The organism is Chryseobacterium kimseyorum (genome assembly GCF_025971945.1).
GTDB classification, from domain to species: Bacteria; Bacteroidota; Bacteroidia; order Flavobacteriales; family Weeksellaceae; genus Chryseobacterium; species Chryseobacterium kimseyorum.
On the sequence record NZ_JAPDHW010000018.1, the window covers coordinates 1 to 53054 of the forward strand.

Below are 53054 nucleotides of genomic sequence, written 5' to 3' on the forward strand. Positions count from 1 at the left end.
CTATTTATATTATCCGGATTAATATTTAGATTTATTGGAGTTACAATATTGTTGGGAACATCAATATGGTGAAGAAAGAAATTTTTTAAGATCATGAGAATTTTTAATAGTTATCAATAGTTTTCTCAAATTTATTAATTTATTCTCAACAGATGTAAACTTTTTCTATATTTATAGTTTGTTTTAGATTAAGTTTTCATTTATGCTAAAAACGGACTCCATGTCCATACTTCCCAGATAATGTCTTGTCACAGCCGTACTTGAATGGGATAACATTTCTGATATTTTATCTACAGAAACTCCTTGTCTTTTAAGAACAGTAGCATAAGAATCTCTAGCAGTTTTCAGTTGGAGAGTTAATGATAAGTCTAGACGTTCGGATATTTGTTTGAGGGATTTATTGACACTCTTTCTTACTTTTCGATTCATGTAATCAAAGTTTTCGTCGGTGTAACCATCTTTTAAAAATCCTAGTAAGAAAGGACTATTTTTATCACCAACTTTATTTATAATATTTTGTACTTTTTGATTTATCGGAACAACAATTTCCTGTCTCATTTTTTTTTCTAGTATTTTCTGTTTTCTTTCTGAAAAAAACAAAACAGTTACCATTTCTCTGATCCCATCGTAGTCTTAAAAGATCGGCAAAGTTGATACCATTACAACGATACAATAATTCCCAAATATCACGAGCAAACTCTTCGTCCTTACTCTGAAATTCATCTAAATTTATAATTTGTGATATTTCATTATTGGTAAAGACTTGTTTTTTCGGAAAATATTCACAAATAGAATAACCACCTTTTCCAAAAGGATAAAAGTAACCGGAAGGTATAATTTTTTTCTTCTTCATGAAATAATTTATTACCGTTCTTAATACGTCGCTTGATGATCTAAGTTCCACTGGTGAAACTTTTAACAAGAAAGGAAAAACGGATATCTTAATTCAGGATATTAATGGTGAAATCATGTTTATTGTAGAATGTAAAATTTGGAAGGGACAGTCTAAAATATTGGAATCCTTAAACCAATTATTTGATAGATACTTGAATTGGCGAACTGATAATTGTGCTCTAATATTTTTGAATAAAAACACAAAAAATGTAACTGATATTTTAGTAAAGATTAATACTAATATTACTGAACATCCACTTTTTAAAAATAATATTGAAAATTATAAAGAAAACGTTCAAACTTATTTGTTTAAACATCCTGCTGACAATAACAAAGACATCACATTAAATGTATTTCTATTTAATTGTTTTTAACCTTTTGCGGTGTATGTTTATTTAATCCTTTGATATTTGAATTAAGGTGAGAGAAGTTTAATCTAATAAATTATTTTTTTTCAAGTATTCTTTTTTTACAACAGTTTGTCAATTCGAATTCAGAAAAGTATATTTACTATAACAGTTGGCAGTCCCGGTTTACCCTTTGAAAAAAAAGATTTCAACTACTCTTCAGTACCAAAATTGTTGCAAGATTTGGTGCAAGACTTTTTTGGTAGATGGTCATAGAACTGAATAAATCATCAAACAAAATAAAATATCCCCTTTTCTGTCCCCTTGATAAACAGAAGATTACGAAAATCCTGCAATGACTCATAATCAGGTGGTCCCTGGTTCGAGCCCAGGTGGGACCACAAAAAAGCACTTACAGCAATGTAGGTGCTTCTTTTTTTTGTAGAAATTCTATGCTTTACTTTACATTCGTAATGAAATTAAAAGCAAAATCCCCAGTTTAAAATAAAACTATGGGGATTTTTATTAATATAAATGTTGATTTGGGTGTCTGTCTTTCAATTAACTTTTTGCAATTACTATGCCTTTATTATTTTAGAATAGCTGTAATGTATCTTTTGTAACTATGATTGGTGTTCAAAATTATTCTGAGAGACAATAGAGATCAATGAGGTTGATATTTTCTGTCTCTGGGCGTATGTGAATCCGAAAAGCTTGATCTTCACTGCGTATTTCCTGTTTCTTTTAGATCTGACTTTTAATACTAATGACGCAGATACAATATGTTGGTCGAAGTTGTAGTCACGAATGTAATTTTGTGGAAACTCAACGGCCGGAGAACTGAATTTTTTGAAACTGAAAGGATGTATTTTTCTAATCGTAACGCATCCGCCTGAGAATTCATAAGTCACAATTTTGATTTTGGTTAGGATAAAAATCAATAAAATAACTGCGACAAAACATAAGCTGTCTAAAATAGTTTGGTTAATGAATGCAACGCTTACAAGTATCATGCTCATCATCAGTATGAGAGTATATGCAGTGATTTTTGCAATGGTGCAATTAGATACTTTCATTTTTCTTAAATAGTGTTTATAACAGTTTAAATTATTTTTGAATACGCAGAACCGATAGGATTTATTTAATCAAAAACTTGGTGCTGCGGTATTATCAAAGATAAAAATCTTAAATATAATTTACACTATAATTTTTAAATAATATTTAATTATGATGTAAGTATTCGTAAATTTTTACATTTATAAATGCGATAATGTTACTGGTAATTAATTAATTGTAAAATATATGCAGTTTTTGCCAGCTTTAATTATTTTATTAAATTTTTTGTTAAAACAGAATGAATGATGGTCTAATGAGTGCCTGAAAAGGGAATTTGACGGATAATTTTCTTCAAATTTTTTGCGAAATTAGACGCACAGTTTGAGAATTATTAGGGGTGAGTTACTTCTAAACATCTAATCATATCTTTATTTAATTTGTCAATTCTGACAGATGATGCTGTTTATAAGTTGAGAAATATATCGATCTGAAACTTACTTCACCTCCAACAGTCTTCGGGCGTAGAAATTCCTAGGAAAATGAAGCAATCCTGTAATATTGATAAATGAAGGCCGTGAATTTTAAAAGACGGATGTCTTCAGTACTTTAGTTCCCTTATGGGACTTGTGAAATTAGACAGGGATTCAGACTTGTTATAATAGTTATCGGTTGAGAAAAATACAATTTCTAACATAGGAATGATTCCGATGGATACTGCCTTGATAATAGAGAGGAATTTATCCTTTTCTTTTATGGCTCCTGAATTTAGAACGATTTCAGTATAGGAAGTCAGTTTGGTCTTATGCAGTTAAATCTCTACTTTTTTTACAGTTGTTTGTCAAGCCAATTATAAAGATGAATCTTTACCTGCATTTTCCTTGGTCTGTCTTTTCAGTACTTTATCAGCTCTCTTTTCTTTGGTGGTTTTCAATGCAACTGTTTTATCAGACTTCTTTTTGTTATCTTTTTCTTTTGACATAATACTTTTTTTATAAAATTATAAAGTAAAGATGATTCATAAATTCCCCAAAGGCTTACAGCCGAGTTTGTTTTTATTGTATAATTCACAGATATTCAGAAACTAAACATAAATAAATACGTTTAAAATTGGAAAGGTACATTTAATGACTAACTTTGAAATTGCATAAGGATAAGTTGAGTATTTCAATGACGGCTAAGCATTGTCATACCGCAGCAAATGAAGATCTATATAAAATATATGGTAAGTCTTCGGTGTAAAATGGTGGTGCACGAAGAATTAAACAGCTTAGGATTAAAACACGCAGTTGTTGACCTTGGTATGGTAGAATTGATGGAAGACATCAATCCGATACAGAGAGCGGTTTTGAAAGAAAATCTCCTAAAATCCGGTCTTGAAATGCTGGATGACAAAAAAAGCATTCTTATACAGAAGATAAAGAACGTGGTCATTGAAATGGTTCATTATTCCGAAGAATTGCCGAAAGAGAATTTTTCAGATTATATCAGTAAAAAATTGGGATATGACTACACCTATCTTGCCAATACGTTTTCAGAGGTGAAAGGCATTACGATACAGCAATTTATCATTATCAATAAGATTGAAAAGGTGAAAGAACTTCTTCTCTATAATGAGCTCAATCTCACCGAGATCTCATATAAGCTCAATTACAGCAGTGTAGCACATTTATCAAACCAGTTTAAGAAAATTACAGGGCTGTCTCCAACTTATTATAAACAGCTGAAGCTAAAACGCAAAGATAATCTTGAAGATTTGTAGTGAGAGTGATCAGCAAAAATAATGAGGAGTATATCAATTATATAGTTTCAATCACGATAAAACTTTTATAATCAAAGTATTACAGTTTTTTTTAAATTAAAAAAGGATAAGAATTTTCATTCTTATCCGATTATCCCCGTCATCTGTGTTGTATGGTTAGTGATCTCTATAGTTGTGGTATTTTTTGAATTATCAATTAATATACTGCAAAGTTGAAATAAAAAATGAAAGTCTCTTTGTAAATGATTACGAAATGTTTACACAATTCATTGTTTTAAGGATGGCTGAACGAAATTTAAAGTTAATGTAATCTTCCGGCAATCTTCGGTTGATGCTGATGATTTATCTTTATCGATTAAATTTTCTGTTTCGATGAGGCTTTCCAAATATATTTTCTTTCTGCTTATATTTTCATTTACTTTAACAGATGCCCAACAAAAACCGGTAAAGATCGCTTTTCTGGCGGACGTTCATTTTCAGGATTTGTATGGTAACTTCTCAGATAATGATTTCAAAGGAGCGGAAAATCCCAAGACGAAAAAGAAAACGCTTCTAAGAACGATGGATGCGCAGCTGCATTCCACAAGAATCTTTAATGAAAATTATTTTGCTTTTTTGGCTGCTTTAGATGATATTGTAAAAAGAGGAATTAAAATCGTCGCTCTTCCCGGTGATTATACGGATGACGGACAGGCCTACAATCTTCGTGGACTCGGGAAAATACTTAACGATTATCAGAATAAATATGAAATGAGGTTTTTTATCACCACTGGAAATCACGATCCGGTAAGTCCGTTTTTGAAAGACGGCGGGAAATCTGATTTTTTAGGTGAAAATGGAAGTCCCGTTAATATTTTCAGCGATAAAGATTTAGTTCAAAACAAAGGTCAGGAAACCATTATTACCAAAGATATCGCCATGTCTGGTTATCTCGAAATAATGAATAACCTGCAGCAATTTGGGTTTTCTCCTTCTGAAAAAGATATATTCTGGCAGACTCCTTTTGACGGTGTTTCTTACCAAAACTACACGTATAAAAATGCTTTAAAATCTGCTGAATATTCCAACAGGATGTACGAAGTCATGCCGAGGTTTAAGGTTCCTGATTTAACTTATGTTGTTGAACCGACTAAAGGAATCTGGCTTTTGGCGATTGACGGAAATACATACATACCAAAAAACATCAGTGGAAATCCAAAAGACCCCGATAACTTTCATGGCGCTTCCGTGGGATACAATAATGTACTGTCAAATAAAAAACATCTGATCGACTGGGTGAAAAAAATCTCAGATGAAGCAGAAAAAAATCACAAAGTTCTGATCGCATTTACACATTATCCGATGTTGGATTACAATGACGGAGCATCGGAAGAGATCAAAAATTTATTAGGTGAAAGTAAATGGCAGCTCGACAGAAATCCGGACAGTAAAGTTGCTGAGGTTTTTGCAGAAGCGGGACTGAGACTTCATTTTGCAGGCCACATGCATATCAATGATACCGGAATCAAAAAGTTTGAAAACGGAAAGATGCTCGTCAACATTCAGGTACCTTCGCTGGCGGCTTACCTTCCGGGATATAAAATTCTGACTGTCAATTCTCCGGATGATTTTGATGTGGAAACTGTTTCTATCACAGATGTTCCAAGATATGATGAACTTTTTCCACTTTATCAGAAAGAATATCAGGTTTTAAATAGTCAGAAAAAGAAAGATATCTGGAATGCTGATATTTTAAAAACAAAGAATTATAAAGATTTCACTTTATTCCATTTGAAAGAGTTGGTGCGGCTGAGATTTGTTCCGTCAGACTGGCCTGAAGATTTTATTGAAAAGGCAAAAAAACTTTCCGGGGAAGATTTACTTTTTTTAAGTCAAAGCAAAAAAATATCAGACAAAAATTCAAAGAAATTTAAAAATTGGAATTTTGAATATGCCTTACTGAATCTTTATCAATTGCAATCGGCCGACGAACTTGCAAAGAAAGATATTTCTGAAAAACGACTTTCTCAGTTCAAAATTTTGCACCACAATTTCGAAAAACTGAATACGGATAATCCGTTTATTAAGCAGCTGAAAATATTTTTTGCGATTTTAAATAAATTAGCTTCCGGTGATCCTGCAGATCATTTTAAAATTGATTTTAAGAAAGGAGAGATTTACCGGCTGAAATAATTATTTCTTTTTAGATTTTCCTCTTTTTTTTAGAATGTCAATCTCGATAATATTATTGTCTTTACTGATTTTTTCCAACATCATCTTTTTACTTTCACGGATAATCTGTTCGCCGGTTTTGAAGTTTCCTTCAGAATCTCTCTGATCTGGAATTCTGCCAATAAGATGTGCTACAGGGTCAGCTCTGTTTTGAAGGTAAGCTTTTACAAATCCGCTGTAATCGACTTTTATCTCCCCAAAATCGTCTTTACGACTGGGATACTGAAAAGCGGCTGTCCTGTTTTTAATGCCTTTTAAAACCAATTTGTGACTTAAAGTGGTGTCTTCAATTTTAAGAATCAATCCTGGTAAACCATGAAATTTATACGGTCCATCCTGAATGGGAATATCTTTAGCGAACCATGCAACCCATGTTCTGCCTCCAAATTCTGTCGTCGCTTTTTGAACCTTATAGTTTAATATTTCATCAAATTCATTTGACAGATTCCATTTCAAATCTACCTTCTGGCTAACCTGATATTTCGAAAATGCAATTATGGTTTCAAAAGACACTTTATTATTCTTCAAATCCTTTATGTCAATTTCAGCGATATTGTATAAAATCGGCATTACCATCAGTCCTTTTTTGCTTTCTGCATTTATTGTAGAATCTGAAATGTATTTTTTTAAACTGTAGTAATAAGATTTATCCTGATCAAAATTGAGAATCATAATTTCTGTGCTTATATTTCCCCGATCGGCAGAATCTGATATAAATTGATATTCGTATGTGAATTCTTTATTTTGTGCACAAAAGAGCGCAAAACATAAAATGCACAAAAGACTTAAGTATAATTTCATGAGTTTAAATCCGTTTTAAAATAATAAAGATTCAGGTTGATAAAGTTTAATTTTTTCTGATCAATAATTTAGGCAATCTTCCCAGAATCATAAACTTCACAGGCAAAGCAGTATAAATCTCTTCGCCAGACACGGTTGATTTTATAATTTAAAACAGCATTAATTTCGCGAACGATATCTATATTTTGTGCGAGAGTGGCAGTGTCTTTTTGTTGTTCAGAAGAAACCTTTTTGTGCTCAGTAGTTTCATCCGTTTTCGCGACCTTTTCAGAGTTAGTTTGATTTTTTTTGTTTTGTGAGATGGCTGCAGTATCCGACGATTTTTTTTGAGCAGAAAAAATGGTGAAAATGAAGATCAGCAAAAAGCTTAAATTTAATTTCATAGATGTTAAATTGTTTCTCAATTTAGTGAAAATTTCAATAGTTTTTTATTTGCTGTTTAAACTTTTTAAAAATGGGAAAATTTCCGTAGTGCCCTCCATTGTTTCGGAAATAAATCCGTCCGCGTTAATGAGAAAAAGAATTGGATAGCCGTTGATTCCATATTGTTTTTCAAGATTTTTCTGATCGGCAATTACAGGAAATTTCACTTCCTTATTGACGAAATATCTTGTGACTGCTGCTTGCGAATCTGAACCAAAAATATTGATCATTTCTACCTTAGGATTGAGGTTAAAATCTGAGCTCAGAAGATAATCTGTGATTGCCTTCGAATAGCCACAGTTGGTAGAAGAAAACAGTAAAAGAGTCTGCTTAGCATTTTTTTCTTTAAAAGAAATCTTCTGACGTTTCATGTCGACCGCCTCGAATGCCGGAGCTTTTGTATTTTTAGCTAATGGATGCAGAGAATCCTGTCTTTCAAAATATTTCAACGCATAATTTTTCGGAAGAACTACTTTGAGATTGGTAATTTTATCAGAGAAAATATAGTTGCTGAACAGAAAGGTAACTGTTTGTCCCAGTTTTCCGTTAACGAAACTTTTCCTTTCAAATTTATTCAGCGTAAAATTTCCTGAAATGTATATGTGAAACTCAACTTTTATCTCTTTTCCTTCATAATGATTGATGCTTTCAATGTTTGAATAATGCGTATGGCTTTTCCCGTCGATTACGGTTTCATCAATAAATTTCCACTTCTTTTTGAGTAGAGTGGTGGGACCAAATTGCCTGAGTCGGGAAGTTGAGATCGCTGAATTTTGATTATCTCTTTTCTCGTACTCATAAATAGTTTTTTCAGCATGTTTCACAGCATGATACAAACCGTATTTGTAAAACTCTTCTGAACTTTCATCTTTGCTGTAAAATTCAAAATCTTTATTCTGAGGTTTGTAAATGGTATATAAAACATTGATCACGGACAATTCATCTGTGTCAGGATTGGGGTAATATGCTGTAGTTTTATAGCTGATAACGTTGGCCTGAAAATATTTCCGTTTGGCCTTTTCAAGATCCGGAACCTGCGCATAAAGGCAGGAAACGGTTAATAACAGTAAGAAAATACTTGTAATTTTTTTCATTTGAATTTAATCTTCAATTTTTTCTTCCACATTATAAAGTACTTCACAATCACAAAATCCTCCGTTTTCTTTCAGGAATTTTTCAACCTCATCAGTATTTCGAACTTGGTTTGTTAAAGATTGATGGATCGACCCTCTTCGCTACGCAAAATATTTTTATCAGTAGGCAAAAGAGAATGACAACTTATTACAATAAAAAGGAATATTGAAAAGCCGATTAATAATTTCAATTTCATAGAAAATATAAATCAGTTTTTAAATATTAATAATTAGTGCACGAATCATCTTAAAACAATCCTTTCGTTATTCTCTTCCAGCAATCCTTTAGAAATCAGTTCCTGAAAACAAGAGTTAATAACGGTTTCAATCTGCACATTCATTTTTAAAAAGCCAAACAGTCTCGCAGTCATCCTGATTAATTCATCTTTTTCAACGCTTAGATTAGATTGCATAATTTCCATAATGGCTACCGAAATTTCATCTGGTGCAATATCTTCAACCGCTCTTTTTTCAATGGAATTATCCCGGTACACTGAGATGTTTTCCGGCTTAGTATTTTCTGACCAATAAAATTTCTGATCTTTTTCTGTAGATGTAATGTTCGGGATTGAGTTCAGTATTTCATCCAAATAACCTGTCAGTTTTGCTCCAGCTCTGGAATTCCAAAGTTTCAGTATTTTTCTGAATAAAACATTTTGGCTGATAGGAGCTTCAGTGTCAATTATTTTAATGATTTGACTGCGAAGAAGGTCTTTGTTTTCGGAATAGTAAACCGACTCTGAATTTGCGCCGGGGTTTGAAGGAAATTCAGCCGAAATATAAGACTGGCCCGAAGAGATGATTTCTTCGTCCTCAATTTCGCTCAGGCCGTTTTTTACTGTGATCACAACTTCAGCAATCCCTTCCTCCTGTGTTTTTACATTATTTTTAATTTGTTCGAGCAACGTTTTGATCTCAGCAACAATTTTGTCTTTATTTTTAATCCAGTCTAAAGTCCAGATTCGGAAAACGTTCCAGCCCAGACCTTTCAGAACACTTGGCGCAAGAAGTTCGCGGTCATTGGTTGTACTGACTTTAAAGTAATTTTCGCTGTCTACTAAAATAGCAAGCAGGTATTCATGCTGATTGTCGGGGTCGATAATTCCGATATCAACCTTGTAATCTGAAGTTCCGATATTGGTTTGCGTTTTCAGACCGTGACTTTCCAGAAAATGAGCAATCGAAGTGACAATTGATTTTTCATTCTGATTCCGAAGCGTTATGTCTTGACTCATCATCCCTTTTTCCGAAAAATTAAGGAAGTTTTTCAGACCTTTTACGCCTTCAGCATTGGTGCGGTTCAAATCGATCTGATCACCTTTTAAGGAAGAAAAAACTTTCATTTCATAGCGTGCTCTGGTCACAGCAACGTTCAGTCTTCGCCATCCACCGTCGCGGTTCAGCGGTCCGAAATTCATCGAAACTTTTCCGTCTTCATCCGGCCCATAACCTACAGAAAATAAAATAACATCTCTTTCGTCACCCTGCACGTTTTCGAGGTTTTTAATAAAAAGAGGCTCCTCGCTGTTCATTGAAAACTCTTCCAAATGCTGATTTTCCTGAAATAATTCCTGTAAAAGATCTTCAATAAGATTTTGCTGAGTCTGGCTGAAAGTCACTACGCCAATCGACTTTTTATTTTTACTTTGAAAATGGTTTTTAATATAGGCAATGATCGCCTGTGCTTCATTAATGTTGGTTCTTGTTTTTCCTTTGTCGTAAAATCCGTCAACGAATTCAAATGTTACCTTACGGTTGAGGTCATCGGGAGATGGGAATGTCAGTAATTTATTATCGTAAAAATGCGCATTGCTGAACGAGATTAGACTTTCATGCTTACTTCGGTAATGTCGCAACAGATAATTTGACGGAATCGAAAGTGCCAGACAGTCGTCCAGAATACTTTCGAGATCTTCCAGTTCCATGTTGTCTTCATCGGTTTTTGATGTGGCGAAAAAGCTTGTAGGCGGCATCTGTTTCGGATCTCCTACGATAATCGCCTGTTTTGCTCTAGCCAAGGCGCTGATTGCCTCTGATGTTGGCAACTGAGATGCCTCATCGAAAATTACAAGATCAAAATGCTCCTGATTGACGTCAAAATATTGGGCTACCGAAATTGGGCTCATCAACATGCAGGGTTTCAGACGGGGAATAAGACCCGGAATCTGATCAAACAGTTTTCTGATTGATAAACCCCGTCCTTTGTTTCGGATGGCTTTTTGCAAAATGCCAATTTCGGAGCTTTGAGCGGCTTCCTGTACAAAGTTTGGTATTCTGTCACTCAGTTTAAGAATCAGTTGGTTTTTGGTCAGCTGCGTAAACTCTCTGTGAAGATCTTTATACTGCTGAATCTGAGATTCATAAATATCTGCATCAAAACTGTTAAGTGTCTGGAATTTATAAATCGTTTTAATAAATAAATTCAGATGAATAATTTTCTCAAATTCCTGTTCGAGAGAATTGGTGTTGAGTAAATCTTTTTCCAAAAACCTGATCAGCCAGTCGAGTTCCAAATCTTTAGCTTTGGCTTTTAAAGCATTATAATTTACCCAACTGTCGAGCTGGTCAATATTTTGAATGATATTTTTAAGTTCAGGATTCTGCGGAATTTCAGAAACATACTGTAAAAGATCAATTCTGCTCTCCTGAAAACTTTTAATTTCACTGATGAATGCGGGTAAGTTCTGTTGCGTTTCATTTTTAGTTGAAAAATCTCTTAACCAAATCTGAAAATTCTGTATTCCGGTTTTCTGACCTAAATCTTTTGCAATCTGAATGATGTTGAAATCCTTTTCAATGCTTAAAATATCATAAGAATTACCATTAAAATAAGGAGTTGCTGAACTTGTAACGGTTACGAAATTCTGATTCGTCAGCTGATTTTTAATTTTTTTATATTCTTCCAGTTTAGCAAATAATTCATCAATCTGCACCTCAGATTCAATTCCGGACTTGCTGTAACCGTTCAGTTGCTGTTTCACTTTTCTCTGCTTAAACCATTTCGGGATAAACCAGGTATGTTTTGCCTGATTCCACAAAATATTTAAAGGCTGAATATCAATATTAAATATTCCCGAATTAAACTGTATTAAGACCTGACTTTCAATTTTTTGAAGTAAATCCTGCTGCGTCAGCCAGTTTTTAAACAAATTAGTCTGTGTCTCGTCAAAACTGATATCAAGCAGATTTAATTTTACAGAATTTGTTTGCAAAAACTCAAGCAGATCAGTTACTGAATTGTTGTCAGAATTCTCAAGCTGAAGGTCGTGTTTGATTTTTAAAGCTGCATTTTCCTTGTCGAGATATTGATTGACTGCACCAAGAATCAGATTCTTGTTTTCATACTGGTGGTTTTCAGTTTTTATGAATCTTAAAGGATGTGAAGATGGCTGTCCGACCTTCTGAACTATAGATGCAAACGGAATCAACCAGTCTTTCCAGTTATTCCACGTGGTAACGTCGACATTTTCTAAGGCGGTATCAATCATAAAACGGTCATCCATTTTGATTTGATGTGTTTCCAGATAAGAAACAGTATCAAAAAGGCTCCATCCGATTTTAAATTTTTTGTGAAGCTGGTTAATGTATTTTCCCAGTTCGAGTTTACGCTCGTCCAATCGTTTTGCTTCTTCTGCAAAATCTGCGTTGATCTGATATTTTGGAACGTCCAGTGTTCTTTCAAACTGTTTCAGGACGTCAGATTTTTTAGATTTGTTTGAATGAAGTTCTAGACAGAAAGCACCGAGACCGATATTTTCTAATCTGCTGTGAACAACATCCAAAGCGGCTTTTTTGGCGGCTACAAAGAGAACTTTTTTATCATTCGCCAAAGCATCTGCAATGATATTGGTAATGGTCTGTGATTTTCCTGTTCCGGGAGGACCATGAAGAATGAAAGTTTTATTCTGATGGGCATTTTTTACCGCGTTGAGCTGAGAATTATCAGTAGAAATCGGCAGCATCAATTCTGAAGACGACATATTTTCCAGACTTTCAGTATCCATTTCAACAGATTCGAGCGTTTCTGAGAGCTTTCCGTCAATCAGACTTTTGACAATTGAACTTTTCTGAATTTCGTCAGCGTATTTTGAGATGTCCTGCCAGAGAATCAGTTTGTTGAAAGAAAAAGTTCCCAAAACCATCTGTTCCAAAACGTCCCAGCCTTCCAGATTCAGTATCGCATTTCTGATGATTGCAAGAACTTTAGGCACATCAACACCAAAATCATCGGTTGGTAAAGTTTCTAAGCTGTTTAAATTAAATTTAAATTCCTGCTTCAGATACTCAAGAAGCGTAATGTTAATCATGGTTTCTTCCTCACGGCTTCGCAGCATAAATTTAGAATTTACCGATTTTCTAGAAAGCTCTACAGGAATTAAAAGAATTGGGGCAAATCTTGGAATATCTTTATTTTTAGGCTCGTACCATTTTAAAAGTCCGATTCCTAAATACAAAGTGCTTTTCCCGTTTTCTTCTTCCGCTAATTTTGAAGTTCTGAAAAGATGGGTCAGAATGGTATCGAGATCATCCTGATGATAGTAAGTGAGGATTTTATTGTATTTAAATTCATCATCAGCCATCTGAAAAAGAGGTTGTGATGAATGAAGCGGTTCGTGATACAGATTGTATTTTCTGAGAACAGGCTGATTGTTGTTTGGGTGGATCGTGAATGCTTTTCCTTCTGCTAAACTGTCTTCGAGCAAATTGACTTTATAATCAACCAGCTGCAGCATACTTTTTGTAAATCTCAGATTCAGAAGATTATTACGGAGCGATAAATCGAGCAGTTTTCTTTCCCAGATTTTCTGTTTTGTAAGATTGGTCGTATCTGTCAGTTCGAGGTCAGAATACAGGGTTCCTATTTCAAATTCATCATCCAGATCATCATTATTGAGTTGAGAATTTATTTTTAAATCGTCATTAGTATTATTTTCAATTTTTAATAATGGCAGCGGAGAGATGCCGTTGGATCTTGCATTTTTAATATCAATTGAAAGCAGGAAACTGGAAGAATCCATAATCTGTGTTTCTGCACTGTTCATGGCCTGTTTAAAAGAGACACTGCTCCCTTTGCAGAGATGGGTCGATTCGATAAGAGCAATTTCTTTAATTCCGCTGGCGATTCTTTTGGAAATAGCCGTCTGATCAAAATTCACCATCGCATCAAATCTCTGATCATCGAGCCATACACCGACAAAGGCATGACCTTTTGTCATCAGAAGAATTGGATTGAGATTAATTGCTTCAAGACAGGCAGCGAAGAGTAGAGAAATATCAATACAGTTTCCGAATTTTGTTTCAAAAACCTGATCAATCAGACGGATTCTCTGCCCGGTTTCCTCAAAGCTTGGCGGCATTGAACTGTAAATAAGTTCTAAATTCTGTATCGATTTATAAATTGCCGAAACCATTTGCAACACACGTTCTTTATCTTTCGACTGGTAAGCTTCAAATGAAGGATTAAGATTATTCTGTTCAAGTATTTTTATTGCATCAGATTTAATCTTATAAATCAGCGAATTGTTGGGAGTGACGTATGCCGCCAACAATTGTGGGAAAGACTGTAAGCCGCCAAAATAATCAACCGGAAGAACTTCAATAGAAAAATTTTGTCTGAAAAGCGATTCGTTATGCTGAAAAACTTCAACGGTAACAGTATCTAAATCCTTTTCTGAAAGACTTTTGAGCAAAGCATTATCAAAAACAAAATTGAATAAAGAAATCTTGTAGAGCGAATTTTTTTTAAGCTGATCAATGTAGACATTGTATGTTTCAAAAATTCCTAATGATGATGAAATTTGCAGATTTAAATTTTCCAAATCTTCTGAGACGTCCCGGAAAGATATTTTTTCAAGAAAATTGTATTTATTTAAGACAAATGTATAGTTGATATAAGAATTGTGCTGTATTTGCAGGTCAAAAGGAATAATCTGATTCATAAATGTTTTTTGTGCGTGTCACTCTCTTTTTCGGGAGATAATGCAATTTAGAAATAAAAGAGATATTGACAAAACGGTTTCGGGGAATGAGTCTTTATTTTTAATATTTTAAATTCGATTTTTTTTCATATAATTACCAAATAATGAAAAGATTAACCCAATTTACAGCATCCATCGTTTTCACTTTATTGTGTCAACAGATGGGATTTGCCCAAAAAACATCAACAGCTACAGAAACTTCAAAGTATACTATAGAAAACTGTGTGAACGAGTTTGATCTGTCGAAAGCGAAAAAAACAAATTCAGGTTATCAGTATTGGTTTGCCGATAAAAAATTTACTGAAGAAAATACATTAAAGATGAGCATTGTAGAACCAGGAAAATCTACGCACGCGCCGCATCGCCATCCTGAAGAAGAATTTTTTTATATTTTGGAAGGTAAGGCTTCATTTTATCTTGATGGTAAAACAGTCGAAGTGGGTCCTAACACCAGTCTGTATTGTCCACCCAACTCGGAACATGGAATCAGCAATGCAGGAGACAGACAGTTGAAATATTTGGTGATAAAAAAGGATTTAAAGTAAGGGAAAAGTCTTTTTGGATTCTATAGATTGATTTTCATGAAGCAAATGTAGAGAATGATTCTGGAAAGAGGTGGGAATTTTGTTTTAAACTGATTTCAAGGCCGATTGATTCAACGCATCCAACCTTCGATAATATAATTTTTCTGTATGATTTTATATTCAGAACTGCTGTTGGGATGATACCAAAGTTCAATTCTCGCTCCGTACTGATCGTCCCAGGATCCTTCATAAATTGTAAAATCTCCGCTGTAGATTTTTGTACATGGTTTTTCGACCACAATTTTCGAACGCTCTGTAATCCTATTTTCAGATAATCTGTCGTTTGAAGTTATTTCAAATGCTTTGATATAAAAATATCCCGATTCGTTAGGTTGATGATTAGTGTAGAAATTATAAATTCCAGGCTGTGAAAGTTCTGCTAACTTAAAATCGTTTTGCTTTAAGTCTTTTTCTGTCAATTCTTTTTCAGCAGGAATTTCAAATTTTATATTTTTTGGAATTACTTTATTAGCGCCATAGAAATCGGGTGGTGAAAATGCAAGATACATTGCTACTGAAAAAAACAGAAAAGCAGATACCATAATTTGAGGAACAAGAAAGTACCATTTTTTGATTACAATTTGCACAACGGCAGAAATAAAATTTCCTATAATATTTAAATAGAAAATAGCCAGGGACAAATCAATTATTTCATCTTTTTTAAGAATCATTCCTAATTGGAAAATGAGGTAAGGGATGAAGTAAGATAGTATTGGTACGTACCAAGTGATAAAATATTTTTTAAAGTATTTCATTAAATTTGATTCTGATCAATTGAAAAACAAGAATTTTTGTAAAGATTAGTTTATTTTTACTGAAATCTGTAGATCTTAATAATTCAGTTTTGCCGCTTTGTTTGTCATTCCGTAGGAATCTAGACTGCTTTGCTTTCTTTGTTGAGATTCCTACGGAATGACAAAAATGCCCTGATTTTAGCGCTATATGTAAAATTACGTTAATTAAATTTTTGAATTTCTTTAATAAACTTTTTAATCTCCACCGATTTCTGCGTTCCAATCAACAGTTTCTTTCCATCTTTAAAAATCAGTTGCAAACCCATATTTCCTGAAATATTATAGGCTTTTCCTCTTCCGAAAGATACAATTCGTAATCCCCAGCCACCATAATCCATCAATGGCGAATATTCTCTGATGTAAGCTTTCTCTATAGATTTCCACGGGAAATATTTAAACTGAAAATGAAATGGGTAAAGGCGGACACGGATTCCCAGAGCATCAATTTTAGTTTCTAATTTAATAATGAAAAACAAAAAGAAAATTAAAATGGGAATGGCTAAAGAAATAATCAATTCCGTAGTAGAGAAAAATTCAGCATTACTGATTGAATTATATGCGGAAAATCCGAGAACAAAAAGAATGATCAGCCAAAGCCAACACTGCCTGAAACGTTGTATTTCGTAAAATTCGGGATTGTCTTTCATTGGAATTAATCAATATTTAAAAATAAGAAATTTTTAATTTATATCGGAATTTAAGTTCACACAGATTAGAAAAATTTAGCAGATTTTAATAATTCAGTTTAATATTAAAAATTTTATAATGGTAGGATGAAATAAAAATTTTCACTGAAAAAACATACAGAGAAATTTGAGGTGACTTTTAAGAAACATTTAAGGTTTAAAATTCATCCATTATTCAGAATATCTTTACTTTTGATAAAACTACATTTTATGTTCGGACAAAATATATCAAAACTGAGTTTAAGTTGTGCAATCGTTTGCATTGCTGCAAATTTTATGAATGCACAGACTTTAATTCAGGTAAAAAATACTCAGGATTTTGCAAGAAATGAAATCGTTTCTGTTTCAGCGAAGCAGTTGAAAGCATTTTTAGGTAAAAATAAAGCGGAAGATTTAAGAGTAAAAGATGCCCAAAACCAATATCTTCCCATTCAGTGGATTGATAATGACGGCGACGGGAAAAATGATGAACTTCTTTTTCAGGCGAAACTCGATGCCAAGAAAACAAATTCATATACGATTTTAGCAGATGCCAACACGCCGGTTCCTGAAAGTCAGGTAACCACGTATTCCAGACTGGTTCCGGAAAGAGTAGATGATTACACTTGGGAAAACGACAGGGTTGCGTTCAGGGTTTATGGTCCGAAAGGTCAGGCAGAAGCTTTGGCAAAAGTGAAGGGAAGCACACTTTCCAGCGGAGTCGATATCTGGTTTAAAAGAACCGAAAAATCTGTCATCAACGAATGGTACAAAGGTTATCTGACCGATCCGATGTATTATCACAAAGACACGAGAGGCGAAGGCTACGATCCGTATCACGTTGGAGACAGCCGTGGAACGGGCGGAATTGGGATTTGGAAAGATGAAAAACTGGAGGTTTCGCAGAATTTTGTGACTTCAAAAACTATCGCTGAAGGTCCGTTGAGAACCGTTTTTGAACTGACGTATGCACCATGGAGTGAGTTTGGTGTGAAAGAGACCAAAAGAATTTCACTTGATTTAGGTTCCAATTTTTCTAAGTTCGAATCGACTTTTGAAACTGAAAAACCTGTTCCGAATTACACGGTCGGAATTTCTCTTCATAAAAACGAAGGCGAATCTAAGCTGAATGACAAAAATGGGTACTATCTGCACTGGGAAAAAATCGATGATGCCTTTGTGGGTGAAGGAATTGTGGTAGATCCAAAAATTGTTCAGAAATCTGTAGCTTTCAAATCTGAAACTCCGGATCAGAGTAATCTGCTGGTTGTCACGAAACCTCAGAAAAAGCTGACCTATTACGCAGGATTTGCATGGCAGAAAAGCGGACAGATTCAGACACAGAAAGATTGGGAAAATCTTTTAGAGAAGCAGGCGAAAATAGTTGCCAATCCGTTAGTAATTACGATTAAATAATTAAAATAATAATGAATTTAAAATTCAAAATAGCATCATTCTGTTTAATGACAGCCACATTTTCTGCTCAGGTAAAAGATACTTTGGCCGAAAAAATGATGGTCTATCAGCTTCCGAACGGTGGTTGGGGAAAACATATGAGCAATAAAAAAGAGGTGGATTATAAGAAAAAGATTGATCCTAAACTTTTAAAAATCATTAAAGCCGGAGACAATAATCTCGCAACCATTGATAATAACGCAACCTCAAAGGAGATTAACGGTTTGATTAACGCATACAGCACCACAAAAAATCCTGCCTATCTGAAAGCAGCCGAAAAAGGAATTGAGTACTTGCTTTCGATGCAGTACGAAAATGGAGGTTTCCCGCAGTACTTCCCGAACTCTGCGATTTACAGAAAACAGGTGACGTACAACGACAATGCGATGATTAATGTGCTGACGATTCTGTACAATATTTCTGAAGGAAAAGAAGGCTTTGATGCGGTGAGTTCTCAGTTGAAAGAAAAGTCGAAAGTGGCTTTGCAAAAGGGAATTGCTTGCGTTCTGAAAACTCAGGTTCTGCAAAATGGAAAATTATCGATTTGGGCAGATCAGTATAATGAAGTTACTTTAGTTCCGGAAAAGGCCAGAGCTTTTGAACCGATGTCATTAGCCACAGGAGAATCGGTAAACATTGTGAAATTTCTGATGTTGCAGCCTGTAACGCCCGAAATTGAGAAGTCAATCAGATCAGCTATTCAGTGGTTTAAAGAAAGCAAAATTGACGGTTATACCTACAATGTTTCGAGAGAAAGTGATAAGGCCATCCGTACGTTGAGTAAGAAAGAAGGTTCTGCAGTTTGGGCAAGATTTTATGATATTCCGACCAATAAACCTGTTTTCGGAGACCGTGATGGAAGTGTGAAATTCAATTATGAAGAGGTTTCAGAAGAGCGCAGAATGGGCTACAGCTGGTACAATGAGGCGGGAATAAAACTGATTGAAAATGAGTTTCCGAAATGGCTGAAGCGAAATAAATTGACACAATAATTTCAGAAACCTCATAGGTTTTCAAAACCTATGAGGTTTGATAGCAATAAAAATCCTGAAGCAAATATGCGTCAGGATTTTTTATTTAGTTATCGATAGCAGATTTTTCATTAAACCAAAGTTCAAAAAAGAGGAGAAATAAATGTTTAATTCCCCACAGATTCCGCAGATTTACACAGATTTTTTTTTGTGCAATCATCTGTGAGATCCGTGGGAACTCATTTCGCTAAAATGCACAAAAATTCAAGTATCAAAAATTAGTGCATCCGTGGCAAACTACTTCAGCCATTCCCAACGTTTCGCCCAATCCAGAAGAATATCATTTTTCCATTTTGAGATCGTTTTTCCACCCTGAAATTTTCCTTCATACAGTTTCGGATCAGACTGATCAGAAAACCACATATTTCCTAATGGAATATCGGTAGGGTTTTCCTTTCCCGGCCAAATATTGACGATATTTAATTTGCCTTCATGACCGTTCAGTTCAGGAATTTCTGATACAAATTTGTAAGTCAAAACTTCTGCACCTTTCGGGACATATTTCAAAGCATAATTTCCGTCACCAAGATAAGAACCCGCCCATTTCTGAACATCTTTTTTGTGCATCGTTTCCATGTGAAAAGGTGCAGAGACAGGATTTTCTTTTAAAACAGGACCTTTAAAACGAAATTCAATCAACGAACAAAAAGCAATGTCCTCAGAACTTCCTTTGGCACCGTCAACAATAACCTGCGCACTTCGGTTGATTTTTTCAAAACTTCCGCCCCAGCTTTCTCCGGTAGGATCATTGGAGTTGCCTTGCATCAGATAAAATAGGGTAGGACTGTCGCCCATTTTAATCTCGCCTTTATAATAATTTTTGAAATCTTTCCCCATCGCTCCATAACCCTTGATGTATCGGTCATAATATTCGGTGCTTTTCAGAATATTAGGATCATCATTTTTAGAGAAGAAAGCATAATACGTCGAATTGGCTTCAATAAACCAAAGATCAGGAAAGTTCTTTGCGATGTAAGAATAGGAATTGGCGCTCCATTTTTTGTTGGGTCCGCCGATCCAGTAGATTTTAATCTTATTCTGAATATCCGGAGCATCGTGCAAAGCCTGAGCGACATCTTCCAATCCGCCCCAAACCAAAACATAAAGCGGCTGAGCTGATTTTTTTCTGGCAGATTTAATAATCCATTCTGAACCTTCGGTAGGTTTTGAATATCCTTCATAAGGTGCATTTCCACGCAATCCCTGTTTAGAAATGGATCGCAGATATTTTGGAGTAGGAAAACCTGAACTGTGTTTTTTTAGTTTTGGAAGATCTTTCTCGTACAGACCAATCATTTTTAAAATTTCATCTTTGCTTCCGTTTCCGAAAGACGGTGAGGAAACCAACCCTTCAATATTGAATTTATCCGCATACATCAGCAAATGGATCATCGACTGATTGTCATCGGGATCCGTTCCGCCAATGTCTGTGCTGATTAAAATCCGGGGCTTTTCGGAATTTTGTTTTTGTGCATGGAAAAAATCAATTGACCAAAAAATCAGCGAAATTATAATTAGTTTTTTCATTGTATTCTTTAAAATTGTATCAGTAGAATGTAACAAGTCATTCTTAATATTACTTATCACTTATGTTTTTGAGCCAGTCCGCGCAAATTTTCTTCCAGTTATCCGTCAGTTCAGTTTTATTGGAAATTCCAATATTATGCTCACCTTCCGGAAAGATGAACATGGCTCCTTTTACTTTATTTTTAATCATCGCCTCGTAGTATAAAATTGAGTTGATAACGGGTACGGCATTGTCATTCTGAGCATGAAATAAAATGGTCGGCGGAGTTTTTTCGGTCACGCGATTCTGCATTGAATATTCTTTAATCTTTTCATCGGTAGCATTTTCTCCTAAAAGATTTACACGGCTTCCTTTATGAGCAAATTCTCCCAGATCAATTACTGGAGAAACCAAAATGGCAAAATTGGGAACGGTGGAAATACTTGTCCAATCGCCTTTCAATTCAGTGTAATCGCCTGAAATATTGCAAGCCATTGCAGCTAAATGTCCGCCTGCAGAAGTTCCCAAAACTCCGATTTGGTCAGGTGAAATTCCATATTGAGCTGCATTTTTTCTGATCAATTTTATCGCAGCCTGAATGTCCTGCAACGGACCGATTTCTCTCTGTTTTAAATCCGGAGACGTGGGTAATCGGTAGTTTAAAACAAATGCTGAAATTCCTAAAGTGTTGAGCCATTTTGCGTAGGAATATCCACCCAGGTCATAGGTCAAATGTCTGTAACCACCGCCAGGAATGATAATGATAGCCATTTTTTTTCGTTCTTCTTTGGCTGGAAGAAAAGCAAAGAGTTCAGCTTCCTGAATTTGGGTAATCCGGCCTTCTTTTTCTTCAATGATGTTTAATTTTAAACCTTTGGAATTAGGCATTTCACCTTTCGGCCAGACGGTTATTTTTTGCTGGGCAGAAATTTGAATTCCAATAAATATGCTGAATATAAGGATGATGTTTTTCATTGTTATTTTTTTTAAAATCCGCAGTTGATTATAATCTTTAATTTAACGCAAAGCCAAACAAAGAATTTAAAATGCTGACCGATTATTAAGTTACACAAAGGCGTAAACTTAACAAAGAAATACAGTGTTCTTCATAATGACAAATTGTGGACATTCGTTTTTTTTTAATCTGAATTATTGTCGGTTAAAGACAAATTTTGTTTTGATGACAAATTTGCAGCCCGACTTGAACGGAGCTCTTTTTGCCGGGAGGAACGACGAGCAAAAAAGCGGGAGTGGAAGGCGGAAAAGCTGCCCAAATCAACTTCTCATAAATCTATTTTTAAATTACTCACTACTTATTACCAATACTCAAAAGCCAGTCTGCACACAGTTTTTTCCAGTTTTCATTGATCGGGTCTTTATCGGTTACAAAAAACCGGTGGCCACCTTTCGGGAAAATAAACATGGCACCTTTCACTTTATTTTTCGTCATCGCCTTGAAATACAAAATGCTGTTCATCGGCGGAACGGCCGTATCGTCCTGATTGTGAAACAAAATCGTTGGCGGCGTTTTATCGGTCACCAGATTCTGCATGGAAAATTCCTTAATTTTTTCTGGAGAAGCGTTTTCGCCCAGCAAGCTGTTGCGGCTTCCTTTGTGAGCATATTCACCCATATCAATAACCGGACAGAAAAGAACGGCAAAGTTTGGAGTGGTGGAAATGCTTTCCCAATCGCCTGTTAATTCTGTGTAATCTTTAGAAATATTGCTCGCCATTGTCGCCAAATGTCCGCCTGCTGAGGTTCCCACAACGCCCACCAGATCGGGAGAAATTCCCCATTGTGCCGAATTTTTTCTGATGTATTTGATGGCAGCCTGAATATCCTGCAAAGGCGCAATTTCTCTTTGAATTAAATCGGACGAAGTTGGCAATCTGTAATTTAAAACAAACGCCGAAATCCCCAAAGTGTTCATCCATTTTGCAATCTGAAAAGCCCCTTCATCATAAGTCAGTTTTGAATAACCGCCGCCGGGAATGATGATGACGGACTTCTGATTTCTCTCCTTCACGGGAGGCAGAAAAGCAAAAAGTTCAGCTTCTTTCAGTTCTGCCAGTTCTTTTTTCTTTTTGGTCTTTGATGCTAAAATTTTTGAATTGGGCATTTCGCCTTTAGGCCAAAACGATATTTTTTCCTGAGCTGAAAACTGGATGAAAAGGAAAATAATGATTAAAAAAAATACTTTTTTCATTGGCGTTAAATAAGAAACCTCATAGGTTTTCGAAACCTATGAGGTTTAATTTTATAAAATTTAATCTTTCAGAAAATCCTCTCTAAACGGTGTAAATGCATCTATCAACTGACCAGCTTCAAGACATTTTACACCATGGAAAATATTGGGTTGTGCAAAAAATCCGTCACCTTTCTGCAGGATTTTGGTTTCGCCGTCTACGCTTACTTCAAACTTTCCTTCAGCCACATACGTGATTTGAGAATGAAAATGCTGATGTACAGCTCCAATAGCATCTTTTTCAAATTTAACGATGACCATCATGACCTGAGAGTTGTATCCCACAAACTGTCTGGAAACACCGGCTCCCAAATCTTCCCATTCGGTATTGCCATCGAAAAATGGTTCTTTTTTGAAATTCATTTCTAATTGATTTTTATTAATGTTCTTTTGTCTTGAAATCGCAGATTCGGCGTAGTCAAACAAAAGAACCAAAAGTTCAAGACCTGGAAACTTCCGCTAAAAATTTAAATTATATCCTAAAATTTCCAAATTGACTCTCTCTGTTCGTCGAACCGCTTCGCTAGGTTTCGTGCGGATTCAAAATGGTTCATCTAAAGATAATCTTAGCCGCACTCAGACAGTGGAAATTTTTTGACGGATTGAATTTAAATTTTCTTAACGCTCCACTTTCCTATGTCCTTAATTGATTCAACTACTTAATATACTTTTCCAAACCTGTTTTCAAATCTTTCAAAGATTTTACCGCAAGTTTAGCAACAGTTTCAGCACCTAATCTTGATAAGTGTGTATCATCTGCTTTATCTTTATCATAATATGGATTTTCTCCTGCTTTGAAATACAAATGCAATAATTTTGATTTTTCAGGACCCGCAGCGATTTCCATCTGTTCGGTCAGTAACTGCATGTCTACAAATGCAACTTTCATATCATTCGCCACCATTCTTACCACCAAAGGATAATCTGTGTGGGTATCAATTAAGACTCCGTTTTCGTTGAAGTTTCTTCTGGTAATCGAGGTCATCAGAATAGGTGTTGCCCCTTTTGCTCTTGTTTCATTCACATACCTTTCCAGATTGGCTCTGTACTGCGTATGTGGATTGGTAAATTTCGTTGAATCTTTCAGTTTCTGATCATTATGACCGAACTGAATGATTACAAAATCACCTTTTTTCAATTGCTTTTCAACTTTGTTCCAGCGGCCTTCTGTTCTGAAACTTTTTGAGCTTCTGCCATTCATTGCATGATTTTGAAGTTCAATATTTGGAGTTAAAAATTGTCCTAAAACCTGTCCCCAACCGTGTTCCGGATTTTTATCAGGATTGTCTTTATTGGACATCGTAGAGTCGCCGATTAAAAATAAGGTTGGTTTTTTCTGAGCAATCGATAATGTTGAAATTATGATGCTTAGGACTAAAAGTATTTTTTTCATTTTAATTTTTTATTTAATGTGAAAAATTTTAAACCGCAAAAGAATCAAAAAATAATTAAAGAATAAAACTGTCAAGAGTTTGCAAAATGAAACTTTTACATTTTGCAAACTTTTGATTGTCTATCATTCTCAAACGTCTTTTGTTTCTTTTGCGGTAAAATATCTTTTCATTGTATGATTTTATTATTGTGAAATGCTTCGACAGGCTCAGCGTGACATCGCTAATACTAACTGTTATATTTAGATGGCTTTGAGATTGCTCATTACCAATTACTTATTACTCATATACGGATTCCAGTCTCCGAAAATGCTTTTGATCGTGTATTTTTTTGCTTCCTTTTTTGTCAGCTGATGCGACCAGGCTACACGGTTGTCGGTTTTTCCGCCTTCGCCTTTGCTTTTGTATTCTGCGTAGTATGCGGTTTTATCTTTATCCGGGAACATTTTGTCGCCTTTCCATGGGTTCCAGCCTTCAGGAAGGATGTGGTTGCCCATTTCGGTATTGATGAAAACGGTTCTTGCGTAAGATCTCCACGGTCTTCCTAAAAATACTTTGTTTATGCCTTCTTTGGCAATTAATTTACAGTCAAAAAATACATATCCAAAACTTTTAGACTGATCAGTTGATGCCGCAGTAATGTAAGAATTGGCTAAACTTTTTATCGTACAGTTTTTGAAAACCACGGTTGCCGAACCGAAAATAAAGTCGGTTGTTCCTTCAATAAAACAGTTTTCATAATATTGTCTGCTGTGATTTCCACCGGTATAAACAGTGTCCTGACATCCCAAAATATTGGAATTTTTGATGTTAAAACGGTCACCTTCCACATGAAGTGCAACAGCCTGTCCCTGATTGCATGAAGCATTTTTAATGGTTAGATTTGAAATTTTAACATCATCTGACATCACCAAAAGTGTGTATGAATTGAAAGTGGTCATTTTCTCATTCAAAGCATCCAGTTTTCCTGAATAGTCGTCGTTGGTAATGATGGTATTTTCCTTACTGTCGCCCTGTAAAGTAATCTTATGTTTTGAAGATGGAATGACGATCTTCTCATTGTACGTTCCAGCTTTTATTTTAACCAAAGCTTCACCCGGACCTAAATCTCGGATCGATGTAATTGCTTTTTGAATGGAAGTAAATTGCCCGCTGCCATCTTTTGCAACGGTCACTGTGATGTAGGGATCAGTTCCGGCCAATAAAAAATTGGTGATGGAAATGAAGAGTATTAAAAATATTTTTTTCATTGAAAAATTATTTTGCTTTAATGTTCTTTTGTCTTGAAACAAAAGAACCAAAAATTCAAGGCTGGATTTTTCCACTAAAAATTTAAAGTAAATCCTAAAATTCCCAAACTCGTGCGGATTGAAAATTTCATTTATTTAGATAATTTTTGCCGCACTCAAACAGTGGGAATTTTTTAACGGCTTTATTTTAAATTTTCTTAACGTTCCAAACTCCTAAGCCAATTCAACGGTGAAATTAACCTAACCTTTGCCTTGACTAACATTATTTCAAAGTCTTATCTAAAAACTCCAGCGTCAGATTTAAAGTTTCTGTAAACCACGGTTCGGCAGACCAAAAGGAGTGCGGAGTGTCTTTGATTTCGTGAAATTCTGTGAAAGTTCCGTAGCTTTTTAGTTTTTTCATCATGTCATCTCTTCCTGCGTGAAAACGGGGTTGTGAAGAGTTGATAAATAGAGTAGGAGGCGTATTTTTGTCCACGAATTCCAATGGGGAAGCATCTCTCCAGATTTCAGGATTGTCTTTGTGGGCATAACCCAGCCAAAAAGCGTCGTAAGTTCCTTCTTTTCCGGATTCTTCATGAATAAATGAAACCACACCATCTACATTCACAATCGCTTTTATTTTTCCTTTAGATTTTACTCCGACCAAAGTGGCGATCTGGGCACCCGCAGATTCGCCTAAAATTGCGATCTTTTTGGTGTCTACAGCATATTTCTTTTTGTTTTTCTTTAAATATTCAATGGCATTATTGACATCATCAATCGCTGCAGGATATTTTGCTACTTCGCTCAATCGGTAACCGACTGCAATAGCAACATATCCTTTCGCGGCCAATTCCTGAGCCATGTATTTTTCATTTTCCTTGCTTCCTGAAATCCAGCCACCACCGTGAACCATTGCGATTGCAGGATGTTTTTTGGATTTATCGAGAGGATAGTAAATGTCGGCTTTCAGGGAAAGTCCGTTGATGTTGGCATACTCTACATCTTTATCGATCCCGATGTTGGGCGGAACCGGTCTGTTCAAAGGAGTGATGAACGGATGTTTCTTTTTAAGTTTTTCGTATGTTGCTTCGTTTGTGTAAGGAGTAGCATTCGGCTTTGTCTGACCGAATGCTGTTGCTCCTACAAAAAAAACAAAAAGAAAATATAGTTTGTGAAAACTCATTTTTAAATTAATTTGGTTTTGTTCAACCGCAACTTTTTAGTTTAACCACAAAAGTCACAAAAGATTTTCGCAATTTTTAAGTTTAAAACCTTGAAAATACAAGTTCAAAAAAGTTTGATCTAACCACAAAAGTTTTTGACACATTAGTTAACTTTAAGTTTAAATGTTTGAGAATATTTAGAACACATTAGTTGAAAAATTAAAATTTTTCCTGTGCGCCCATATCCCGAATCCAAAAATCCGAATCGCAATCGCGGAACCCCGAATCCAGAATCACAAATCTCAAACGTCAAATCTCAAATTATTTAACCGCGTTCTTCGCAATCTCTTTCGAGATACTCAGTTGCTCACCTTTTACGTCTTTCGGAAGTTTTACCGATGTGGTTTTTGCTCCTAAAACTTTAATGGTTGGTTTTTGAATTGATTCCAGCTGAAGGGAAGAAAGATCTACGTTTTTACTGTTGTAAATTGTTGCTCCAGTTCCTTCAGAATATTTAAGTTTTACGTTTTTAAGCTGAATTCCGTCTGCGTCTACGATGCTCAGTCCTTTTTTAGTTTCGAACTGAGAATCTTCAATCACGATATTTTTAAGGTTCATTTCTGCCAGACCGAATAAAGTAATCGCTTCGTCAGAATTCGTTGCCGTGATATTTTTAAAGTAGATATTTCTGAAAACAGGCGTTTCCTCAGTCACTGGATATGTTTTTTCCGGAGCTTTGTTTCCTTCCGCTTTTTGTCCGTCCTCCAAAACAGGAGAAGCACCTTCGTAAAACATATTGAAACCGATCGTCTGCGTCGGAATGTTGATCATATCGATGTTTTTGATATAAATATTTTCAACGACTCCACCTCGTCCACGGGTTGTTTTGAAACGTAGACCAATGTCTGTTCCGATAAAAGTACAGTCTGAAACATGCATATTTCTTGCTCCACCAGACATTTCACTTCCGATTACAAAACCACCGTGACCATGATATACCATATTATTTTTGATGATTACGTTTTCAGTAGGCATTCCTCTTTTTCTACCGTCTTCATTTTTTCCGGATTTAATGCAGATCGCATCGTCTCCCACATCGAAAGTATTGTCGTAGATCAGAACATTTTTGCACGATTCCAAATCTACACCGTCACCGTTTTGAGAATACCAAGGGTTTCTAACGGTAAGATTTCTTAAAATTAAATTGGAAGTCATTAATGGGTGAAGGTTCCATGCCGGAGAATTCTGGAAAGTCGGGCCATCCAAAAGTACCTGATCGCAACCTACGATGCTCACCATTACCGGACGAAGGAAATCTTTCACAGATTCCAGTTCAGATTTGTTGATTTTATCGGGAACGTTGAAACTTGAGCTGCCTTCAAATCCTTTTTTGTAGCTTTCTGAAGGGTACCAGGTTTTTCCGTCTTTGGAAACGATTCCGCCTGATGCAACGAATTTTTTCCATTCCACTTCAGATAATTTCGATTTTTTCACAGCTCTCCATGCATCACCGCTTCCGTCAATCACACCTTTTCCTGTAATCGCGATATTTTTCGCATTTCTCGCAGAGATCGGAGACTGACAACGGATGGTATTTAAACCTTCAAAACTCACGTCTACCAAAGGATAATCGCTCTTGTCTGTGCTGAAAATAATCATCGCACCATCTTCCACATGAAGGTTAATGTTGCTCTGTAAAACGATGGGTCCGGTTAACCAAAGTCCTCTTGGAACCACCAGTTTACCGCCACCTTTTTTCACCAAAGCGTCGATTGCTTTTTTGAAAGCTTCTGTATTTTTCACACTTCCACCTGCAACACCACCGAAATCTTTGATCGATACGGTATTTGCTGCGAAAGAAGTTTCTGCCACTTTTGGCATTTTAAACTCAATTCCTTTGTAAATATCTGTATTCTGAGCATAGAACTGTCCCGAAAACATCATTGCCGCGACAAGACCTATTATTTTGAATGACTTCTTCATTATTTCTTTATTATTTAGTTTTAATTATATTTTTAAATTCTGTGAACACCATCTGTGCCACCACTTTTGCTCCTTCCGGCTGAAAATGGGTATTGTCTTTATTGCCTTTAGGATATGCTTCATACACGCCTTCAGGAAGATTCATAAAATAATGACTGCTCGCATAATCCTGACCTTTTTTGGTGAAAAAATCCATAGATATTTTGTTTAAATCGATATGCGGAACATTCATTTCCTTAGCAATATCGATTGGAGCCTGCCAATATTCACCATGTACATTTTCCAGTTTCCCATCTTTCCATGGGAAGTTTCTTGCAACCGGAGTGATGATTATGGGTTTGCCGCCTTTCTGAATGGTTTGAGTAACGAATAATCTTAAAAATTCTTTGTACCCTTCGATATTCACGTAACGTTCTGTATGTTTTTCTGAACCGTCATTGTGACCGAACTGCATCATCACGTAGTCACCAGGTTTTAAATTTTCATAGACATATCTCCATCTTCCTTCCTGAAAGAATGTTCTTGTGCTTCTTCCGCCGTGCGCACGGTCGATGATTTTTACCGAATCTTTTAATGACGTCAAACCTTTCAGACTGTCTTTCACAAAAAACGGCTGAAAAACCTGTCCCCATCCAGTAACGGGATAACGAACTTTCATATAATCTTTGCCAGGCTCATAATTTCCCGTGTAATCGGCCATTGTAGAATCGCCGATGAGGAAAATGCTGGTGACTTTTTTATCGGATCTATTTTTAGCAACTGCATTTTGCGACTGACATGACGACAAAAGAAGTGCGGCAACTAAAAATAAAATGATATGATTAAATGTTTTGTTCATTATTGAAATTATCAAGCACAAATTTTTTTAACTTTTGATTTTACAAACCTAACGGGTTTTCAAAACCCGTTAGGTTTTGTAGCCTTTTTTCCTCTGCAGACTCAGCGAATCAGACAGATTTTTGATCAGGATTTATCTGTGAAAATCCGTGAGATCTGTGGGCAATATCTAATTTTTTGTTATTCTAAAATATTCAAAATCTGCGTATCCACCGCGGTTTGCTTTCTGTGTACTTACAGAATACAATCCCACTTTCGCACCAATCCATTTTCCTGGTTTTGCCTGAAATGGTTCGCCCACTTTGATGAAATTCTTTCCGTTTTCGCTGTAGCTAAACGTGCAAATTCCATTCGGTTCGCTAACGTTTACTTTAAAATAGGCTTCGTTTCCTTTTAATTTGGTTTCAAACAAAACTTTTTCCTCTCCACCTTTTTCAGCCTTTTCAGCTTTTCTCAACTGAACATAATATCCATCGGTTTTGTTGGTGATAATAAGCGATGCGTGATCCATTCCCATAACCAAAAGACCGGCAGTTTTTCCTTCTTTGGCATCTTCGGGAGTCAACTTAACTTTAGTGGACGCCACAAAATTTGGAGCCGGAAATTTTTGAGTCAGAAGATTCGGGACATTCCAAAGGTTTTTATCGTTTTCTCCCATTTTCATGGAGAATAATCTCAGGAATTTCTGTCCGGGAAGTTTGGATGACCAAACGATGTTTTCGTTGGCGCTCCATTGCCACTGCAGACCTAATTTTTCACCATCAAACTCATCTGTTTCAGCTGGAGTTACGATAGGATAGGTTTTCCCGACGTTTGGCTTTTTATACGTTAAAACCGGTTCACCGATTCCGTTTTTATCGTTGTCGATTCCCATTACAGGCCAGTCTTTTTCCCATTTCATCGGCTGCAAATGCACGATTCTTCCTCCCGCATCCACGTCCTGGAAATGGTAGAACCAGTCTTCACCTGAAGGGGTATCTACCCAAGCTCCCTGATGCGGACCGTTTATTTTTGTTTTGCCCTGTTCGAGAACAATTTTCTCTTCGTAAGGACCGTAAATATTTTTTGATCTTAAAACTAACTGCCAACCTGTAGCCACACCGCCCGCCGGAGCGAAAACATAATAATAGCCGTTTCTTTTATACATTTTTGGACCTTCAACGGTCGGATGAGCATCGTGACCGTCGAAAATATGAACGCCTTTATCCAAAACTTTTGTTCCTTCAGGATTCATTTTGTTTAAAGACAAAATACTTTTCACACCGGCACGGCTTCCAGCCCAACCATGAACCAAATAGGCCTGTCCATCTTCATCCCAGAACGGGCAGGAATCGATTAAACCTTTTCCTTCCATGACCAAAACGGGTTCGTCCCATTTTCCAAGCGGATCTTTGGTTTTTACCATGTAAATTCCGAAATCCGGGTCGCCCCAGTAAATATAGAATTCCCCTTTGTGGAAACGTATACTTGGTGCCCAAACCGCATCACCTCTTCTTGGAACGGAGAAATGCTCTTTCGGCAAAACATCCTGAATTGCATAGTTCACCAATTTCCAGTTGACCATATCTTTTGAATGAAGAATAGGCAATCCCGGAGCTTCGTTGAAACTTGAAGCGGTCATATAATAATCATCGCCAACGCGCGTAACGTCTGGATCTGAATAATCTGCGTATAAGATCGGGTTTCTGAAGTTTTTCCCCTGATCGGCAGTCCAGACTTCTGAAACGTAGGGTTTTTCCTGTGCGTTTAAGTATGTTGATGCAATGGAAAATGCGGTGATTGAAAGTATATTTAAAATTTTGTTTGTCATAAAATCAGATTTTTGATCTGTTTAGATTTTTAATCCCGAAATTTTGGGACAAAGATTTTTTTAAAGTTGCTCTGCATACTTTTAGTTCGCAAAAGCGTTCTGCTTAGCAAAGGCTTTATGTTTTTAAAATAATATTTTAACCATTAAGTTTTTATTAAGAAGTTTAGAAAATTAAGCTGAGCTTCGCTTTAAGCAAGTAGCTTAATAAAATCTCAGATTTAAGCCTTAATAAATCTTAACTTCTTAAATCTCCTTAATGGTTTAATGGTTTTAAAAATTATTTTTCAAATTCCAAACTCGCCAAAATAAATGGTCCTGTTCCTTTTCCGTCATTTGAACGGATTTCTTCATTCACGTAATATTCGTAAGAACCGTCTCTGTATGGCTTTCCTCCTAGACCGGCAACGGCACAACATTTATTTAAATTTACAACGCCATTTTCATCAACTGTAATCAGATTTTTGATGATTCCGTCGTAGCCTTTTTTAGCGGCAGCTTTGTATGATTTTGGCAGGTAACCTTTGTTCACAGATTTAATCATGGTGTAGACAAACATCGCTGAAGCAGTTGCTTCTTCATAATTTTTGTTTGCCAATGGCTTGTCTAAAACCTGATACCAAAGCCCTGATTTTTTATCCTGATATTTGATAACAGCGTCAGAATAAGATTTAATGTAAGATATAATTCTCGCTCTTCCCGGGTGATCTTTAGGTAAGTAATCCAAAACATCCACCATTGCCATTCCGTACCAACCCATGGCTCTTCCCCAGAAATTTGGCGAAAGTCCGGTTTGTTTGTCTGCCCATGCCTGTTCTTTGCTCTCATCCCAGGCGTGATACAGCAATCCCGTTTTTTTGTCTAAAAGATTTTTCTGAACAGAATCAAACTGCATAACGATATCGTCATACGCTTTCTGAGCGTCTGCACCTTTTGTGAAATCTTTCGTATAATGCGTGTAGAAAGGCATTCCCATGTATAAACCATCTAACCAAACCTGATAAGGATAGATCTTTTTGTGCCAAAAAGAACCTTCATTTGTTCTTGGCTGTCCGTCGATTTGCAGACGAAGCGTTTGGAGTGCCTTCAGGTATTTGTCTTTTTTCTCTTTTTCGTAAAGATAAAGCAATACGTTTCCGCTGTTCAGCATGTCGATGTTGTACTTGTCAAGGTCGTAGGTTACGATGGTACCGTCGTCCTTGATCAAAGTTTCGCCGAAACCGCTGATGTAGTCGTAGTATTCTTTTTTACCTGTTTTGATGTAAAGCTGCTCAGCTCCATCCAACACAATTGCTGATGGATACGTCCATTTCGGGCTTTTGCTGAAATCGAGCATCCAAGCTTCAGGGAAACGCTGCATTTCAGAAAGCATCATTCTTTCAGACCATTTCAGGTTGGTAGGAACTACTTTTCCTGATTTTGCAGTTTGGGTTGTCGCTTTGGCAGCCGTAGCCGTTTTTGTCTGTGCACAGGCAAGGAACATTGCCGAACCTAAAACCGCAACAGCGTATATTTTTAATTTTTGATTAATAAAACTCATTGTAAGTCAATTTTAAAGTTGATTGTTATTATCTAAAATTTCTAATTTTTTATCTAAATCTCTGTAGAATTCTTCTTCAGTTTTTATTCCGTTCGGTTCCTGAGACCAAGCTCCCATAAAGTAATACGAAACATTTTTGGTCTTTTTAAAAACCACAACGTGAGTCGATTTCGTTTTTACAATTTTATCTAAATTTCCGATAGGGTAGAAGATCACCATTCCCAGGTTATCTTCTTTTTTAGCCAAAGTCTGCGTTCCGTATGTTGCAATGTAGCCCCATTTTTTGTTTTTACTGACCGCCTCTTTCATGGGAATATCTTTAAAAGCGACGATTCCGGTACATAATCCTGAAATTGTTTCATTTAAATTTAAATCAACTTCCACAAAACGGTCTCTGTTGAAAATTGTCAGCTTCGACTGAAGGTCAACTGCCTTTCCCCAAGTTTTCCAGCCTTTGTAATCGATGGTTGCGAAGGATTTATCGTTTTCGTTAACAACTTTTGCAGTGGTGGTTTTTACGGTTTTAAAAGTTTCTACAAAATCATTCTGATCATCATATCTACCGTAAGAACCGACTCCGATGGTACGGCCTGATTTCAAAATATCCTGTCCCCAAGGTGCGTCGTGATGATAGGTTTCAAAGCCGTCCTGTCCGACTTCCGGCAACACCAGAGTATTTACTTTTTTCCCGAAAATATCTGTGGCATTTCTCCAGTCAAGGTATAATCTGTAACCGATCTGATTGTTTTCCAAACCGATTCCTTCGTATCTGATGTAGTAAGAATGGTCGGTATGTTCGGCTGGAAGCTGTAATTCATTGATGTTTTTGAAAGTTCCGCCGATGTACTCGTTGCCCTGCCATTTTCCGCCGTCTTTTATTGATAATTCTGCGTAAGAAAAAGGAGCTTTCGGGGTTTTGCGGATTTTTTCAATCACATTTTTCTGTGCGAACGATGAACCGCCTGCGAAGACAGCTCCCGCCAGAAGTATTTTGAATAGGTTTGATTTTATCTGTACTGACATTATTTTTTATTTTAGATAACCTTAAAGTCTGAAAGTTCAGTGACTACCGTTGATTTTCGGTTATTTTTTTCACGAGGTCATTCATATACACCTCAATATTATCATAGTTTTTATCTAAATCTTTTCCGTTGACATTGGCTTTTTTCGGGTCAAGATTAATTTTAATTTCCCAATCATCGGGCATTCCGTCGTTGTCTGAATCAAGAGGAACTTTTCCTGGTTTTAAAACAGGGAATCCGCCTACATCTTCCTGGGAATCGATGATTCCATTATCACTTCCGAGCGAACCTTTGTGAGAGAATGTTCCTTTTTTTACATGTTCCAAAACACGTAAATCTACAGCATCTCTCACCAAACTTGCACCTCCTATTTTTAATATTTTTTCGTAGGCCTCCTTTGGAGATTCAGTTTTCACATTATTCTGAATATCGTGTGGCTGATTTATTTTAATTGAGTTTTTATCAGCATCTGTCAGCTTATACGCAGGTTTCATTTGATTGAAAACGCCTAAATTCCAGTTGTCTGCGGTAACTTCAGGACTTCCCTCCACCACATTTCCGTTGATGTAATATTTCCCCCAGATGTTGTAAACCTCAGTTCCCTCTTTTTCATTTTTATCAATCGCCACAATTCTCTTGTTGGTCATGGTCGCAGGACCCGGTTTGTAATAATTGTTGACCATATTCACATTCATTCCTTCACCTCCGTAAACATTATTGTGCCCCCAGTTGTAAATGACATTGTTTCTAAAATCGGTCAGATCGGTCAGCGCAAATTTACTTCCCGCATATTCTCCCAGTCTCGGATTTCTGCTGTCGTGGTTTGCATAAATATTATGATGAAAAGATGCGAATTTTCCACCGGCAATTCCGCCATAGCCGTGAGCGCCTTTCTGGTGGGCCGAATTTCTGAGGCTTTCTGTAATTACACACCACTGAAGCGTCGTATTTTCGTTAACATAAATGGAAACCGTCTCGTCTGTTGACCAGCTCATCGAACAGTGGTCGACAATCAGATTTTTTATAAATCTTGCCCCTAAAGCATCACCTTCATACTTTTTTTTATCACCCATTCTGAAACGCATATAACGGATGATCACATTGTCTGCTGCTACAAAAGTTTCGTAGTTGGCAACGTTAATTCCGTCTCCGGGAGCGGTTTGTCCGGCAATCGTGACGTCGCCTTCTTTTATTCTTAAAGGGGATTCAAGGAAAATCGTTCCGGCAGTTCTGAAAACAATATATCTCGGACCTTTCTGTTCTAAAGCGTGTCTTAACGTACCTTCCGAACCGTCATCTGTCAGTTTAGTTACAAATAAAACTTTTCCACCACGTCCGCCGGTCGTAAATCTTCCAAAACCCTCAGCACCGGGGAAACTGATCAGCTTTCCTGAAACCACTGTTTCGGAATTGACTGACGTTTTTACCTGACTGGCACAGCTTTGTAATGATAAAATTCCCAAAAGGAAGAATGAAGAAAAAGCGTATTTCATTGAAAACTTTTTGAGATTATTGAGCTGCTTTTTTGTAGTTCCAGTTATCCTTTCCGGACAGAATATTTTTGGCAGTATATTTTTTACTTTGTTCTTTTGTCAGTTGGTGTGACCAGGACACGCGTTTCTCAGCGTTAGCTCCTGAACCTTTAGAATTGTATTCTGCATAGAAAGTAGTCTTCTCTGCATCAGGTTTAGACCAGTTATGCCAACCTTCCGGCTTGATTGTGGAATCGATTGCACAATTTACATAAACAGTCTTTGCAAATGGTCTCCACGGACGACCCAAATAAATAGAATTTGTGTCGGCATCGCCTGTTAAATTACAGTTAATAAATACATATCCAAACTCATTTCCTTCAATTGTGGAGGCGGCTGTAACGTAGGATGCATTTTTTTTAGAGTAAATAGTACAGTTTTCAAAAACGGCGGTTCCGGCTCCGAAAATATAGTCAGTCGTTCCTTCGATGTAGCAGTTTTTAAAATAATTTCTGGAAACTTTAGTTTTATCCGGATTATCCTGAGCGCCTTTGGTATAAAGTGTATCCTGAAATCCTAAGAATTTGCAGTTTTCAAAAGCAATACGGTCGCCTGTCGTTAAAACAGCAACGGCCTGTCCGACTGGTCCGGCATCGTTTTGAAATGTAATATTTTTAGCAGAAAAATCGTCAGAGAAAATAAAAATACTTGATGAACCTGTAGTTCCAATGTTTTTACCTTCAGCATTTTGTTTTGATGCGTGATCGCCGTAAACTAAAATGGTATTTTCTGCATTTTCTCCAATCAGAGTGATTGGACTTTTTGCAGGATCTACTGTGATTTTTTCTCTGTAAGTTCCGGGTTTTACAATGATTTTTGTTCTTTCTTTTTTTCCTTCTTCAACAGAATTTATGGCCTGCTGAATGGTAGTGAAATTTCCTTTTCCGTCTTTCGAAACAATGATGGTTTTACCCTCATTCATCTTGAAAGAAAGAAGACTGATGACAACTATGGAAAATAATGACAAGAACTTTATTTTTTTGTAAAAATTTGAAATCTTCATAGATTTTAATTTTCATTAGGAAAATACAGACTCGCTCCTAGGGAAGGAGAAAGTCTGTATCAAAATTAATATGAATGTATCTTGATTCTAGTAACCGTAATCTTGTGTAAGATTGTAGTTATTCTGAATATATTCGAAATAAATCGGCAATAACTCTCTTTTGTTTGGTACAAAATACTGAGCATATCCGGATGAAGGATCAGTGATATAAGTTGCTGTAATTCCTGATCTCCATGCGATCGATTTGTAACCTGCAGGTGTTGTAGCAGACTGATTCGGAAGATAGAATACCTGGCTTTTATCTGTTCCTATTGTATAAACGTCGATTGCCGCGATGTTTTGCTGAGCAGTTTTCGTTGGATCGTATACAGAATTCTTGTAATAAATGTTCAATGGTACATTAGCATAAGCTCCGGTTCCGTTGATGAAATCTGTCAGTTTTTGTTTAGTTTCAGCAATTTTTGAAGCCAACAAATTCCAACGGATCAAGTCATATTTTCTAAGACCTTCTGAACCTAATTCTAATAATCTTTCTTTAACGATTGCATTAAAGAATCCTACTTTGTCAGCCGGAATTGCTCCAACCTGTCCAAGATTACCTGCATAAGCTCTGTTTCTTACCGCTAATAATGCATTTTTCGCTTCCTGCGAAGGAGCTCCATTGATTTCGTTGTCAGCTTCAGCAAACATTAGCATTACATCAGAAAGACGCATCAATGGCCAGTCAACCGCAAGTGTTTGAGAAGGCCCTGTAATACTTGTCCAAGATTTTCTGTATTTAGAATCTGTCCACGAGTTTGAAGCAGCCAATTCAGCCTGGTTTGTTGCATTAATTGTAAAGATTCCGACATTCATGTCTCTTCTTAAATCATATTTTGTAAACTCGTAAAAGTAAGTCGGTAATGCATTGATACCGCCACCACCTTTCCAAACAGAGTTGTCATGGTGCTTCAGACCGTTGTAATATCCGATTTTAGAGTCTGTTCTTACCCCTCCACCGAAAGCACCTACTGCAAAAATAACTTCATTGGTTGCATCCTGAGCATTGGTATGTAAAGCTCTGAAAACGCTTTCGTAACTTGGGTTAAGGCTATGATCACCAGTACGGTTCATGATATCTCTACATTCGTCTAAAGCGATCTGGTAATATTTCTGAGGGTTTGATCCCTGAGCCATTACCTGCGGGCTTCTTCTTAAAGACCATCCTGCTCTTGCCAATGCAATTCTTGCTCTAAGACCTTTTACAAAACCTTTGGAAATTCTGTTGCTGGTTGTTCCGCCTTCAGATCTCCAAGGAACCAAAGTTGCAGCTTTTTCAAGATCAGTAATCAATTGATCATAAATTACGTCTCTGTCTGTTTTTGGCTGATTCTGCTCTGCAACGTCAGAAGCAGGAACAAGGTAGAAAGGTACATCTCCCCAGTTTCTGATCAACTCATAGTAATATTGTGCTCTCAGCGTTAGCGCTTCACCCAAATATCTGTCCATCAGTTTTTTATCGTCTGCTGTTCCGCTTTGCATTACAGGAGATAAAGGAATGTTTTTGATGACTAGGTTTGCACGCTCAATTCCTGTATATAGTTTTGAGAAAGGACCATTAAGCTCAGTATTGGTAGAACATGCTCCAAAAGTGGCAACACCTCTTCTGTCATTACAGTTGTAGTTTCCTGAAGTTCTGAAGTCATCTCCAGAATGGGTTAGAATTAGAGATAATCTCTGTCCGTAACCGTCATCTCCACCTAGCTGAGCATAAACTCCAATTAGTGCAGAAAATGTATCTGAAGTACTGTCAAACTGCTGTGCTTCTGAGATACTTGAAAGGTTTTCCGGCTCAAGATAGTCGCTGCAAGAACTAAGAAAAAGAGCGCTTGCCAGAAAAGATAAAATTAGTATTGATTTGTTTTTTTTCATGATAATAAATTTTAGAATGTGATATCTACTCCAGTTACAAAAAATCTGCTTCTAGGGTATGCTGAATAATCAACTCCGGGAGTTAATGCATTTCTTCTTGTACTTGCTTCAGGATCATATCCGCTGTATTTTGTAAGTACAAAAACGTTGTTTACTGTTGCGTACAATCTGAAATTTTTAACACCTACCGCATCCAGTGAACCCTTTGGTAATGTGAATCCTAAAGTTACGTTATTTAGTCTTAAGAATGAACCGTCTTCAATTCCGTAAGAATGCAAAATGTACTGTCCTGTTGGTGGCGTCCACATGGTTGTGTTTGCATTCAAAGCTGCCAATGCAGTAGGATCGTTCACTTTCACACCATTGTTGTCAAACCATCTCCATCTGTCTGCAACATCTGCAGCCATGTTGTTGTCTCTGTATAGATATTGAGTGGTATTCTCAATTTTGTTGGCATTATATACTTTGTTTCCAACTGAGAAGTTGAAGAATAAACTCATGTCGAAGTTTTTGTAACGGAAAGTTTGGTTGAAACCACCGTAAAACTTAGGCTGAGCACTTCCCAATTCCTGTCTGTCGGCGTCAGTAATCTGTCCGTCACCATTTAAATCTTTTAGTTTAAGATCTCCTGGCTGTGCAGCTCTTGATCCTAATGCAATTGCACTGGTGCTTGGAATTCCAGCTTTCAAAGTGTAGACCTGTGTTGCTGCATTGTAATCAAAATCGCTAACCTCATATCTTCCCTCAGTCACATATCCGTAGTAAGTACCTACAGAACTTCCCACTTTAGCAATAAAGTCGAAACCTCCAATACCTCCTGACTGAACTAAATAAGAATCCTGTCCCGGACGTACACCGCTACCTAAACTTAAAATTTTGTTTTTGTTGGTAGAAAGGTTAATATCTGTTTTCCAAGTGAAATCTTCTTTATTAACGATCACTCCTCCAAGGGTAAATTCTAAACCTTTGTTTTGAGTTTTACCTGAATTCTGGAACTGGTTTGAATATCCTGGGAAAGGAACTTTCGCTAAAACCAATAGATCTTTTGTGTCAGTAATATATCCGTCAACACTACCATATAATCTGTTATTAAAGAAGCCGAAGTCAACACCCGCATTTTTAGATACTGTAGCCTCCCATTTTACACTAGGGTTTGCCTGTGTAGTAGAGATTGCAGAACCAGGTGTAACTGAAGTTCCAAATACATAACCATTATTGGCACTTACGTTATAGAAATTTGCCCACAGGTAAGATGTGATTCTGTTATTCCCAGAAAGACCATAACCAACACGTAGTTTGAATTCGTCTAACCAGTTAACATCTTTAAGGAAATTCTCTTCTTTAACTTTCCAGGCAAGGGAAGCTGCAGGGAAGTATCCCCATTGGTTACCTTTCATAAATACGTTAGATCCATCAGCTCTTACAGAAGCAGTTAGGATGTATTTATTGGCATAGATGTAATTTACACGTCCAAAGAATGAAGCCAAACGGTCCGGTGGCAATACTGCTGTTCTTGCAGCATCCTGAATTAAGCCAGATGGTGGAGTAGCAGCTGCAATGTTTGCAAATGCCTCGTTAGGAAGAATAGACTTTGGAAACCATTTTACATACGTGTTACTAGATTCACCGTCTGTCTGAATTGTTTCCTGACCTAATAATACATCCAATTTATGATCACCGAATTTTTTGGTATAGTTTAAAGTATTGGTATTGGTAATTCTTCTCGATTGGGATCTGTCTAACTGTACGATTGGCATATCGGCATTGGCTCTGGCCTGTGAAGTTACAGTACCCCAAAACTGGTTGGTGATAATGTCTCTCTGTACATAACCGATAACACTTCTGAAAGTAATGTCTTTTGAAATATTCCAGTTGATATAACCATTCAATAATAAATCGTTTGATCTGTTATCTCTTACCTCATTTTCATTTAAGATCAGCGGATTAACCAAGTTGGTATTCGTAGCGTAGTTAGGATCAAAATCATCCACAGGAATATTAGATCCACCCTCGAAAGGCTGATATCTTACTGCGTTTCTTAATCTGTTGTTACTTTGAGATCCTGTGCTAGATGTACCTACACCGTTAATTAATGATCTGCTGTATCTTGCGTTAAATCCGATTTTTAATTTTTTGCTGATATCATAATCATACTTAAAGTTGACCATGCTTCTTTTGAATCCAGAACTTAGCATAATACCATCTTCATCCACATGATTTAATGTCAACGCAAAAGCTGATTTTTCAGAACCTCCGTTTACAGTAAGGTTGTGGGTGAAGTTGAAAGCTTCTCTTCCGAATAACTCATCCTGCCAGTCTCTCTCTTTAACATTGGTATATTTAGAGGCAAGTTCATTATAAGTACCGTATCTTGTAGCGAAAGCTAATACATCAGCATCAACTCCGTTTTTGTTATACAGTTCGTACTGGTACATCACAAAATCATAAGGATTAAGAACATCCAATGTATTCATGATTTTTCTTACACCGGTAAAACCATTATAGTTAATGGTCGTCATTGCTTTTTTACGGCCACTTTTTGTGGTGATCAAAACAACCCCATTAGCTCCTCTAGAACCATAGATTGATGTAGATGAAGCATCTTTCAGAACTTCAATCGACTCAATTTCTTTTGGAGTTAGTAGAGACATTGCGTTGTCCATCTGCACACCGTCTACGATATAAAGTGGAGCATTACTTCCCGTAATAGAAGTACCACCTCTAACTTTAATATCCACCTCTGCACCAGGTGAACCTTCACTGGTCTGCACCTGTACCCCAGCCAATCTACCTTGGATGGCTTCTGCGGCACTGTTTACAGGCATATCTTTTAAAGCTTCAGCTTTTACAGATGATACAGCGTTGGTAACATCTTTTTTAGAGACTTTGGTATAACCTACCAAAACTACTTCGTCAATATTGGTTTCTTTTTCTTTGCTTTTTTCCTGCGCCAAGCCAAGTACCGGAAGCAGAAAAACAGATAGATATAACCATTTGATTGATTGTACTTTTCTATTCATTATTATATCCTTATATAGTTTTTAAAGTATGGTTGGAAAGTATTTTGCAGACCTTCCGCTTAGTTTTTTGTGGATTTTAAGTACTCTGTTTGATTTTATATCTAAATTACGCGCTTCTTGTGCAATCGATTGCGTAATTTTTCACGACACATATTTATCGTGGCTTCTAAACTAATATTATTTTCCATTACACAAAGAAAAAAATATTATTTTTTCGTGAACTTATCTGTTTAGTTTGTTAAAAATGACAAAATGTAGGATGGTGTTCTAATTGTAATAAATTGATTTTTAGTATTTTGTATCATGATGTAAGAGGGGTTGATATATTTCAAAAAAAAATTAAATATGAAGGTGTTTAACTCTCTAAATGACTAAAAAAGGTATATAAATTACCACTTTTTACGTCAAAAAAATTCCCGAAAAAGATAGTCAAGGGATGTGTTTTTAAAAATTAAGGTGATTTTTATCAGTTTTTCGCATTGAAAAAAAAATGTATTTTGTAATTGATACCAAATTGACATAATTTAACATCGAAGCATAACAGATATCAAAATATTGTTATAATTTTTATATGAGTGTTATCATAGGTATGTTTTATGGCATGATTTTTATTTAAGTCAGTCTTTGGACTTCATTTCGTAAAAAAAAGTACTGTTTTGAATCTTAAAATTTCTTAATTTTTTTAAAAATTTCAATTTTATTTTATTGTCAATCAGTTAATTAAAAATTTAAATGAATTTTTTGTTAACGGAATACATATTATCTATATATTTATCGACAAGTATTTCTGTACAATTTTAGTGTAATTTAATGCAATCGATTACGCAATGTTTAACAGGTTTTTTAGAAACCGTAAATTTAAGTTTAAAATCTAGAGTATGACAAAATCAGAATTTCGTTACGCCCATCATCCTGAAGATGTAAAAAAATATACAACTGAAGACCTGAGAAGGGAGTTTCTAATCAATGATTTATTTAATGAAGATCAAATCAATGTAGTGTATTCTATGTACGACAGAATGATCGTAGGTGGTGCAATGCCTGTAAATAGCGCATTGAAACTTGAACCTACTGATGATCTGAAGGCAGAAAACTTTCTTGACAGAAGAGAATTGGGAATCATCAACGTGGGCGCTGCCGGAAAGGTAACTGTTGACGGAGAGGTTTTCGAACTTGGAAATAAGGAAGCTTTATATATAGGAAAAGGAGCAAAAGATATTGTTTTTGAAAACGGAAATGAAGGTCAGACTTTATTCTATTTCAATTCTGCACCGGCGCACCACACTTTTCCTACAAAGAAAATCACTAAAAATGAAGCCGAAATTGTAGAATTAGGTGAAGCAAAATACGCCAACAGACGTACCATCAACAAACTGATCGTCAACAGTGTATTAGAAACCTGTCAGCTACAGATGGGAATGACCGAGCTGCACGAAGGAAGTGTTTGGAACACCATGCCTTCTCACACGCATACCCGAAGAATGGAAGCTTATTTTTATTTTGATCTTGAAGAAGGGCAGGCGGTAAGTCATTTTCTTGGCCAGCCGAATGAAACCCGTCATATCTTTATGAAAAACAATGAGGCAGTCTTGTCTCCGGAATGGTCTATTCACTCAGGGGTTGGTACTTCCAACTATACTTTTATCTGGGGAATGGCAGGAGAAAATATGGATTATGGCGACATGGACGCTGTTAAAACTAACGAACTAAAGTAATTTTTTCTACATGAATTTATTCGATTTATCCGGAAAAGTAGCCGTTGTAACCGGCGGTACTCACGGATTAGGAATGGCAATGGCTGAAGGTCTTGCCTCTGCAGGTGCTGAACTGGCAATCACAAGTACAACTCCCTCAAAATTAGATGAAGCCTTAGAATATTATCGCAGTAAAGGATATAACGCTACAGGTTATCTTTTTGATGTGACAGACGAACTGGAAGCCGCTCAGAAAGTAGCATTAATGCTTGCTACACATGGGAAAATCGACATCTTAGTCAATAATGCAGGAATCATCAAACGTGTTCCGGCTTTAGAGATGGATGTTGCAGACTTTAGAAAAGTAATCGATGTAGATCTTACCGGTCCTTTCATTATGTCTCAACTGGTTGGGAAACACATGATCAAAAGACAGTCCGGTAAAATCATCAATATTTGCTCAATGATGAGTGAGCTTGGCCGTGACAATGTAGTAGCATATGCTTCTGCAAAAGGCGGACTGAAAATGCTGACCAAAAATTTAGCAACAGAATGGGCAAAACACAATATTCAGGTGAACGGTATCGGTCCCGGATATTTTGCGACGACCCAGACAGAACCAATCAGAGTAGACGGACATCCGTTTAACGATTTTATCATCAGCAGAACTCCGGAAGGTAGATGGGGAAACCCTGAAGACCTTGCAGGAACGGCTATTTTCTTAGCTTCAGACGCAAGTAAATTTGTCAACGGACACATTATTTATGTGGATGGAGGTATTTTGGCGACCATTGGGAAACCTGCTAATGAATAACACAAGAATTTTACAGAAATGAAATCTTTTATTACAGATAACTTTTTATTACAAAATAAATACGCGGAAGAATTATACTTCAATTTCGCAGAAAAACAGCCGATCATCGATTATCACAATCACTTAATTCCAAAAGATATCGCTGAAGATACGGTTTTCGAAAATATTTCTAAAGTTTGGATTGCTGGCGATCATTACAAATGGCGTGCAATGCGTACGATGGGTGTGAACGAAAGATTCATCACCGGCGACGCTTCAGACAAAGAAAAATTCGAGGCTTGGGCAAAAACGGTTCCTTATACATTAAGAAATCCTCTGTACCACTGGACGCATTTAGAATTAAAGCGTTATTTCGGAATTGATGAATTATTGAACGAAAAAAACGCATCAGATATTTACGACAACATCACAGCACAGCTTCAGACTCCTGAAAAGTCAACAAGAGGTTTGCTGAAAATGATGAATGTGGAATCTTTGTGCACCACAGAAGATCCGATCGATGTTCTAAATTACCATCAGGATTTGGCGAAAAGTGATTTCAGCATTAAAGTAAGTACCGCTTTCCGTCCTGATAAAGCGATTTTGATTGAAAACCACAACTTCGCAGACTATATTTCTAAATTGGGCGAATCGGCTGGAATTGAAATCAATTCTTACCAGACTTTGTGCGATGCTTTATTAAAAAGAGTAGAATATTTCCACGAAAACGGATGCAGACTCTGCGACCACGGACTGAACAATATTTCTTTCGAAGAAGCTTCAGAAGCTGAAGTAAGTGCAATCTTCAACGATAAAATTTCAGGAAAAGTAATCGCTGAAAAGCAGGTGAATCAATTCAAAACTGCGATTTTATTATTCTTAGGCGAAACATATCACAAATTCGGATGGGTTCAGCAGTTCCACTTGGGAGCTTTGAGAAACAACAACGAAAGAATGCACAGAATTCTGGGTCCTGATACAGGATGGGATTCTATCGGTGATTTCGTACAGGCTGAAACTTTGTCTAAATTGTTAAATGCTTTAGACGGAAAAGATAAACTGACCAAAACAATTCTATATAACTTAAATCCTGCCGACAACGAAATTTTCGCAACAATGATCGGGAATTTTAATGACGGCAGTATCAAAGGAAAGGTACAGTTCGGTTCGGGCTGGTGGTTTTTGGATCAGAAAGACGGAATGATCAAGCAGATGAATGCCCTTTCAAACATGGGATTGATCAGCTGTTTCGTAGGAATGTTGACAGATTCCAGAAGTTTCTTATCTTATCCGAGACACGAATATTTCAGAAGAGTATTGTGTAATCTTTTCGGAGAAGAAATGAAAAACGGCGAATTGCCGGATGATATGGAACTGATCGGGAAAACCATTTCCGATATCTGTTATCATAATGCTAAAAATTATTTCGATTTTTAAATATAACAAATTTCAAACCTTCAAGGTTTCAAAAACCTTGAAGGTTTATAAAAAGTAAAATTTAAAATAATAAAAGATCAAACGTCAACAAAAATCTTTGATTTTTAAACTTATGTGATCTTTATATTTTCAATATATTAAACTTCAAAATACCTAAAAGCGTCAAAAACTTTTGTGTCTTTTGACTTCGTCGAATCTGGCGATTTGTGGTTAAATAAAGAGCGTTAATTAATATGGCTAGCAAAATACTTACTTTCGGTGAAGTAATCATGAGGCTTTCACCTCCCGGAAACAAAACAATGAAACAGAGCCACGAGATGGAATTCTTTTTCGGAGGAACTGAGCTCAACGTAGCTTCTTCATTGGCGACAATGGGGTGCGACGTGACGCACATCAGCAATGTTTCTGATGATTTTGTGGGAGAATCTGCATTGTCTTTCATCAAAAGTTTTGGGATCGATACAACTTTCATCAATAAAAACGAACATCCTTTAGGTTTATATTTCCTTGAAGTTGGTGCATCTGTTCGTGCGAGCAGAATTGCCTACAACAGACTGAACGGTTCTTTTGCCAACATCAAACCCGAGCAGATTGACTGGAAAAAAGCTTTGGAAGGTTGCGACTATTTCCACTGGACAGGCATCAGTCCTGGAATATCTGAAGGTGCTTACGAAACTTTAAAAGAAGGTTTGCTCACTGCCCGAGAAATGGGGATTGAAGTAACTACCGATCCTGCTTACCGTTCCAATCTTTGGAAATATGGTAAAAACGGAAATGAGGTTTTAAAGGAATTGGTTTCTTACTCAACGATTTTCATCGGTGGTGTAAATGAGATCAATGAAATTCTGGGAACTCAGTTTTCGTCAGACCAACAAGGTTTCATGGAAGCTTGTGAAGAATTAAAAAAACAGTGTCCATCTATTCATAAAATTTTCGATAAAATAAGAATCGGCGTTACTGCAAGTTCTCAGCAGACACAGGGAAGAGCTTTGATTAACGGAAATTATTTTGAAACTAAATTTTTAGAAATAGACAACGTAGTCGACAGAATCGGAACGGGAGATGCCTTTGCCGCAGGTCTTATTTATGGTTTATTACATTTCGATGACGAAAAAGCTTTAAATTTTGCCAACGCAGCCTGTGCAATCAAACACACCATTTTAGGAGACATCAACTATTGCAACGCAGAAGATATCCTCGAAGTAATGGCAGGAAATTCCGGAGGACGCATCAAAAGGTAGTTGGCTTTTGGCTTCTTGCTTTTGGCAATTGGCTTTAAAAGTTTCATCATTTCAAATGAAGTATAACTAATAAGTTTGGTCTTATATAAGCGAAGCGGCTTTGTGAAACTAAAAAACAGTTAGTAGGAAAAAAACTTTGTGAACTCTGTGTTCAAAAAAGTCCCAAAGGGACTATTTAGCAAAAGATAGGATAAAATACTATCAAATAAAATTCAAACAAAGAAAAATTTGATTTTCTTCTTTACCCCAACTCTAAAGGGCGGAAGAAAACCAAATTTTAACAAAGTCCCCAACAGGACAGCATACCAAAGGATGGATAAAACCCCATCAAAGATTATTTTCAACAAAATAATTAAAACAAAATGACAAAAATTCAATTGGTTACAAACACCATCATCAATCAGGGAGCTTTGCCTCTGTATTACAATGCTGATGAAACGGTAACTTTAGAAATATTAAAATCACTTTACAAAGCAGGAATCCGTGCGGTAGAATATACCAGCCGTGGAGAAGCTGCATTGAGTAATTTCACAAAAATGGTTGAGGTTCGTAATGCAGAAATGCCGGAAATGCTTCTGGGAATCGGAACAATCAAGAATGTAAAGCAAGCTGAAGAATATTACAAAGCAGGGGCAGATTTTTTTATCAGTCCGGGTTTTGTAGCGGAAGTTGCAGCATTTTTAATTCCGAAAGACTTGTTGTACAGTCCGGGTTGTATGACTCCGACTGAAATAATTGAGGCTGAAACGGCTGGGGTAACTTTCATTAAATTATTCCCGGGGAATGCTTTGGGACCAGGATTTATGAGTGCCATCAAAGATGTTTTCCCGAATCTGAAATTTATGCCGACGGGTGGTGTTGATACCACGAAGGAAAGCATTGAAAGCTGGTTCAAAGCAGGAGTTTCTGCAGTAGGAATGGGAAGCAAGCTGGTAAGTAAAGAATTGATGCTTGCGAAAGACTATGCGACAATAGAAATTGAAACCAAAAAAGTGCTGGATATCATTCAGACTTTAAAATAAATACATTGACTATGAGTTCAGTTAAATCTATTAAGCCGACACAATATAGGTGGACGATCTGTCTTCTTTTATTTCTCGCAACAACGATCAATTATCTCGATCGTCAGGTTTTATCTTTGACGTGGAAAGATTTTATCGCACCGGAATTTCACTGGAATAACAACGATTACGGAAATATCACGGCATTATTCTCCATATTTTATGCGGTGGGAATGCTTTTCGCAGGAAAATTCGTGGACTGGATGGATACCAAAAAAGGTTTCCTTTGGGCAATTGGTGTTTGGTCAATCGGTGCCGTTTTACACGCATTCTGTGGAATCGCAACTTCAGGAATCCTTACTGGGACTTGGACGGCTGGTTTTCACGGTTCTAAAGAATTAATCGGAACAGTTTCTAATACTGGGGCAATCATCAGTACAAGTGTAACCTTATTCATTTTTGCACGTTTCGTATTAGCGATTGGTGAGGCGGGAAATTTCCCGGCAGCAATCAAAACTACAGCGGAATATTTCCCTAAAAAAGACAGAGCATTTTCTACAAGTATCTGGAACGCAGGAGCAACAGTTGGAGCTTTGGCAGCACCGCTTACAATTCCTTTTATTGCAAAATCAATGGGTTGGGAATGGGCTTTTATCATCATCGGTGCTTTAGGATTTGTCTGGATGGGACTATGGGTATTCGTTTATAAAAAACCACATTTACACAAGAGAGTTAACGAGCACGAATTAACGTATATCAATCAGGATCAGGACGATCTTCCCAATGAAGACACTTCAGTTCCGGAAAAAGTATTCACGTTCAAAGAATGTTTCAGCTACAGACAGACCTGGGCATTTGCCTTCGGAAAATTTATGACAGACGGCGTTTGGTGGTTCTTCTTATTCTGGACTCCGGCTTATTTAAGTTCGGTTTACGGAATGGATTCCACTCAGAGTGCACTGCCATTATTCGTATTGTATATGATCACTTTACTGTCGATCATCGGTGGATGGCTACCAAAATATTTTGTTGAAAAATTAGGAATGAACGCTTACACAGGAAGAATGAAAGCGATGTTGATTTTCGCATTTTTCCCTCTGTTGGCACTTTTAGCACAACCTTTAGGAACCATTACCTATTGGATTCCGGTTTTAATTATCGGAGTTGCAGGAGCAGCGCATCAGGCGTGGTCAGCAAATATCTTCTCAACGGTAGGAGATATGTTCCCTAAAAAAGCCATCGCAACCATCACAGGAATTGGCGGGATGGCAGGAGGAATCGGTTCTTTTATCATCAATAAATCTTCAGGAGTTCTATTCGATCACGCACACAAAGCATGGTCAACCGTAGACGGAGTTCCTTTGCTGGAAAAATATCCTCAATACGTCAACGACCGTTTGCCGGATGGATTCTTTGAACAATTGGAAAAATCAGGAGCTGTAGTTTCAGACGGTATTGACAAAGGATATATGATTATTTTCTCCATCTGTGCAGTCGCTTATCTGATCGCATGGACAGTGATGAAAATGTTGGTTCCTAAGTATAAAGTGATCAGTAAGTAGAAATTCTTATGGTATTTTTCTTTACCCCAACCCTAAAGGGAGGAAAATTCTCATTAGAATTTCATCAAAATTACTCCCTTAAGGGTCGGGGAAAATAATTTTGATGAAATTTTGTAAGAAAAATTAAACCTTGAAGGTTTTAAAAAAAACTTTGAGTTCTTAGCTAAGTGAAACGCCTTTGCGAACTTAAAAAATACATCAAGCATTAAAAAAAATCTTAGCGGACTTTGCGTTTAAATACAGCATTCCGTACAAAGATTTAGCAGAATTAAAAACACAATTTAATTCAAATTAGAAAAATGGAAAATCAGACAAAACAACAGTTAAACCGTCAGAACAGCGGTATAGATACAAAATTACCAATCAAAATCGTACAGTTCGGGGGAGGAAACTTCATGCGCGGATTTACAGATTATGTGATTGATAAATTAAATAAAGAAGCAGATTTCAACGCAGGAATAGTCAACATTCAGCCTACACCAAACGGTTCAGTTCACAAACTTGAAGAACAGGGAAATCTGTATACTTTGTTTTCAAGAGGAATCAAAAAAGGAGAAATCATAGATGAAAAATGTGTGATTTCAGCGATTCAGAAATCGATCAATCCTTATGCAGATTACAACAGCTTTTTAGAGTTAGCGAAAGAAGAAGAGCTTGAATTTGTATTTTCAAATACAACAGAAACAGGAATTGCCTACGACGAAACTGAAAATACCTACGAAGGTCCGCACAAAAATTTCCCAGCGAAAGTAGCGGTTTTGCTTCACGAAAGATATAAGCACTTCAATGGAGCGGCAAACAAAGGTTTAAGAATTATTCCTTGCGAGCTGATTGAAGAAAACGCAATAGTTTTAAAAGGAATTATTTTAAAATATGCCCAACTTTGGAATTTAGAAGAAGGTTTTGCGCAATGGGTTGAACAGAGCAATCACTTCCACAATACTTTGGTCGACAGAATTGTTCCGGGTTATCCGAAAGATGATGCGGCAACGTATGAAGACCAGTTGGATTATGAAGATCCGATGATGGTGGTTTCTGAAACATTCCTTTTGTGGGTGATTCAGGGAGGTGAAGATTTAAAACAGAGAATTCCTTTCGATAAAATCAACGAACAGATTTTGGTGGTGGATGATATTCAGCCTTACCGATTAAGAAAAGTAAGAATCTTGAATGGCGGACATACTTTGATGTTGGCTCCGGCTATTTTAGCAGGAAAAGAAATCGTAAAAGAAGCAATCGATGACCAGTTTATCGGAACTTTTTTAAGCGAATCGATATTCAATGAAGTCAATCAGACTTTAGGTTTAGATGAAACTGAACTGAAAGAATTTGCGGAAGAAGTGTTCGACAGATTCAGAAATCCTTTCATCAAGCACCATTTGGCGAGCATTGCTTTGTATTTTGTTTCTAAATTTAAAGTAAGAGTCGTTCCGAGTTTGCTGACTTATGTTGAAAGAAATAACAGACTGCCGTTGAACTTAACGTTCTCACTGGCAAGTTTAATCAGATTCTATCAGGGAAGTTTTGGTGAAAAATCTCTTCCTCTGAATGACGAAGAAGCCATCGTAAACAGATTCAGAGAAATCTGGAAAAACGAAGATTATGAATTAGTTTCTGAACAGGCGTTAAGCGAAAAACTGTTCTGGGATACCGACCTTACACAGGTAGAAGGCCTGAAAGCCGCAGTCGCAAAAGCATTGTACGAAATTGATCACAATGACATGGAAACTGCTTACAAAAATTTTATTCAATTTTATTCTTAAACAATCATGCAGAAGAAAGTACTGAAAGTAAATCCCAAAGACAACGTTATTGTAGCGTTGATGGATTTGCCTGCCGGAGAATCGGTGCACTTAGACGGTACAGATTATACGATTCTTAAAGATATTAAAGCAAAACATAAATTCGCTGCCGTAGATTTTGAGGATGGCGACCATATTTTAATGTATGGCGTAATCGTTGGAAAAGCCAACCAATCCATCAGTCAGGGCGAAGTGATTACCACCGAAAATGTAAAGCACCAGAGTGCAAAAGTGGTCGGCAAAACCGATACTTTGGGCTGGACTCCACCCAATGTTGACAAGTGGAAAGACCGTACTTTTATGGGCTACCACCGTGAAGACGGACAGGTAGGAACAGAAAACGTCTGGCTGTTTTTCCCGCTGGTATTCTGCGAAAACAAGAATATCGAAACACTGAAGGATATTTTCGAAAAAGAATTACTTCACGATAAAGCCAGCAAACACCAATTGTTACTTCGTTCTTTACTGAATGGCGGTGCAACTGCAGATGTTGCGGTGGAAGAGGAAGAACCGGATACGAGAGTATTTAAAAATATCGACGTTAGATTCATCACGCACCAGGGCGGTTGTGGCGGAATCCGTCAGGACGCTGAAGCGTTGGGAAGACTGTTCGCAGGATATGTCAACAACCCGAATGTTGCCGGAGCAACGGTTCTCAGTTTAGGTTGCCAGAATCTTCAGGTTCAGATTTTCATGGATTCACTGCATGCACTGGCTCCAAATAACAAAAAACCAATCGTCGTTTACGAACAGCAAAAATCGGGTACCATCGATGAAATGCTGACCGGCGTGATTAAAGATTCATACGAAGGCATTAAAAAAGCTAACGAAATAGAGAGAAAACCAGCATCCATCACCAAACTGAATATTGGTTTGGAATGTGGCGGCTCAGATGGTTTCTCAGGAATTTCTGCCAACCCTGTTTTGGGGGAAGTCTCAGATATTATGGCGGCAGTTGGCGGAACAACCATGCTGGCCGAGTTCCCGGAATTGTGTGGAGTAGAGCAGGAGCTGGTGAACCGTTGCATCAACGATGAAGACGGTGTGAAGTTCCTGAAACTGATGAAAGATTTTGAAGCCTCTGTGGTTGCGGCAGGATCTGGATTTGATATGAATCCCTCTCCCGGAAATATCAAGGATGGTTTAATTACCGATGCCATGAAATCCGCAGGAGCATCCAAAAAAGGAGGAGCTGCCCCAATTGTGGAAGTTCTCGATTTTACAGAATATGCTACAAAACCAGGTCTGAATCTTCTGTGTACTCCCGGAAATGATGCCGAATGTACAACGGCTTTAGTCGGTTCAGGTGCAACAGTGGTACTTTTCACCACAGGTCTTGGAACTCCGATGGGAAATCCTATTTCTCCGGTTGTAAAGATTTCTTCCAACACGGTTTTGGCAGAAAAAATGTCAGACATTATTGATTTCAATACAGGTACCGTCATCAGCGGAGAAAAAACAATTCCCGAAGCGGCAGACGAACTTCTGGAACTCATCATCAACGTAGCAAGCGGCGAAGTAAAAACCAAGGCTGACGTTCTGAATCAGAATGATTTCATTCCATGGAGACGAGGTGTCTCTCTGTAATGGGTTAATTATATTAAATATTAGGGTTGAAAATGCTTCTTGCTTCGGTAGGGAGCATTTTCTTTTTGTCGATAGCGCGGATTTGCAATTTCTATAGCGCGGATTTGCAATCCGTGCATATTTTTACATTGCGTGGAAAGTCACGGATTGCAAATCCGCGACATCGGGCATTGGGATTACTTAAAACATATGTTATACAATCGTGTTTATAGTTCCGAAATAATCAAAAAAAGTTATTGAGTACTCTTTTGTGTAGACATATTTATTGCTAAAAATATCATCCCAATTATTTTCAATTTCAAAAAAGTCTGCTTTTAAAAATCTCTCAATTTCATCTCTGTTGATTGAAATTGAATAAATGTTATTTATATCCATCAGTTTTATACTAACTGAGTATAAATCTGGGTTCTTTCTTAGTAGTCTGACACAACCATCATTTAAAGCCTTTATTTTTGCGTTACCAGTTTCCCAGTATGAAATAAAATGGTCTTCACTAATTTTTGTAAAAGGATTATGTTCTATAAATTTTTTATAATCTGCTATATATGATAATTTCAAATGTCTTTCTTCAAAATTTATTTCTTTAATAAATGTACTTCCTCTTAAC

The 53054-nt window shown here is 36.7% G+C and carries 41 protein-coding genes; 13 read left to right on the forward strand and 28 right to left on the reverse strand.

The window, feature by feature from the left end; genetic code table 11:
• Positions 1-183: 183 nt before the first annotated feature.
• From OMO38_RS17745 to OMO38_RS17760, 4 genes are all read right to left on the reverse strand, one after another.
• Positions 184-558, reverse strand: a complete 375-nt coding sequence (locus OMO38_RS17745) for a tyrosine-type recombinase/integrase (RefSeq protein ID WP_264751525.1) — start codon at positions 556-558, stop codon at positions 184-186.
• Positions 503-853 (reverse strand): hypothetical protein, encoded by a 351-nt coding sequence (locus tag OMO38_RS17750; protein WP_264751526.1) that lies wholly within the window; start codon positions 851-853, stop codon positions 503-505. The genes OMO38_RS17745 and OMO38_RS17750 overlap by 56 nt, the downstream gene beginning before the upstream one ends.
• 1011 nt (positions 854-1864) lie before the next feature.
• The gene (locus OMO38_RS17755) at positions 1865-2317 is read right to left on the reverse strand and encodes a hypothetical protein (protein ID WP_264751527.1); all 453 of its coding nucleotides are present in this window, start codon (positions 2315-2317) and stop codon (positions 1865-1867) included.
• 827 nt (positions 2318-3144) lie between these two features.
• Positions 3145-3276, reverse strand: coding sequence for a hypothetical protein (locus tag OMO38_RS17760; RefSeq protein ID WP_264751528.1), 132 nt, complete (start codon positions 3274-3276; stop codon positions 3145-3147).
• Between the two features lie 219 nt (positions 3277-3495).
• On the opposite strand from OMO38_RS17760, the gene OMO38_RS17765 reads away from it, so the two are divergent.
• Both OMO38_RS17765 and OMO38_RS17770 read left to right on the forward strand, forming a co-directional pair.
• Positions 3496-4056 carry a helix-turn-helix domain-containing protein gene (locus OMO38_RS17765; protein WP_264751529.1) on the forward strand — a complete coding sequence of 187 codons (561 nt, stop codon included), beginning with the start codon at positions 3496-3498 and terminating at the stop codon, positions 4054-4056.
• A gap of 372 nt (positions 4057-4428) precedes the next feature.
• The gene (locus OMO38_RS17770) at positions 4429-6228 is read left to right on the forward strand and encodes a metallophosphoesterase family protein (RefSeq protein WP_264751530.1); all 1800 of its coding nucleotides are present in this window, start codon (positions 4429-4431) and stop codon (positions 6226-6228) included.
• Here OMO38_RS17770 and OMO38_RS17775 read toward each other — a convergent pair whose 3' ends face one another.
• The 5 genes from OMO38_RS17775 to OMO38_RS17795 all read right to left on the reverse strand — a co-directional run bounded on the left by OMO38_RS17775 (position 6229) and on the right by OMO38_RS17795 (position 14563).
• The gene (locus tag OMO38_RS17775; RefSeq protein ID WP_264751531.1) at positions 6229-7068 is read right to left on the reverse strand and encodes a GLPGLI family protein; all 840 of its coding nucleotides are present in this window, start codon (positions 7066-7068) and stop codon (positions 6229-6231) included. It abuts the gene before it with no gap.
• Between the two features lie 68 nt (positions 7069-7136).
• A complete protein-coding gene (locus tag OMO38_RS17780) occupies positions 7137-7451 on the reverse strand; it encodes a hypothetical protein (RefSeq protein WP_264751532.1) in 315 nt (104 codons plus the stop codon).
• A gap of 45 nt (positions 7452-7496) precedes the next feature.
• On the reverse strand, positions 7497-8585 hold the full coding sequence (locus OMO38_RS17785) for a TlpA family protein disulfide reductase (RefSeq protein WP_264751533.1): 1089 nt from the start codon (positions 8583-8585) through the stop codon (positions 7497-7499).
• Positions 8586-8591: 6 nt separating this feature from the next.
• Positions 8592-8714 carry a DUF2695 domain-containing protein gene (locus tag OMO38_RS17790; protein ID WP_264751562.1) on the reverse strand — a complete coding sequence of 41 codons (123 nt, stop codon included), beginning with the start codon at positions 8712-8714 and terminating at the stop codon, positions 8592-8594.
• Between the two features lie 152 nt (positions 8715-8866).
• Positions 8867-14563, reverse strand: coding sequence for a DUF3320 domain-containing protein (locus tag OMO38_RS17795; protein ID WP_264751534.1), 5697 nt, complete (start codon positions 14561-14563; stop codon positions 8867-8869).
• A 143-nt stretch (positions 14564-14706) separates the two neighbouring features.
• On the opposite strand from OMO38_RS17795, the gene OMO38_RS17800 reads away from it, so the two are divergent.
• A complete protein-coding gene (locus OMO38_RS17800) occupies positions 14707-15147 on the forward strand; it encodes a cupin domain-containing protein (RefSeq protein WP_264751535.1) in 441 nt (146 codons plus the stop codon).
• A gap of 110 nt (positions 15148-15257) precedes the next feature.
• Here the strand turns inward: OMO38_RS17800 and OMO38_RS17805 are convergent, their stop codons facing one another.
• Together OMO38_RS17805 and OMO38_RS17810 are read right to left on the reverse strand one after the other, a co-directional pair.
• Entirely contained in the window at positions 15258-15941 is a 684-nt protein-coding gene (locus OMO38_RS17805; protein WP_264751536.1) for a hypothetical protein, read from the reverse strand.
• A gap of 200 nt (positions 15942-16141) precedes the next feature.
• Entirely contained in the window at positions 16142-16627 is a 486-nt protein-coding gene (locus OMO38_RS17810; RefSeq protein WP_264751537.1) for a hypothetical protein, read from the reverse strand.
• Between the two features lie 249 nt (positions 16628-16876).
• Here OMO38_RS17810 and OMO38_RS17815 point away from each other — a divergent pair, with 249 nt between their 5' ends.
• On the forward strand, positions 16877-18061 hold the full coding sequence (locus OMO38_RS17815) for a DUF4861 domain-containing protein (RefSeq protein ID WP_264751538.1): 1185 nt from the start codon (positions 16877-16879) through the stop codon (positions 18059-18061).
• Between the two features lie 11 nt (positions 18062-18072).
• Entirely contained in the window at positions 18073-19092 is a 1020-nt protein-coding gene (gene pelA / locus OMO38_RS17820; RefSeq protein WP_264751539.1) for a pectate lyase, read from the forward strand.
• Positions 19093-19368: 276 nt separating this feature from the next.
• Here the strand turns inward: pelA and OMO38_RS17825 are convergent, their stop codons facing one another.
• The 16 genes from OMO38_RS17825 to OMO38_RS17900 all read right to left on the reverse strand — a co-directional run bounded on the left by OMO38_RS17825 (position 19369) and on the right by OMO38_RS17900 (position 41330).
• Complete coding sequence (locus tag OMO38_RS17825; RefSeq protein ID WP_264751540.1) at positions 19369-20658, reverse strand: nucleoside hydrolase-like domain-containing protein; 1290 nt, start codon at positions 20656-20658, stop codon at positions 19369-19371.
• 49 nt (positions 20659-20707) lie between these two features.
• Positions 20708-21613: an alpha/beta hydrolase gene (locus tag OMO38_RS17830; RefSeq protein ID WP_264751541.1), complete on the reverse strand. Its 906-nt coding sequence runs from the start codon at positions 21611-21613 to the stop codon at positions 20708-20710.
• Between the two features lie 334 nt (positions 21614-21947).
• Positions 21948-22847, reverse strand: coding sequence for an alpha/beta hydrolase (locus tag OMO38_RS17835; protein WP_264751542.1), 900 nt, complete (start codon positions 22845-22847; stop codon positions 21948-21950).
• A gap of 60 nt (positions 22848-22907) precedes the next feature.
• The gene (locus tag OMO38_RS17840; RefSeq protein WP_056075351.1) at positions 22908-23249 is read right to left on the reverse strand and encodes a cupin domain-containing protein; all 342 of its coding nucleotides are present in this window, start codon (positions 23247-23249) and stop codon (positions 22908-22910) included.
• Between the two features lie 292 nt (positions 23250-23541).
• Positions 23542-24279, reverse strand: coding sequence for a rhamnogalacturonan acetylesterase (locus OMO38_RS17845; RefSeq protein ID WP_264751543.1), 738 nt, complete (start codon positions 24277-24279; stop codon positions 23542-23544).
• 270 nt (positions 24280-24549) lie between these two features.
• A complete protein-coding gene (locus tag OMO38_RS17850; protein ID WP_264751544.1) occupies positions 24550-25527 on the reverse strand; it encodes a pectinesterase family protein in 978 nt (325 codons plus the stop codon).
• 262 nt (positions 25528-25789) lie between these two features.
• Positions 25790-26695 carry an alpha/beta hydrolase gene (locus OMO38_RS17855; protein WP_264751545.1) on the reverse strand — a complete coding sequence of 302 codons (906 nt, stop codon included), beginning with the start codon at positions 26693-26695 and terminating at the stop codon, positions 25790-25792.
• 301 nt (positions 26696-26996) lie between these two features.
• The gene (locus OMO38_RS17860; protein WP_264751546.1) at positions 26997-28658 is read right to left on the reverse strand and encodes a glycoside hydrolase family 28 protein; all 1662 of its coding nucleotides are present in this window, start codon (positions 28656-28658) and stop codon (positions 26997-26999) included.
• A 10-nt stretch (positions 28659-28668) separates the two neighbouring features.
• Positions 28669-29496 carry a rhamnogalacturonan acetylesterase gene (locus OMO38_RS17865; protein WP_264751547.1) on the reverse strand — a complete coding sequence of 276 codons (828 nt, stop codon included), beginning with the start codon at positions 29494-29496 and terminating at the stop codon, positions 28669-28671.
• Positions 29497-29664: 168 nt separating this feature from the next.
• A complete protein-coding gene (locus OMO38_RS17870; RefSeq protein WP_264751548.1) occupies positions 29665-31305 on the reverse strand; it encodes a glycoside hydrolase family 43 protein in 1641 nt (546 codons plus the stop codon).
• Between the two features lie 277 nt (positions 31306-31582).
• On the reverse strand, positions 31583-32842 hold the full coding sequence (locus OMO38_RS17875; RefSeq protein ID WP_264751549.1) for a glycoside hydrolase family 88/105 protein: 1260 nt from the start codon (positions 32840-32842) through the stop codon (positions 31583-31585).
• 12 nt (positions 32843-32854) lie between these two features.
• Positions 32855-33865, reverse strand: a complete 1011-nt coding sequence (locus OMO38_RS17880; protein ID WP_264751550.1) for a DUF4861 domain-containing protein — start codon at positions 33863-33865, stop codon at positions 32855-32857.
• 43 nt (positions 33866-33908) lie between these two features.
• Entirely contained in the window at positions 33909-35357 is a 1449-nt protein-coding gene (locus tag OMO38_RS17885; protein ID WP_264751551.1) for a pectate lyase family protein, read from the reverse strand.
• Positions 35358-35373: 16 nt separating this feature from the next.
• Entirely contained in the window at positions 35374-36399 is a 1026-nt protein-coding gene (locus OMO38_RS17890) for a pectinesterase family protein (RefSeq protein WP_264751552.1), read from the reverse strand.
• A gap of 87 nt (positions 36400-36486) precedes the next feature.
• On the reverse strand, positions 36487-38310 hold the full coding sequence (locus OMO38_RS17895; RefSeq protein WP_264751553.1) for a RagB/SusD family nutrient uptake outer membrane protein: 1824 nt from the start codon (positions 38308-38310) through the stop codon (positions 36487-36489).
• Positions 38311-38321: 11 nt separating this feature from the next.
• Entirely contained in the window at positions 38322-41330 is a 3009-nt protein-coding gene (locus OMO38_RS17900; protein WP_264751554.1) for a SusC/RagA family TonB-linked outer membrane protein, read from the reverse strand.
• Positions 41331-42208: 878 nt separating this feature from the next.
• Here OMO38_RS17900 and kduI point away from each other — a divergent pair.
• The 8 genes from kduI to OMO38_RS17940 all read left to right on the forward strand — a co-directional run bounded on the left by kduI (position 42209) and on the right by OMO38_RS17940 (position 52447).
• Positions 42209-43045 carry a 5-dehydro-4-deoxy-D-glucuronate isomerase gene (gene kduI / locus OMO38_RS17905; RefSeq protein ID WP_264751555.1) on the forward strand — a complete coding sequence of 279 codons (837 nt, stop codon included), beginning with the start codon at positions 42209-42211 and terminating at the stop codon, positions 43043-43045.
• Between the two features lie 10 nt (positions 43046-43055).
• The gene (locus OMO38_RS17910) at positions 43056-43838 is read left to right on the forward strand and encodes a gluconate 5-dehydrogenase (RefSeq protein ID WP_056075317.1); all 783 of its coding nucleotides are present in this window, start codon (positions 43056-43058) and stop codon (positions 43836-43838) included.
• 18 nt (positions 43839-43856) lie between these two features.
• Positions 43857-45254, forward strand: a complete 1398-nt coding sequence (gene uxaC, locus OMO38_RS17915; protein ID WP_264751556.1) for a glucuronate isomerase — start codon at positions 43857-43859, stop codon at positions 45252-45254.
• A gap of 233 nt (positions 45255-45487) precedes the next feature.
• Complete coding sequence (locus tag OMO38_RS17920) at positions 45488-46495, forward strand: sugar kinase (RefSeq protein WP_264751557.1); 1008 nt, start codon at positions 45488-45490, stop codon at positions 46493-46495.
• Between the two features lie 362 nt (positions 46496-46857).
• Positions 46858-47517 carry a beta/alpha barrel domain-containing protein gene (locus OMO38_RS17925; RefSeq protein WP_263004332.1) on the forward strand — a complete coding sequence of 220 codons (660 nt, stop codon included), beginning with the start codon at positions 46858-46860 and terminating at the stop codon, positions 47515-47517.
• Positions 47518-47528: 11 nt separating this feature from the next.
• Entirely contained in the window at positions 47529-49058 is a 1530-nt protein-coding gene (locus tag OMO38_RS17930; RefSeq protein WP_191738009.1) for an MFS transporter, read from the forward strand.
• Between the two features lie 299 nt (positions 49059-49357).
• Positions 49358-50821, forward strand: a complete 1464-nt coding sequence (locus OMO38_RS17935) for a tagaturonate reductase (protein WP_264751559.1) — start codon at positions 49358-49360, stop codon at positions 50819-50821.
• 6 nt (positions 50822-50827) lie between these two features.
• Positions 50828-52447 (forward strand): UxaA family hydrolase, encoded by a 1620-nt coding sequence (locus OMO38_RS17940; protein WP_264751560.1) that lies wholly within the window; start codon positions 50828-50830, stop codon positions 52445-52447.
• Positions 52448-52639: 192 nt separating this feature from the next.
• Here OMO38_RS17940 and OMO38_RS17945 read toward each other — a convergent pair.
• On the reverse strand, positions 52640-53054 hold a 415-nt coding region (locus OMO38_RS17945), incomplete at its 5' end, for a hypothetical protein (RefSeq protein ID WP_264751561.1).

Bases quoted from the DNA above. Each gene is read 5' to 3' on its own strand.
- OMO38_RS17745 (WP_264751525.1), bottom strand. From the start codon at position 558: ATGAGACAGGAAATTGTTGTTCCGATAAATCAAAAAGTACAAAATATT.
- OMO38_RS17750 (WP_264751526.1), bottom strand. From the start codon at position 853: ATGAAGAAGAAAAAAATTATACCTTCCGGTTACTTTTATCCTTTTGGA.
- OMO38_RS17755 (WP_264751527.1), bottom strand. From the start codon at position 2,317: ATGAAAGTATCTAATTGCACCATTGCAAAAATCACTGCATATACTCTC.
- OMO38_RS17760 (WP_264751528.1), bottom strand. From the start codon at position 3,276: ATGTCAAAAGAAAAAGATAACAAAAAGAAGTCTGATAAAACAGTTGCA.
- OMO38_RS17765 (WP_264751529.1), top strand. From the start codon at position 3,496: ATGAAGATCTATATAAAATATATGGTAAGTCTTCGGTGTAAAATGGTG.
- OMO38_RS17770 (WP_264751530.1), top strand. From the start codon at position 4,429: ATGAGGCTTTCCAAATATATTTTCTTTCTGCTTATATTTTCATTTACT.
- OMO38_RS17775 (WP_264751531.1), bottom strand. From the start codon at position 7,068: ATGAAATTATACTTAAGTCTTTTGTGCATTTTATGTTTTGCGCTCTTT.
- OMO38_RS17780 (WP_264751532.1), bottom strand. From the start codon at position 7,451: ATGAAATTAAATTTAAGCTTTTTGCTGATCTTCATTTTCACCATTTTT.
- OMO38_RS17785 (WP_264751533.1), bottom strand. From the start codon at position 8,585: ATGAAAAAAATTACAAGTATTTTCTTACTGTTATTAACCGTTTCCTGC.
- OMO38_RS17795 (WP_264751534.1), bottom strand. From the start codon at position 14,563: ATGAATCAGATTATTCCTTTTGACCTGCAAATACAGCACAATTCTTAT.
- OMO38_RS17800 (WP_264751535.1), top strand. From the start codon at position 14,707: ATGAAAAGATTAACCCAATTTACAGCATCCATCGTTTTCACTTTATTG.
- OMO38_RS17805 (WP_264751536.1), bottom strand. From the start codon at position 15,941: ATGAAATACTTTAAAAAATATTTTATCACTTGGTACGTACCAATACTA.
- OMO38_RS17810 (WP_264751537.1), bottom strand. From the start codon at position 16,627: ATGAAAGACAATCCCGAATTTTACGAAATACAACGTTTCAGGCAGTGT.
- OMO38_RS17815 (WP_264751538.1), top strand. From the start codon at position 16,877: ATGTTCGGACAAAATATATCAAAACTGAGTTTAAGTTGTGCAATCGTT.
- pelA (WP_264751539.1), top strand. From the start codon at position 18,073: ATGAATTTAAAATTCAAAATAGCATCATTCTGTTTAATGACAGCCACA.
- OMO38_RS17825 (WP_264751540.1), bottom strand. From the start codon at position 20,658: ATGAAAAAACTAATTATAATTTCGCTGATTTTTTGGTCAATTGATTTT.
- OMO38_RS17830 (WP_264751541.1), bottom strand. From the start codon at position 21,613: ATGAAAAACATCATCCTTATATTCAGCATATTTATTGGAATTCAAATT.
- OMO38_RS17835 (WP_264751542.1), bottom strand. From the start codon at position 22,847: ATGAAAAAAGTATTTTTTTTAATCATTATTTTCCTTTTCATCCAGTTT.
- OMO38_RS17840 (WP_056075351.1), bottom strand. From the start codon at position 23,249: ATGAATTTCAAAAAAGAACCATTTTTCGATGGCAATACCGAATGGGAA.
- OMO38_RS17845 (WP_264751543.1), bottom strand. From the start codon at position 24,279: ATGAAAAAAATACTTTTAGTCCTAAGCATCATAATTTCAACATTATCG.
- OMO38_RS17850 (WP_264751544.1), bottom strand. From the start codon at position 25,527: ATGAAAAAAATATTTTTAATACTCTTCATTTCCATCACCAATTTTTTA.
- OMO38_RS17855 (WP_264751545.1), bottom strand. From the start codon at position 26,695: ATGAGTTTTCACAAACTATATTTTCTTTTTGTTTTTTTTGTAGGAGCA.
- OMO38_RS17860 (WP_264751546.1), bottom strand. From the start codon at position 28,658: ATGAAGAAGTCATTCAAAATAATAGGTCTTGTCGCGGCAATGATGTTT.
- OMO38_RS17865 (WP_264751547.1), bottom strand. From the start codon at position 29,496: ATGAACAAAACATTTAATCATATCATTTTATTTTTAGTTGCCGCACTT.
- OMO38_RS17870 (WP_264751548.1), bottom strand. From the start codon at position 31,305: ATGACAAACAAAATTTTAAATATACTTTCAATCACCGCATTTTCCATT.
- OMO38_RS17875 (WP_264751549.1), bottom strand. From the start codon at position 32,842: ATGAGTTTTATTAATCAAAAATTAAAAATATACGCTGTTGCGGTTTTA.
- OMO38_RS17880 (WP_264751550.1), bottom strand. From the start codon at position 33,865: ATGTCAGTACAGATAAAATCAAACCTATTCAAAATACTTCTGGCGGGA.
- OMO38_RS17885 (WP_264751551.1), bottom strand. From the start codon at position 35,357: ATGAAATACGCTTTTTCTTCATTCTTCCTTTTGGGAATTTTATCATTA.
- OMO38_RS17890 (WP_264751552.1), bottom strand. From the start codon at position 36,399: ATGAAGATTTCAAATTTTTACAAAAAAATAAAGTTCTTGTCATTATTT.
- OMO38_RS17895 (WP_264751553.1), bottom strand. From the start codon at position 38,310: ATGAAAAAAAACAAATCAATACTAATTTTATCTTTTCTGGCAAGCGCT.
- OMO38_RS17900 (WP_264751554.1), bottom strand. From the start codon at position 41,330: ATGAATAGAAAAGTACAATCAATCAAATGGTTATATCTATCTGTTTTT.
- kduI (WP_264751555.1), top strand. From the start codon at position 42,209: ATGACAAAATCAGAATTTCGTTACGCCCATCATCCTGAAGATGTAAAA.
- OMO38_RS17910 (WP_056075317.1), top strand. From the start codon at position 43,056: ATGAATTTATTCGATTTATCCGGAAAAGTAGCCGTTGTAACCGGCGGT.
- uxaC (WP_264751556.1), top strand. From the start codon at position 43,857: ATGAAATCTTTTATTACAGATAACTTTTTATTACAAAATAAATACGCG.
- OMO38_RS17920 (WP_264751557.1), top strand. From the start codon at position 45,488: ATGGCTAGCAAAATACTTACTTTCGGTGAAGTAATCATGAGGCTTTCA.
- OMO38_RS17925 (WP_263004332.1), top strand. From the start codon at position 46,858: ATGACAAAAATTCAATTGGTTACAAACACCATCATCAATCAGGGAGCT.
- OMO38_RS17930 (WP_191738009.1), top strand. From the start codon at position 47,529: ATGAGTTCAGTTAAATCTATTAAGCCGACACAATATAGGTGGACGATC.
- OMO38_RS17935 (WP_264751559.1), top strand. From the start codon at position 49,358: ATGGAAAATCAGACAAAACAACAGTTAAACCGTCAGAACAGCGGTATA.
- OMO38_RS17940 (WP_264751560.1), top strand. From the start codon at position 50,828: ATGCAGAAGAAAGTACTGAAAGTAAATCCCAAAGACAACGTTATTGTA.